48 protein-coding genes (1 of these 48 running past the window's edge) are annotated in these 50,612 nt (G+C 66.2%); 21 read left to right on the top strand and 27 right to left on the bottom strand.

The window, feature by feature from the left end; genetic code table 11:
* The first annotated feature begins 103 nt into the window (after positions 1-103).
* Positions 104-1,753 carry an SGNH/GDSL hydrolase family protein gene (locus ACWKWX_RS17380; protein WP_483828439.1) on the top strand — a complete coding sequence of 550 codons (1,650 nt, stop codon included), beginning with the start codon at positions 104-106 and terminating at the stop codon, positions 1,751-1,753.
* Between the two features lie 123 nt (positions 1,754-1,876).
* On the opposite strand, the gene ACWKWX_RS17375 is transcribed toward ACWKWX_RS17380, so the two are convergent.
* The 4 genes from ACWKWX_RS17375 to ACWKWX_RS17360 are packed head-to-tail and all read right to left on the bottom strand — an operon-like array spanning position 1,877 to position 6,687.
* Positions 1,877-3,316, bottom strand: a complete 1,440-nt coding sequence (locus ACWKWX_RS17375) for an MBOAT family O-acyltransferase (RefSeq protein WP_483828438.1) — start codon at positions 3,314-3,316, stop codon at positions 1,877-1,879.
* Entirely contained in the window at positions 3,313-4,470 is a 1,158-nt protein-coding gene (locus tag ACWKWX_RS17370) for an SGNH/GDSL hydrolase family protein (protein WP_416423974.1), read from the bottom strand. The genes ACWKWX_RS17375 and ACWKWX_RS17370 overlap by 4 nt, the downstream gene beginning before the upstream one ends.
* Positions 4,471-4,504: 34 nt before the next feature.
* Complete coding sequence (locus ACWKWX_RS17365) at positions 4,505-6,406, bottom strand: HAD-IIIC family phosphatase (protein ID WP_483828437.1); 1,902 nt, start codon at positions 6,404-6,406, stop codon at positions 4,505-4,507.
* A gap of 32 nt (positions 6,407-6,438) precedes the next feature.
* Positions 6,439-6,687 carry an acyl carrier protein gene (locus ACWKWX_RS17360; RefSeq protein ID WP_483828436.1) on the bottom strand — a complete coding sequence of 83 codons (249 nt, stop codon included), beginning with the start codon at positions 6,685-6,687 and terminating at the stop codon, positions 6,439-6,441.
* Between the two features lie 357 nt (positions 6,688-7,044).
* Between ACWKWX_RS17360 and proP the strand changes: the two genes are divergently transcribed.
* The 3 genes from proP (at position 7,045) to ACWKWX_RS17345 (ending at position 10,508) form a co-directional block, all read left to right on the top strand.
* Positions 7,045-8,547, top strand: a complete 1,503-nt coding sequence (gene proP / locus ACWKWX_RS17355; protein ID WP_416423971.1) for a glycine betaine/L-proline transporter ProP — start codon at positions 7,045-7,047, stop codon at positions 8,545-8,547.
* 186 nt (positions 8,548-8,733) lie between these two features.
* Entirely contained in the window at positions 8,734-9,504 is a 771-nt protein-coding gene (locus ACWKWX_RS17350; RefSeq protein WP_416423970.1) for a substrate-binding periplasmic protein, read from the top strand.
* Between the two features lie 38 nt (positions 9,505-9,542).
* Positions 9,543-10,508: a ribonuclease Z gene (locus tag ACWKWX_RS17345; RefSeq protein ID WP_483828435.1), complete on the top strand. Its 966-nt coding sequence runs from the start codon at positions 9,543-9,545 to the stop codon at positions 10,506-10,508.
* Between the two features lie 84 nt (positions 10,509-10,592).
* Here ACWKWX_RS17345 and ACWKWX_RS17340 read toward each other — a convergent pair whose 3' ends face one another.
* From ACWKWX_RS17340 to ACWKWX_RS17320, 5 genes are all read right to left on the bottom strand, one after another.
* A complete protein-coding gene (locus ACWKWX_RS17340; RefSeq protein WP_483828434.1) occupies positions 10,593-11,612 on the bottom strand; it encodes a 2Fe-2S iron-sulfur cluster-binding protein in 1,020 nt (339 codons plus the stop codon).
* Between the two features lie 50 nt (positions 11,613-11,662).
* The gene (locus ACWKWX_RS17335; RefSeq protein WP_483828433.1) at positions 11,663-12,565 is read right to left on the bottom strand and encodes a diiron oxygenase; all 903 of its coding nucleotides are present in this window, start codon (positions 12,563-12,565) and stop codon (positions 11,663-11,665) included.
* 164 nt (positions 12,566-12,729) lie between these two features.
* Entirely contained in the window at positions 12,730-12,966 is a 237-nt protein-coding gene (locus ACWKWX_RS17330; protein WP_483828432.1) for a hypothetical protein, read from the bottom strand.
* A gap of 1 nt (position 12,967) precedes the next feature.
* Positions 12,968-13,675: an MOSC domain-containing protein gene (locus ACWKWX_RS17325; protein ID WP_483828431.1), complete on the bottom strand. Its 708-nt coding sequence runs from the start codon at positions 13,673-13,675 to the stop codon at positions 12,968-12,970.
* Entirely contained in the window at positions 13,675-14,376 is a 702-nt protein-coding gene (locus tag ACWKWX_RS17320; RefSeq protein ID WP_483828430.1) for a glutamine amidotransferase, read from the bottom strand. Before ACWKWX_RS17320 ends, ACWKWX_RS17325 begins: the two co-directional genes overlap by 1 nt.
* Before the next feature lie 28 nt (positions 14,377-14,404).
* Between ACWKWX_RS17320 and ACWKWX_RS17315 the strand changes: the two genes are divergently transcribed.
* The 5 genes from ACWKWX_RS17315 to ACWKWX_RS17295 all read left to right on the top strand — a co-directional run bounded on the left by ACWKWX_RS17315 (position 14,405) and on the right by ACWKWX_RS17295 (position 17,325).
* The gene (locus tag ACWKWX_RS17315; RefSeq protein ID WP_483828429.1) at positions 14,405-15,706 is read left to right on the top strand and encodes an aminotransferase class I/II-fold pyridoxal phosphate-dependent enzyme; all 1,302 of its coding nucleotides are present in this window, start codon (positions 14,405-14,407) and stop codon (positions 15,704-15,706) included.
* A 116-nt stretch (positions 15,707-15,822) separates the two neighbouring features.
* Entirely contained in the window at positions 15,823-16,068 is a 246-nt protein-coding gene (locus tag ACWKWX_RS17310) for a type II toxin-antitoxin system prevent-host-death family antitoxin (protein ID WP_416423962.1), read from the top strand.
* Positions 16,058-16,339 (top strand): type II toxin-antitoxin system RelE family toxin, encoded by a 282-nt coding sequence (locus ACWKWX_RS17305; protein ID WP_416423961.1) that lies wholly within the window; start codon positions 16,058-16,060, stop codon positions 16,337-16,339. Before ACWKWX_RS17310 ends, ACWKWX_RS17305 begins: the two co-directional genes overlap by 11 nt.
* A gap of 387 nt (positions 16,340-16,726) precedes the next feature.
* A complete protein-coding gene (locus tag ACWKWX_RS17300) occupies positions 16,727-17,053 on the top strand; it encodes a hypothetical protein (RefSeq protein WP_416423960.1) in 327 nt (108 codons plus the stop codon).
* A complete protein-coding gene (locus tag ACWKWX_RS17295; protein ID WP_483828428.1) occupies positions 17,050-17,325 on the top strand; it encodes a hypothetical protein in 276 nt (91 codons plus the stop codon). Before ACWKWX_RS17300 ends, ACWKWX_RS17295 begins: the two co-directional genes overlap by 4 nt.
* Positions 17,326-17,521: 196 nt before the next feature.
* Here ACWKWX_RS17295 and ACWKWX_RS17290 read toward each other — a convergent pair whose 3' ends face one another.
* Together ACWKWX_RS17290 and ACWKWX_RS17285 are read right to left on the bottom strand one after the other, a co-directional pair.
* A complete protein-coding gene (locus tag ACWKWX_RS17290; RefSeq protein WP_416423958.1) occupies positions 17,522-17,956 on the bottom strand; it encodes a MarR family winged helix-turn-helix transcriptional regulator in 435 nt (144 codons plus the stop codon).
* 13 nt (positions 17,957-17,969) lie between these two features.
* Positions 17,970-19,841 carry an FAD-binding monooxygenase gene (locus ACWKWX_RS17285; protein WP_483828427.1) on the bottom strand — a complete coding sequence of 624 codons (1,872 nt, stop codon included), beginning with the start codon at positions 19,839-19,841 and terminating at the stop codon, positions 17,970-17,972.
* 249 nt (positions 19,842-20,090) lie between these two features.
* On the opposite strand from ACWKWX_RS17285, the gene ACWKWX_RS17280 reads away from it, so the two are divergent.
* Positions 20,091-22,235, top strand: a complete 2,145-nt coding sequence (locus tag ACWKWX_RS17280; RefSeq protein ID WP_483828426.1) for a TonB-dependent siderophore receptor — start codon at positions 20,091-20,093, stop codon at positions 22,233-22,235.
* A 170-nt stretch (positions 22,236-22,405) separates the two neighbouring features.
* Here the strand turns inward: ACWKWX_RS17280 and ACWKWX_RS17275 are convergent, their stop codons facing one another.
* From ACWKWX_RS17275 to ACWKWX_RS17260, 4 genes are read right to left on the bottom strand one after another with little or no spacing between them, the layout of a single operon-like run.
* A complete protein-coding gene (locus tag ACWKWX_RS17275) occupies positions 22,406-24,781 on the bottom strand; it encodes a hypothetical protein (RefSeq protein ID WP_483828425.1) in 2,376 nt (791 codons plus the stop codon).
* A 42-nt stretch (positions 24,782-24,823) separates the two neighbouring features.
* Positions 24,824-25,573 (bottom strand): ABC transporter permease, encoded by a 750-nt coding sequence (locus tag ACWKWX_RS17270; protein ID WP_416423954.1) that lies wholly within the window; start codon positions 25,571-25,573, stop codon positions 24,824-24,826.
* Positions 25,574-25,580: 7 nt separating this feature from the next.
* The gene (locus tag ACWKWX_RS17265) at positions 25,581-26,573 is read right to left on the bottom strand and encodes an ABC transporter substrate-binding protein (RefSeq protein ID WP_483828424.1); all 993 of its coding nucleotides are present in this window, start codon (positions 26,571-26,573) and stop codon (positions 25,581-25,583) included.
* Positions 26,570-27,409 (bottom strand): ABC transporter ATP-binding protein, encoded by an 840-nt coding sequence (locus ACWKWX_RS17260; RefSeq protein ID WP_483828423.1) that lies wholly within the window; start codon positions 27,407-27,409, stop codon positions 26,570-26,572. The genes ACWKWX_RS17265 and ACWKWX_RS17260 overlap by 4 nt, the downstream gene beginning before the upstream one ends.
* A 109-nt stretch (positions 27,410-27,518) precedes the next feature.
* Here ACWKWX_RS17260 and ACWKWX_RS17255 point away from each other — a divergent pair, with 109 nt between their 5' ends.
* The 3 genes from ACWKWX_RS17255 to ACWKWX_RS17245 all read left to right on the top strand — a co-directional run bounded on the left by ACWKWX_RS17255 (position 27,519) and on the right by ACWKWX_RS17245 (position 28,938).
* Positions 27,519-28,250, top strand: a complete 732-nt coding sequence (locus tag ACWKWX_RS17255) for a GntR family transcriptional regulator (protein ID WP_483828422.1) — start codon at positions 27,519-27,521, stop codon at positions 28,248-28,250.
* A gap of 170 nt (positions 28,251-28,420) precedes the next feature.
* Positions 28,421-28,519 carry a hypothetical protein gene (locus tag ACWKWX_RS17250; protein WP_483828421.1) on the top strand — a complete coding sequence of 33 codons (99 nt, stop codon included), beginning with the start codon at positions 28,421-28,423 and terminating at the stop codon, positions 28,517-28,519.
* Positions 28,516-28,938 carry a GTP pyrophosphokinase gene (locus ACWKWX_RS17245; protein ID WP_483828420.1) on the top strand — a complete coding sequence of 141 codons (423 nt, stop codon included), beginning with the start codon at positions 28,516-28,518 and terminating at the stop codon, positions 28,936-28,938. The genes ACWKWX_RS17250 and ACWKWX_RS17245 overlap by 4 nt, the downstream gene beginning before the upstream one ends.
* A gap of 251 nt (positions 28,939-29,189) precedes the next feature.
* Here ACWKWX_RS17245 and ACWKWX_RS17240 read toward each other — a convergent pair whose 3' ends face one another.
* The 3 genes from ACWKWX_RS17240 to ACWKWX_RS17230 all read right to left on the bottom strand — a co-directional run bounded on the left by ACWKWX_RS17240 (position 29,190) and on the right by ACWKWX_RS17230 (position 31,569).
* A complete protein-coding gene (locus tag ACWKWX_RS17240; protein ID WP_483828419.1) occupies positions 29,190-29,780 on the bottom strand; it encodes a cupin in 591 nt (196 codons plus the stop codon).
* Positions 29,781-29,873: 93 nt separating this feature from the next.
* Complete coding sequence (gene cycA / locus ACWKWX_RS17235) at positions 29,874-31,283, bottom strand: D-serine/D-alanine/glycine transporter (protein ID WP_483828418.1); 1,410 nt, start codon at positions 31,281-31,283, stop codon at positions 29,874-29,876.
* 163 nt (positions 31,284-31,446) lie between these two features.
* Complete coding sequence (locus ACWKWX_RS17230) at positions 31,447-31,569, bottom strand: hypothetical protein (protein WP_483828417.1); 123 nt, start codon at positions 31,567-31,569, stop codon at positions 31,447-31,449.
* Between the two features lie 170 nt (positions 31,570-31,739).
* Here ACWKWX_RS17230 and ACWKWX_RS17225 point away from each other — a divergent pair, with 170 nt between their 5' ends.
* On the top strand, positions 31,740-31,895 hold the full coding sequence (locus ACWKWX_RS17225) for a DUF6021 family protein (protein ID WP_483828416.1): 156 nt from the start codon (positions 31,740-31,742) through the stop codon (positions 31,893-31,895).
* An 87-nt stretch (positions 31,896-31,982) separates the two neighbouring features.
* Here the strand turns inward: ACWKWX_RS17225 and speB are convergent, their stop codons facing one another.
* Entirely contained in the window at positions 31,983-32,951 is a 969-nt protein-coding gene (speB, locus tag ACWKWX_RS17220) for an agmatinase (protein WP_483828415.1), read from the bottom strand.
* 15 nt (positions 32,952-32,966) lie between these two features.
* Positions 32,967-34,049 (bottom strand): extracellular solute-binding protein, encoded by a 1,083-nt coding sequence (locus ACWKWX_RS17215; protein ID WP_483828414.1) that lies wholly within the window; start codon positions 34,047-34,049, stop codon positions 32,967-32,969.
* 101 nt (positions 34,050-34,150) lie between these two features.
* On the opposite strand from ACWKWX_RS17215, the gene ACWKWX_RS17210 reads away from it, so the two are divergent.
* The 5 genes from ACWKWX_RS17210 to ACWKWX_RS17190 all read left to right on the top strand — a co-directional run bounded on the left by ACWKWX_RS17210 (position 34,151) and on the right by ACWKWX_RS17190 (position 39,820).
* Positions 34,151-35,053 carry a LysR family transcriptional regulator gene (locus ACWKWX_RS17210; protein ID WP_483828413.1) on the top strand — a complete coding sequence of 301 codons (903 nt, stop codon included), beginning with the start codon at positions 34,151-34,153 and terminating at the stop codon, positions 35,051-35,053.
* Between the two features lie 198 nt (positions 35,054-35,251).
* Positions 35,252-35,926 carry a putative quinol monooxygenase gene (locus ACWKWX_RS17205; protein WP_483828412.1) on the top strand — a complete coding sequence of 225 codons (675 nt, stop codon included), beginning with the start codon at positions 35,252-35,254 and terminating at the stop codon, positions 35,924-35,926.
* Positions 35,927-36,202: 276 nt separating this feature from the next.
* Entirely contained in the window at positions 36,203-36,910 is a 708-nt protein-coding gene (gene pmrG, locus ACWKWX_RS17200) for a lipopolysaccharide core heptose(II)-phosphate phosphatase PmrG (RefSeq protein WP_483828411.1), read from the top strand.
* A gap of 118 nt (positions 36,911-37,028) precedes the next feature.
* A complete protein-coding gene (gene arnT, locus ACWKWX_RS17195; RefSeq protein ID WP_483828410.1) occupies positions 37,029-38,732 on the top strand; it encodes a lipid IV(A) 4-amino-4-deoxy-L-arabinosyltransferase in 1,704 nt (567 codons plus the stop codon).
* 29 nt (positions 38,733-38,761) lie between these two features.
* On the top strand, positions 38,762-39,820 hold the full coding sequence (locus tag ACWKWX_RS17190) for a metallophosphoesterase (protein ID WP_473006436.1): 1,059 nt from the start codon (positions 38,762-38,764) through the stop codon (positions 39,818-39,820).
* Here ACWKWX_RS17190 and ACWKWX_RS17185 read toward each other — a convergent pair.
* From ACWKWX_RS17185 to ACWKWX_RS17170, 4 genes are read right to left on the bottom strand one after another with little or no spacing between them, the layout of a single operon-like run.
* The gene (locus ACWKWX_RS17185; protein WP_483828409.1) at positions 39,798-40,796 is read right to left on the bottom strand and encodes a Csu type fimbrial protein; all 999 of its coding nucleotides are present in this window, start codon (positions 40,794-40,796) and stop codon (positions 39,798-39,800) included. The two genes, ACWKWX_RS17190 and ACWKWX_RS17185, sit on opposite strands and share 23 nt — an antisense overlap.
* Positions 40,793-43,114, bottom strand: coding sequence for a fimbria/pilus outer membrane usher protein (locus ACWKWX_RS17180; RefSeq protein WP_483828408.1), 2,322 nt, complete (start codon positions 43,112-43,114; stop codon positions 40,793-40,795). The genes ACWKWX_RS17185 and ACWKWX_RS17180 overlap by 4 nt, the downstream gene beginning before the upstream one ends.
* Before the next feature lie 15 nt (positions 43,115-43,129).
* Positions 43,130-43,852, bottom strand: a complete 723-nt coding sequence (locus ACWKWX_RS17175; RefSeq protein ID WP_483828407.1) for a fimbrial biogenesis chaperone — start codon at positions 43,850-43,852, stop codon at positions 43,130-43,132.
* A gap of 18 nt (positions 43,853-43,870) precedes the next feature.
* Complete coding sequence (locus ACWKWX_RS17170) at positions 43,871-44,383, bottom strand: Csu type fimbrial protein (RefSeq protein ID WP_416423935.1); 513 nt, start codon at positions 44,381-44,383, stop codon at positions 43,871-43,873.
* A gap of 252 nt (positions 44,384-44,635) precedes the next feature.
* On the opposite strand from ACWKWX_RS17170, the gene ACWKWX_RS17165 reads away from it, so the two are divergent.
* Complete coding sequence (locus ACWKWX_RS17165; RefSeq protein ID WP_483828406.1) at positions 44,636-45,592, top strand: LysR family transcriptional regulator; 957 nt, start codon at positions 44,636-44,638, stop codon at positions 45,590-45,592.
* Here ACWKWX_RS17165 and ACWKWX_RS17160 read toward each other — a convergent pair.
* From ACWKWX_RS17160 to ACWKWX_RS17150, 3 genes are all read right to left on the bottom strand, one after another.
* A complete protein-coding gene (locus ACWKWX_RS17160) occupies positions 45,525-46,496 on the bottom strand; it encodes an aldo/keto reductase (RefSeq protein ID WP_483828405.1) in 972 nt (323 codons plus the stop codon). The two genes, ACWKWX_RS17165 and ACWKWX_RS17160, sit on opposite strands and share 68 nt — an antisense overlap.
* 218 nt (positions 46,497-46,714) lie before the next feature.
* Positions 46,715-47,176 carry a hypothetical protein gene (locus tag ACWKWX_RS17155; protein ID WP_483828404.1) on the bottom strand — a complete coding sequence of 154 codons (462 nt, stop codon included), beginning with the start codon at positions 47,174-47,176 and terminating at the stop codon, positions 46,715-46,717.
* 216 nt (positions 47,177-47,392) lie between these two features.
* Positions 47,393-47,704 (bottom strand): DUF3077 domain-containing protein, encoded by a 312-nt coding sequence (locus ACWKWX_RS17150; protein WP_483828403.1) that lies wholly within the window; start codon positions 47,702-47,704, stop codon positions 47,393-47,395.
* 736 nt (positions 47,705-48,440) lie between these two features.
* Here ACWKWX_RS17150 and ACWKWX_RS17145 point away from each other — a divergent pair.
* Positions 48,441-50,612, top strand: the 5' portion of a protein-coding gene (locus tag ACWKWX_RS17145) for a TonB-dependent receptor plug domain-containing protein (protein ID WP_483828402.1). Its footprint extends 264 nt past the window's final position; only the first 2,172 of its 2,436 coding nucleotides appear in the window; the start codon lies at positions 48,441-48,443; its stop codon lies beyond the right edge, outside the window.

Below are 50,612 nucleotides of genomic sequence, written 5' to 3'. Positions count from 1 at the left end.
AGCTGGCTTGCCAGCGAGCTGTTGGGGCCATAAAAGCTCGCTGGCAAGCCAGCTCCCACAAGACAGTTGCTGCTACGCTGCTGGTTTGACTGTGGAGGTGGCCATGGCGCGCCCTTGCAAACCCTGTGTGCTGGCGTGGTTGTGGGTGGCAAGCCTCGGCGTGCAGGCGGCGCCGCTGCCGTTGGATGTAATCGGGCTGTATGTCACCGGCGCCACGCCGGTCGTGGCCGGCAGCGGCTACCAGGCTGGCGACACGTTGGCGTTGCCCGGCGGCGCCACGGTCAGCGTCGCGAAGCTGACGGCCGGTACCGGCATCGCCGAGGTCAGCGTCACCCAACCGTTGCTGCACGACTGCCTGGGACCCGAGCCCGTAACGGCCTCCTCCACCCACGGCAGCGGCGCGCAGTTCACCCTGGCCGTGCTGCGCCCCACCGCCTACGGCACGCACCTGTTGAGCCGCTGCTACCAGGGCCCGGCCATCACCGCTGAAGGCAAGGCGCTGAAGTTCCTCGCCGACGGATCGCTGGCCCCCGGCGCCCTCGCCCGTATTGCCGTGTGGCACGACCAGGGCGGCGGCAACAACGATGCCACCCAGCCCGATGCGACCCTGCGCCCCGTGCTCAGCGCTGACCGCCGCCACGGCAACAGCCGCGCGGTGCTGTTCGATGCCCACGCCGGTGCCGGCGAATGGGACCCCGCCAACACCTACCTGACCCTCCCCGCCAGCGTGACCCTGGCCGCCAACCACTTCACCCTGGCGGTGATCGGCGCGGCCACCTCGGCGTTCGCGCCGGTCGGGTTCGTGACGGTGGGCGATATCGCCGACCGCAACGCCGGCCTGGAATTCGCCCACTACAGCACCCAGCCCACCGCCTGCGACGGCGCCGGCGACAACGCCTACGCCGCCGTGGTGCCTACCGAGACCCCGGCAGTCATCGTCTGCAGCGCCGACGCCCAGGGCAAGACCCTGGACATGCTCGGCACTTCCACAACCACCCCCGGCGGCAATGCCACGCCGCTGGCCGGCGGCAGCCTGGGCCTGAGCGGCGGCGATCGCTCGGGGCTGGTGAACCTGTCGGCGGCGATCATCGTGCCCTGGCCGCTGGACGCGACCACGCGGGCGGCGTTGAACACTTCGCTGGCACAGACCTTCGGCCTGCCGGCGCCCAACGGTGGGGTGATCGTGGTGCTGGGTGACAGCCATTCCGATGGCAGCGGCGCGCCGTTCCAGCAAGGCTGGCCGCAGCAGATGATTCGCCAGCTGGGCCGCGACGATATCCAGCTGGTCAATGCCGCGCGCTATGGCGGGCGGCTGGCCGACGCCGTGGGCCGGTGGGAGCAATATGCCCTGCCCAACCTTGCCGCGAGCCGCTCGCCGAACAAGGTCGTCATCCTGCAAGGCGGCTACAACGACCAGCAATCGGGGCAAAGCGCCGACGACATCCTCGCCACCTACCGCCGCGGCGCCGTCCTGGCGCACAAGGCCGGGGCCAAGGTGGTGTGCGTGGCCGACGTGATCCGCAGCGCCGAGCCACGCGCCAACAGTACCTTGATGGTGGTCAACGCCGCCCTCCGCGCGCCGCTGGACAGCTGCGACGCGGTGATCGACTGGGCCAGCGAACCGGCGTTCAACCGCCCGGCCGGCCCCTACCCGCCGCCGCTGTTCGCCAGCGACCGCATTCACCTGACGGCCCAGGGGCAGGCGCTGCAGGCGCGGATGGCGGCGGCGGTAATCGCCGGGTTATTGAAATGACTCGTCGCGCCAACACAATTGCGTAGCCGCTGCCGCCAGGCTGCGCTGGCTCCCAGGTACGCTAAAAATCTCCAGCGTGGCTGAGGGCCAGCGCAGCCTGTCGGCAGCGGCTACGGGGTGGCATCAGAACGTCTTGTAGACGATGTCCGGGGCTGGGGAGTTGGCCAGCAGGATGAATACCGTGGTCAGGGTTGCCACCACGGTGATCGCCACGGTGCGCGTGTAGCGCGACTGCGCCACCGGCGTACCACCGGCCTTGAGCAACAGCACCACGGCCCACAGCCGGCGCACCGCTTCGATGACCACTGCTGCGCCGACCCACACCAGTGCCCACACCAGCAAGGTGCCGGCCCAGCCCAGCGCCGCGTAATAGGCACCAATCTGCGCCCAGCTGGCCCAGAACCAGAACAGCGTGAAGGCAAACCAGGCAAAGGTCAGCCCACGCGCGGCAATCAGGTACAGCGGGTTGGCGCACAAGGCCTTGTACGGCTTCTTGCCCAGGCGCTGGGCCATCTGGATCTGGTACAGCTTGTTCGCCGCCACGCCGCCGCCCTGCAACAGGCCGAACATCACGAACTCCGAAGTTTGCCCGTGCCAGATACCCACCAGGAAAAACGTCACGAAGAACGCCAGCACGCCCAGGAACGGCTCGACGCTGCGCGCCGGGAAGCGCTCCATCAGGCTCATCAGCACGGTGTTGTAGACGTAGGTCTTCAACCAGTTGGACAGCGACATGTGCCAGCGGCCCCAGAAGTTGATGAAGTTCTCGGCAATGAAAGGCTTGTTGAAGTTCTCCGGCAGCCGCAGCCCGAAGAAATAGCCCACGCCGATGACCACGTCGGTGTAGCCGGAGAAGTTGCAGTACAGGAACAACGGGTAGCTCACGGCAATGATCACGCCCTGGGCCGCCGTGCCCCACAGCCCGGGGGTTTCCGGCAGCAACGCCAGCGCCTGCAACTGCAGGTCATGCAGCACATGGGACAGCACGAACACCTTGAAGAAGCCGATGAAAATGCGCTCGACCCCCTGCCCGGCGATGATCAGGTCCGGCCGCGACAGCGTGTCGGCCTGCGCCTTGTAGTCGGGGTAACGCTGGATAGGCCCGGAGATCAGCGCGGTGAAGTTCAGCGTGTAGTTGACGTAGCCCAGCGCCGTGATCGGCGGCAAGGTGCCGCCCCGGGCGTCGATCACCAGGTGCAGCACGCGGAAGAACACGTAGGACAGGCCTACGGTGGCGTAGGGAAACGCCAGGAACATCCCCGAGGGGAAGAACCCGTATTTCTTCAGCCAGGCGAACACCAGCACGATCGCCAGCACTGAGCAGGCGAACAGCAGCCGGTGGTCGGCCCCCGGCGTGCGCTGCACCAGGCGCATCAGGCCGAAGCCGAACGCCAGGAACAGCAGGAACGGCCCACAGGCCGTTACGCTGGGCATCAGGGTGGCGAAGAACACCAGGTTGGTGGCCAGCAGCACCGCCTGGCGCCAGCCCGCCGCCAGGAACAGGTTGAACACCAGCGCGGCAATGGCGGCAAAGCCGAGGAATTCGAATGACGGTACGTTCATGGCGTGGTCCTCGGCTGCAAGGCGGCGGTGGCCGCCCCGGTGGCACAGCTGGCGAAGCGGTCATCGGGCAGGTTCACCAGCCGCTGCACCACGGCGTCGGCGATCACCGCATGGCCTGCCCCCGAAGGGTGGCCGTCCACCGGGTAATACAGGTCGGCGGCGTTTTTCAGGTGGCTGAACTCGTCGCTGGTGTTGACGTAGACAATACCGTGGCGCCGCGCAATGTCGCCGATGGCCCGGCTGAACGCCCAGGGGTCGACGCCCGGCGGCGTGCGCGTGCCACTGATCATCGCCACCTGCGCCCGTTGCGGCACGTACACCAGCACCAGCGGCACGTGGGCGGCACGGGCCTGGTCGGCCATGTCGGCGAGCAGTTTCTCGTAGGTGTCCAGGCGGCTCTGCCAGAACGGCGTGAACGGCGTGCGCAGGAAGTTGGCCTTCTCGCCGTAGTGCAGGTAGAGGTCGGTGAACGCCTCGGCGTTCTTGAAGTAGAAGTACTGGGCAACGTACGCCGAGCGCGCCTGCTCCTTGATGGCCACGTAGAGACGGTTCAGCAGCGGCGGCTCGGGGGCCGGCGCCGCTGGCGCGCTGCTGGCCTCGAAGTCGGCGGGGTCGCGCTCCAGGTCGAACGGCACGATGCTGGTGATCAGCAGGTCCGGCGCCAGTTTCACCGCCTCATCGAAGTCCAGCTTGGCGCGGCTCCAGTTGTAGCCGATGCTGGCCACGTCCTGCACGTCGATGGCGCGGTGGCAGGAGGTGGCCAGGCTGGCGCCGACGCGCACCGGGTAGGACTGCTCGTACGGCACCAGGTAGCCCTGGGTCAGCGACGAGCCGAAGGCGACGATGCGCAAGGCACCCGCCGGCTTGCTGGCGCAGCTGCCCTGGGAGCGGAAACCGCAGTCGTTGTAGTGGTTGGTCACCCAAGGCCCCTCGGGGGCCTTGGTGCTGGAGGTGCAGTCGGGCTTGAAGCGCGTGCCCATGATGTCGTCCGGAATCTGGCAGCTGTCCAGCTGCTGCGCCGGGTAGAAATAACGCGCCAGGCCCTCGCCGGCGCCCAGCAGCACCGCCAGGGTGACGCCGACCAGCATGGGTATCAGCACCAGGTCGCGCCGCGGCAGCCTGGGCTTGCGCTGCTCGTTGGGAGTGTCGTCCATCAGCCTGCTCCATTGTTCTTGTTGTTGGGGTTGGTCAGGCGCTTTCGTGCCGTACGCGCATCAGCGGTGCCGATTTCTCGACGTCGGTGCCCAGCTCCCACAGCGTGGTGCCGTTGGGCTCCTCGCCCACCTGGGCAAAGCCCAGCTTCTGGTAGTGCTTCTGCACCATCATGTTGCGCTCCGACGGGATGTACTCGCCCACCAGGCGGGTGATGCCGCGCTGCCGGGCCTGGGCCAGAATCTCGCACAGCACGCTGTCTTCCACCTGCCGGCCAAGCACCCGGCAGCTCATCAGCCAGGTGTCGATGGCCCAGGTGTCGGGGGCCGAGGGCCGGCAGATGATCACGCTGATCATGCCGTTGTCGCCGAAGCGGTCGATCAGCCGCACCTGCAGGGTCAGGGTGCCGGCCTCCTGTTCCGCGGCCAGCACGTCGGCCTCGGTGTAGCGGCGCGTGGTGAGGTTGTACTGGTTGGACTTGTTGATCAGCTGCGCCACCCGCGCGCGGCCCATGGCGTCGAAGGGCTTGAAGACGATTTCCATGTCCAGCGAGGCCAGGTAGGCGTTCACGTCGCCGGCCTGCTGCTGCAGGGTGATGCGCCGGGCATTTTCCTGGTACAGCGCGGCGCGCTTGCGGTCTTCCTCGGAGAACAGCACCGCCTCGAAGTAGCCGGCCGCGGCCAGGGTACGGGCGTAGGACGCCGGGTCTTCCTCCAGCTCCGGCACCGCCACCTGGGGCAGGATCTGGCGGATCAGGCCGCGCTCCACCGGGTTGTCATCGAGGAACACCATAGCGTCCAGGCCCAGGGCCAACGACTCGGCGATGGCCTTGATGTTGGTGGCCTTGTCCTGCCAGTTGGCCTGGAACGCGGCGAAATGGTCTTCGCGCAGCAGCATCTCCGGGTGTTCCTGGAACGGCTTGCGGGCGATTTCCTCGGTGTTTTTCGACGACACCGCCAGCACGATGCCGCGCTCGCGCAGCGCCAGGGCCATGCGCTGCACCGCCAGGTGCGCCTCGCCCGTGGCGTCGCCTTGGGCGACCTTGATGCCCTCCACGCCATCGTCGCCAATGACCCCGCCCCACACGGTGTTATCGAGGTCGAGGATCAGGCAGCGGCGGCTGCGCCCGCGCCAGGCCGCCAGCAGCCGCGCCACATGGTCGGCGTACAGCGGCAGGCAGTCGCTGGCGAACGGCAGCTTGGCCAGGTTCCACTCGCCGGGCGAGTGCCAGGTGTCGAGGCCCACGGTAGCGGCCAGTTGCGCCACGTCCAGCAGCAGGTCTTCGCCCTTGGCCAGGCTGTCCACCAGGCGCCGGTTCAGCTCGTCCACCAGCCACAGCGGGGTGCCAGGTACCCGGCGCTCGAAGCTGCCGAACAGGGTTTCCGGCGGCGGCGCCAGGGTTTGCACGATGCAGGTGGCACCGCTGTGGCGGTGCACCGCGTCGCGCACGCCTTGCAGGTAGTTCATGGCCATCTCGACGTTGGCCAGCCCCGTGCCGGCGTCACCCGGCGTGGGCTGCCAGGGCAGCGCGCGGTAGTCCACGGCAATCAGCACGGCCTGGGGCCGGAAGGCGTTGACCGTGGAGTGCGCCTCGTTGGCCTCCTGCAGCACCTGGTCGTATTCGCCCTTCACCACCTGCAGCGCCAGGCCATGGCGCGCGGCGCTGGCCACCAGGGCGGCGGCGACAAAATCCTGGGTGCCGTTGCCCAGCACCGCCAGGCGCAGGGGCGTCAATGGCGCCAGGGAAACATCACTGGCCTGCAACTTGCCAATGGCGCTGGCGAGTTTCTGAAGTTGGTTGCCGTCCAGGGCGCAATTGGCCAGCGCTTGAATACTTCGACCCAGTTCGGGGGCATCTGCTTTTAAACCGCGGCATTGCACGGAGAAGTCGTCGGGTGCGTGTACCAACCAAGGAAGTGCGCTGATCAATTGAGACATGGTGTGATCCCCAGGATTAAAAAGTGAGCGGACTACTTGCTCTTTTTGGCAATGACCGCGACCAGATCGCCGACGTTCTTCAGCGAGCTTGTTTCCGAAGCAGCGAACTCTATGCCGAACTTCTTCTTGATCGACAGAAGCAGCCGCACATGGGCCATGCTGTCCCAGCCCTCCACGTCATCCGCCGTGGTTTCGGGGGTCAGCGCCAGGTTATCCTCGTCGAAGACGTCCTGGAAGACTTCGGTCAATTTGCTGTAGATAACACTTTCCTGTGCACTCATTTTGTTTGACTCTCTATTTAATGGCGACGGTGGCTTTATTTAAATTTGACGCCGCCAATTCATCCTTCAGGGTGCGGCGATTAACTGGCGTCAAAACTCGAACTTTTCCTGCGCGCACGCACAATTGCGGTGCGACGTGAAGTTCACGCGCAACACGAGTGGCAAAGTTCGGATAACGGCTTTGACTGTAGTACAGGTGTTACACCTGTGTAACTACCATTTATCCAAGTGTTTGGGGTGGTGGTGGGACGCGGCCTGTGGCCGCTGCTACAAGGGGCTTCGTCGGAGGGAGGATGGAATTATTTTGCGTGCCAACGTATCTGATGCCATAGACATCTCTGGTACCGAGTAACCCGTATGAAACTACGCAAGACACGCGTCAAGCCCATCGGCTTGAAAGACATCACCATCGTCGACGACGTCAAGATGCGCAAGGCGATCACCGCCGCCGCGCTGGGCAACGCCATGGAGTGGTTCGACTTCGGCGTGTATGGCTTCGTCGCCTACGTGCTGGGCAAGGTCTTCTTCCCCGGCGCCAACCCCAGCGTGCAGATGATCGCGGCCCTGGCGACCTTCTCCGTGCCGTTCCTGATCCGCCCCCTGGGCGGGCTGTTCTTCGGCGCGCTGGGGGACAAGTACGGCCGGCAGAAAGTGCTGGCCGCCACCATCGTCATCATGTCCCTGAGCACCTTCGCCATTGGCCTGATTCCCTCCTATGCCTCCATCGGCATCTGGGCGCCGATCCTGCTGTTGCTGGCGAAAATGGCCCAGGGTTTCTCGGTGGGCGGCGAATACACCGGCGCCTCGATCTTCGTCGCCGAATACGCCCCGGACCGCAAGCGCGGCTTTCTCGGCAGCTGGCTGGACTTCGGCTCGATTGCCGGCTTCGTCTTCGGCGCCGGCGTGGTGGTGCTGATTTCCACGGTGATCGGCGAGGACAAGTTCCAGGAATGGGGCTGGCGCCTGCCGTTCTTCCTCGCCCTGCCCCTGGGCATGCTCGGCCTGTACCTGCGCAACGCGCTGGAAGAAACCCCGGCGTTCCAGCAGCACGTGGAAAAGCTTGAACAGGGTGACCGCGAAGGCCTGGCCGGCGGCCCGAAAGTGTCGTTCAAGGAGGTGGCCACCCAGCACTGGCGCAGCCTGGTGACCTGCGTGGGCATGGTGGTGGCGACCAACGTCACCTACTACATGCTGCTCACCTACATGCCCAGCTACCTGTCGCACAACCTGCACTACAGCGAAGACCGCGGCGTGTTGATCATCATCGCCATCATGGTGGGGATGCTGTTCGTGCAGCCGGTGTTCGGCTTGCTGAGCGATAAGGTCGGCCGCCGCCCGTTCATCATCACCGGCAGCGTGGGCCTGTTCGTGCTGGCGATTCCGGCGTTCATGCTGATCACCAGCGGCAGCCTGGGGCTGATCTTCGCCGGCCTGCTGATCATTGCCGTGCTGCTGAACTTCTTCATCGGCGTCATGGCCTCGACCCTGCCGGCGATGTTCCCCACCCACATCCGCTACAGCGCCCTGGCCAGCGCCTTCAACATTTCGGTGCTGATCGCCGGCCTGACCCCGACCCTGGCCGCCTGGCTGGTGGAAACCACCAGCAACCTGTACATGCCGGCGTACTACCTGATGGTGGTGGCGGTGATCGGCCTGCTCACCGGCCTGTCGATGAAGGAAACCGCCAACAAGCCCCTGCGCGGCGCCGCCCCCGCCGCGTCGGACCTTGCCGAGGCGAAGGAACTGCTGCAGGAGCACCACGACAACATCGAGCAGAAAATCGAGGACATCGACGCGCAGATCGCCGAACTGCAGGCCAAGCGCGAAAACCTGGTGCAACAGCACCCCCGCATCAATTGACCCTTGCGTAGCCGCTGCCGACAGGCTGCGCTGGCCCTCGCCTGCACTGGAGATTTCCAGCGTACTGGAGGGCCAGCGCAGGCTTCGCCAGCGGCTACAGGGCCCGGGCAGATGCAGTGATGGCGATTTACACCTATGCTCCTGCCAATAACAGCATCACCCCCGTACCCGTTTTGAGTCACTGCCATGAGTCATTTCAAGCGTTCGCTACGCTGCTGCGCCGGCCTGCTCGTGCTGCTGTTGCCCGCGATTGCCGTGGCGGCCCGCACGGTGGACCTGTACCTGCCCGAAGCGCCGCCCCTGAGCATGAGCGGCAGCGCCGGCCAGCACGGCATCGTCGGCGAAGCCACGCTGAAGGCCGCCGCCCAGGCCGGCCTCGACCTGCACCTGCTGGTGCTGCCCTGGCCGCGTGCCCAGCACGACGTGCGCCAGGGCATCAATCAACTGATCATCCCCCTGTCACGCACCCCGGATCGGGAAAACGACTACACCTGGATCGCGCCGATCATGAGCATGGACCGGGCCTTTTTCAGCCTCGACCGCCGCGTCGAGACGTTTGCCCAGGCCCGCCAGGCCTACGCGCGCATCGCCGTGGGCCGCGGCAGCGCCCAGGAGCAGAAACTGCGCGACGAGGGCTTCAGCGACGAGCAGATCTACCCCCTGCAAATTGGCGAGAACCCCGCGCAACTGCTGCTGATGGGCCGCGTCGACGCCTGGTTCAACGGCGTGCCGGAAACCCGCTACATCTGGCGCGGCGTGTCGGACCGGCCCTTGCAGATGAGCCCGCCGCTGATGCAGTCGGACCTGTACCTGGCTTGCTCCAAACGCTGTGACGAAGCCATGGTGCGCAGCCTGCGCCAGGCCATGGACAACCTGCGCAGTGACGGCACCTTGCAGCGCATCGCCGACGCCTACCTGAAGGCCGGCCCCCAGGCGGCTGCCGGCACCGCCCCGTAGGCGTTACACTGGGGTTTTGCCAGCGAGGCATTCAACCCATGGACCTGCAGTTTCTGGGCACCTCATCCGGGGTCCCCACCAAGGCCCGCAATGTCAGCGCCACCGCCGTCATCGAGGCCTCCGGCAAGGCCTGGTACCTGGTGGACTGCGGCGAGGGCACCCAGCACCAGCTGTTGCGCACGCCGCTGTCGGTGCGCGACCTGCGCGCCATCTTCATCACCCACGTGCACGGCGACCACTGCTTCGGCCTGCCCGGGCTGCTGGCCAGCGCCGGCATGTCCGGGCGCAGCGAACCGCTGGAGCTGATCCTGCCCGATGCCCTGCAGGCCTGGGTGCGGCAGAGCCTGGCCGTGAGCGACACCCACCTGCCCTACGAGCTGCGCCTGCACGCCCTGGAAACCCTGGGCACGTGGAGTTGCGCCAGCATGAAGGTGAGCACCGTTGAGCTGTCGCACCGGGTGCCCAGCTACGGCTACGTGTTCGACGAGCTGAACCCCGAGCCGCGCCTGGATATCGACCGCCTGCAGGCCGACGGCGTGCCGCGCGGGCCGCTGTGGGGCGAACTGGCCCGCGGCCAGGGCGTGACCCATGAAGGCCGGCTGATACTGGCGAGCGACTACCAGCGCGCTTCGCGCCCTGGCCACCGGGTAATCGTCTGCGGCGACAACGACCGCCCCGAGCTGCTGGCCAGCGTCGCCAAGGGCGCCGACGTGCTGGTGCACGAGGCCACCTTCACCGAGCCGGTGCTGGCAGGCGCCCGCACCAGCTATGGCCACAGCACCGCCGCGGCCGTGGCACGCTTCGCGCAAGCTGCGGGGGTGCCGAACCTGGTGCTGACGCACTTCAGTGCGCGGTACCAGAACAACCCGCAGCGCAGCCCTTGCATTGGCGATGTGCGGGAAGAGGCGGCCGCGCAGTATGGCGGGCGGTTGGTGCTGGCGGGGGACTTGTGCCGGTATCGTTTGGGGCGGGATGGGGGGTTGGTGGAGCTTACGGAGTTATGACTGGGGTGGTGCCGGACGCGGCCTGCGGCCGCTGCTACACCTCCTGTGGCAGCGGCCGCAGGCCGCGTCTCAGCCAACGCCGGCTTATCCCGCGGTTTCGATGGAAATCCCAGCGCCCGTCGCGAACGTGCAACACGCCAGTACATAGCCCTGCTGACGCTCTTTATCGCTAAGCGCCAACTGGGCGTTGCTACGGTAATCGCCGTCCACCACCTTGATCCTGCACCGACCGCAAATGCCCGCACGGCATTGGTGCTGGATACTGACGCCTTGCTCCTCAAGTGCGGTGAGGAGGTTCTTGGCCGAGTCAATCACTACCGTCTCAGTGCCGATTTTTACCGCCACGGCGTTCGCGCCGCCCAGCGGTTGCGGCGCCTCAGCGGCCGAAAACGCTTCGACGAACAACGTGCAGTGGGGCAGCCGTTGACGAGCCTGCGCCGCGAAAAAATCGGCAAAGGCAAGGCCGCCACAAATCACCACGCTGTCCCATGACGAGCCGCCAAAGACCTCCCCCGCGGTGGGCCGACCCGCAGCGAAGCAGGAGTGGCCAGACACCACGGCCTGGCGGGTAAGCCTGACATTCAACTCAAACCACGCCGCGGTCAAACTCAAGGACAGCAACTCCGTCAGGAACGGCAAGCACTCCAGCACCGGCGTCACGATGACCAGCCTCACCTTGAGCACACCGACGCCCGCCAGATGCTGCTTGGCGATATCCCGCACCAGCGCAATGGGTACGGTCACACCGATACCCGCTGCCAGCATGAGTACCGTGCTGTTACCGGCAAGTTGCCGTGAGGTTATCTGGCCTGCAACGTCGACCAGGTTGACCAGCGCGCCGGGCTGCAGGCGCCTCACCAAATTATCGGAAACCCCACCGTCGCCCTTGCGCCGCACCGAAATCTCGAACGTATCCGGCGCAGTAGCGCCAGATATCGAATAACAACGGGTGCCACTGTTGCCTTGCACGTCGGGAAAATCAATCATCACGAAACGCCCCGGGTCAAAGGTTTGCTCCGGCTGCGGTTGCATGGCCTTGAAACCAAACGACCAGACATCCACTGACTCTTGCCTGACAAACTCGCACGATAAAAACGCGCCCATAAAGCGTCCAACCTCTCAACTTCATACATACCAGGAACGGTGTGACGGGTTTACGCGAGGCCAATTCGGGATAACAGGGAGTTCACCGAATCGGTATAAACTTCGACCTCGGCAAAACTGGAACTGTCGGCAACTATATCGGCACCCTCTTGCAGGCCGACCATGGCGAACACCCTGCCCCACGCCCCCATTTCATTATCGGCAAACATATGCACTGTTTTACGGATAATGCGCTGCAAGTAATTACGCTCAGCCTTGGTCAGGTCGGAAACAATTTCGATGGCGGCAAAGGAGAACACGCTTGAGTGGCTCCATTCATCTTCCGCATGAGTACGTGTCACTTCACGACAGACGGCCTGGATAGCGTTGTCTTCGGACATCCGCTTGAGGTAGTCGGTAATCATCGTCTCGCTGGCACACGCCATGCCGAAGCGGGTCAGGCGGCGCTCCCATTCAGCGCAACAGGAAGAAAGAATCTCGTCCTTCCAACGCAGCAGGTTGAAGTCGGTAAACTGCAGCACCGGTAGCCGGCGGTGGCAGTAGATGTAGTTGCAGGCGCTGACAGACATCTTGGTGTGCAGGGCTTCGTCCAGCAACGCCTCGGCGATGGCCGCCTGGAACATCCTGCGGCTGTCGCCGGTCAGCGGCGAGACCTTGAGCAGGTCCTCGCACGCCGGGGTGACAATATCGCACTCGATATAAATGGTCTTCAGGTTATAAATGATCCAGGCATAAGAGAGACAGCTTGATTTCACCTGTGGATCGGCGCCGCGCCATGCGTCATGTTGGGAAAATGGCAACAGCGCTTCGCAGAAATCCGGCCGAGTTGAATCAAACAACAAGGCCGAGATATCCAAGGAAGGCTTATTGACTGCAGCCCGGGTGCTCCACAGTTCGGATAGCTTGGCCAGCATCTCCATGACTGGATTGGATTCCCGATACACGTCCGACATTGTGTTCCTCCTGAGCAACTCGCGTGATAAATCATCTTGATTCTTCTTGTCACCCGGCATCGGGACCCAAGGAAAATGATTATCATGCAAGTTGGTTCAAGCGAATACCCTATCGGGCAAAATCAGAAGTCTCCTACATTCAAACGAAGGCCGACCCGCAATAATCAATTAAATGGGAATAACTCGAACAGTGGTTCAGCAGACAGCATCTTCACCCCCGCAGGAGAAACCTCCAGCAGGCGCTTCTCGCCATGCTTTTTCACCACCGATATATCGAAGCCTTGTTCCAAGGGGAAACGTGCGGCAACGTCGGCCAATATCGTCCTGGCGTCCAGATGTTCGATGTCGACCACGCACCAGCGCTTTTTAGCCTTGCACACCACAACCCTGTACATATCCATCTCAACCCCCTGCTACTGTCATTTGCGCAGGCCCACATAGCCTGCCATTCCAATCCTCCACCTGCGCCTGCTCCACCCGGCGCTGCACCAGCCGCTGCCACGACGGCACCAGCGGCAACGCCGCCAGCCCCAGCAGCTCATCGCGGTCCAGGGTGCGTTGGTACAGCACCGCCACTACTCGCGCCAGGCTCCAGTCGGGGTGGGGTCGGGCCTCCAGGGCGAAGCGGTCACCAGCGCGCATCTGCCCGCCTTCCAGCACCCGGAAATACCAGCCGGTCATGCCGGTGCCCTGCATGCGCAAGGCCATGTCCGGCACGCCGAAACGGTCGTTGAGCTTCCAGCACGGCTGGCGGGTCTGGCTGACCTCCAGCAGCGTGGTGCCGCAGCGGATGACATCGCCCAGGCAGATGGTTTGCTCGGTCATGCCCACCGTGGCGAGGTTTTCACCGAAGGCGCCGGGCGCGGCCAGCAGCGGGTGCTCGCCTAGCAACTGTTGCCAGCGCGCGTAGTGTTCCCGGGGGTACAAGTGGATGGCCTTGTCCACGCCACCATGAATGCGCAGGTCACCTTGCTCATCGCCTGCAAGGCCGAGGGCCGTAGCCGCCAACGCCCCTTCAACGGCGTGCTTGGCGATGGCGCTGCGGGTGCCTCTGCGCATAAAGGGCACGGCCTTGCCTACCAGCAAGGCGTCCAGTTGGCCCAGGCGCATCAGGCGCCGGCCTGGTCGAGCCAGGCCGCGAACAGGTGCTGGTTCACACGCACCAGGTCGTCCCCCACCGTTGCCGCCTGTGCCCGCAACGTGCGCGGGTCGATACCGGCGCCGGCCAGTTCTGCGGCGTGCCCCACCAGCCAGGCCTCCAGCTGCCGTGGGTCGGCCTCGGGGTGGAACTGCAGCGCCAGCACCGCATTGCCGACGCTGAACGCCTGGTTTGCGCAGTGCTCGGAACGGGCCAGGTGGGTGGCGCCGGCCGGAATCTGGAATTGGTCGCCGTGCCAATGCAGCACCGGCCCGGCCCCTTGCAGGGGGGCCAACACCGACTGTCGGCCCGCTTCAGTCAGGTTCACCGGCGCGTAGCCGATTTCCTTGTAGCCCATGGCACGGACCTCGGCGCCCAGCGCGCGGGCAATCAGTTGCGCGCCCAGGCAGATGCCCAACAAGGGCTTGCCGCTGGCCAGCCGCTGTTGCACCAGGCGCAGTGCGTCGGCCAGGTAAGGGTACGTGGCCTCGTCGAACGCGCCGAGCGGGCCGCCGAGCATCACCAGCAGGTCGGGCTCGCCGGCATCGAGTTCGGCCAGTGCTGCCAACGGCGCCTCGATGACGCGAAGCTGATAGCCACGCTGTTCCAGCACGGCGCCGTACACGCCAATACCCTCAAACGGCACATGTCTTACTAACCAAGCGCTTTTCATATTTGTACCAATACAATATAGTGAATGTATGAATACATTATTGGCTTCAGGCACCACCGCTGTCGAGATCGCTGAATCGATTGAGCGGGCAATCCGTGCCCACGAAATTGTTACCGGGCAACTGCTTCCAGCCGTGCGCCAGCTCGCCAGCCAGCTGCAGGTCAGCCCCAACACTGTGGCGGCGGCCTACAAGCACCTGCGCGATGCCGGCTGGGTGGACACCGATGGGCGCCGCGGCACCCGCGTCGCCGAGCGCGTGGCGCCAGCCGTGGCGCGGCATGCCCTGCCCGCGCATTTGCGTGACGTGGCCAGCGGCAACGTCGACCCCAGGTTGCTGCCGCGGCTGCAAGGTGACTGGCTGAACCAGTTGCCCGCCGACACGGGTCATGACTTGCAGAGCGACCATCCGGCGTTGCTGACCATGGCCGCGCAATGGCTGCGCGACCAGCAGCTGCCCACCGAACATATCGGCGTGTTCCACGGCGCCATGGACGCCATGGAAAAAGCCCTGCGCGCGCACTGCCGGCCGGGCAACCGGGTGCTGGTGGAAGACCCCTGCTGGCCGCCGGTGCTGGCGTTGCTGGCGAGCCTGCGGCTCAAGGCCGTGCCGTTGGCCGGCGACGTACACGGCGCCTGCCCGCCCGGCGGGTTGGGCGATGTGCCCGCTGTAATCCTCACGCCACGGGCGCACAACCCCACGGGGCGCTCGTTTTCACCCGCCCGTTGGCGCGAATGGGCGGCCGCGTTGCAAGGCAGCCCGGAAACACTGCTGATCCTCGACGACCACTGGGGGCCCTTGAGCCAAGGCGGGCCCGCGCAGCTTGCGCCCCTGCCCGCGCGCTGGCTGCACATCACCTCGGTGAGCAAGTTCCTGGGCCCCGACCTGCGCCTGTCGGTGGTGGCCGCCAACGGGGCGTTGCTGGCCGACATGCAGCGCTTGCAGGCGGTGGCGTCACGCTGGGTGAGTCACCTTTTGCAGCGGCTGGCCGCCGGGTTGTGGCAGCAGGTGGTGGCCGATGGGCAACTGGCGCGCGCCGCCGACAGCTACGCGCAGCGGCGCCTGGCATTGATTCGCGCGCTGAACGCCGAAGGCGTGCGCTGCGAGGGGCCGGGCGAAGGGTTGCATGTGTGGATTGCCGTGGCCGATGAGACCACGGCGGTGCAGGCGCTGGCGTCGTACGGGTGGGCAGTGCAGGCCGGCAAGCCGTTTCGCTTGGGGGATGGCGCGGCGATTCGGCTGAGCGTGGCGAACATGGGTATAGAGGATGTGCCGGGGTTGGCGAGGGATATGGCGGCGGGGTTGAGGGTGAGTTATAAGCCGGTGTATTGACATCTCGTATTCCCATAACACACCGCTACCTTTAGGGCGGACCAGTGGGGGTGTGTAAGATTTGCATTGTCACACACAAAAGACCAAAATAAAGACCTTAATTGAGGGCTTAAATTATGCAAAGCGTTCTCGCCGAAATGGCCGTCAGCGTCTCCGAGCTGAAGAAGAATCCAACAGCTGTCATGAACAGTGCTGAAGGTCAGCCGATTGCGGTACTCAACCACAATCGAGTGATGGGGTACATGGTGCCGGCTGAGGTTTTTGAAGCCATGATGGAACGTCTGGATGATCTGGACCTTGTCGAAATTGCCAAATCCCGTCAACACGAAAAGGGCATCCCGGTAGACCTGGATGACTTATAGGCTTGAGTTCGTCCCAGCAGCCTTCAAGGAATGGGAAAAGCTGGGCCATACACTGCGAGAACAGTTGAAGAAAAAGCTGCGTCAGCGGCTGGAGGCCCCAAGAGTCGCTGGCGATGCATTGGCCGGGATGCCGGATCACTACAAAATCAAGTTGAAGAGCGCAGGCTATCGCCTCGTTTACCGGGTTGAAGATGACCGAGTAGTGGTGACAATTGTGGCAATTGGCAAGCGATCACGCAGTGAGGTTTACGACGCTGCAAAGTTGCGGTAGAGGCTGTTTTAATACGTCTTCGGAAATGCCCTAGGAAATTTCACACAAGATCTGAGATAATCCCCTTACACACAGAAAATAATGACGAAATGTTTCTATCATCGTCGTTCGTGATTTTCGCTTGCACTGACTTTTTGACGAGGCTACTCTCCGTCCGCCGCTGCCAAATCAGCGGACGGGTTTCGCAGCCCAGAGAATATTCGTCAGGCGCCAAGCGCCGTCATTCCCGTTGCCGTTTGCGGCAATATCTTGTTATGGCGGCTGAGCGTGGGGCACCTTCGGGTGCGCCGGGTACCTGACGGTCCGGTCTGCGAACCTGCGAACAGCCGCCACCCATTCCGTTCGCAGCGGAACTTGGCGGTTCATTGAATCGTCAGGAGCATCACCATGGTCAAGCCGACCCCCGACCCACCCGAATCCCCCCTCAATGGCATCGACATGGACCTCAAGGACCTGCTCAGCCTGGCGCTGCTGCAAGGCCTGCCTGCCAACCTGCCACGCATCCCCCATTATTTGCACGCGCTCAAACGCACCCTTGACCGCGCCAATCAGTCGCTGGACCTGTTGGAGCAGCGCCTGCCGATCGTCGATGCCGTCGTGGCCGAGGAACCCTTTATCCAGGAAGCGTTGGACGCCGTGCGCGGCCAATTGCTGTTGAGCCACGTGCTGATCGATTCCACCCTGAACCACTGCGCAGGAGCGCCCACCCCATGACCGATTCACTCACCACTCACCACGCCTTTGGTCCTTGCGCAGGCGATTTGCCAATTCTGGCGGTGCGCGACGGCATGCCCGTAAACGAGGCACTGACCCAGGCGTGCGAATACCTGAAAGGCGTGAGCGCGGGCGCAGCGGAATTGGTGGAAAACGGCCCGCCGCACCTGCGCGCGTTGGCGCGCCATGTGGAGCACGCCAGCGAGATCGCCCGGGCGTTGGTGGAGGCGTCGGTGGCGGGGTTGGCAAGGGCGAGCGCGGAACCCGCGTAGCAGCGGCCTCAGGCCGCGTCCGAATGCGCTGCGTGTCTTCCGGAATAACGCGGCGTGGCCGGACGCCGCCTGCGGCAGCTGCTACGCGAAATAATGCGCGCGCAACACCGCGTAGCAGCGGCCGCAGGCCGCGTCCGAATACGCTGCGTATCTTCAGGAATACCGCGGCGTGGCCGGACGCGGCCTTTGGCCGCTGCTACGGGAGGGGGGCCAGCAGGCGTTCCATCAGGCCGCGCAGTTGCTCGCGCTCTTCGCTGCTCAGGTGCTGGGTGAGCACCTGTTCGACGTTGGCGACCCGCGGTTTGAGTTCGCCCAGTTGCGCCCGGCCGGGCGCGGTCAGGTAGAGGGTGTTGCGGCGCTTGTCCTGGGGGTCGCCCACGCGTTCGAGCACGCCGTTGCGCACCATGCGCGCCACCAGTTCGGCGATGGTGGAGCGGTCCAGGTCGAGCTCGTCGCCCAGCTCGCGCTGGCTGATGCCGGGGCGTTGCTCCAGCACCAGCAGCACCGCGTACTGCACGCTGGTGACTTCCGTGGACACTTCGCGCTGCCAGATGGCGACGTGGCGTTGTTGCGCCCGGCGTATCAGGCTGCCGGTGTGCACGAGAATGCGAGGGTGAGCGTCAAGCGGCACAGTGGACTGCCTTCTATTGCGGAACAAGAATCGGCTGCAAGAATGCCTCCAGTTCACCGTGGCCGTCCAGTGGCAGCACATGGGCGATGTACTGGTCAGGCCGCACCAGCACCAGCGCGCCGTGCACCGGGTCGATGCCGCGCAGGGCGAAAATGTCGGCCGCCGCGTCGACGACGAAGGCCTTCTCATAGTCAATCAGCCCGAAGCAACCCTTGCGCGGCAGCAGGAGCGCCGGCAGCTGTTCGACGGGCAGCGCCTGGCGGTACACGGCACGCACGTCCAGCACGCTGTCCAGGTCGGCACCGGCCGGGGTGAAGCGCCGCACCGGCGAGCCAAGGTCGTTGAGCAGGTACTCGCACAGCCCCGCCAGCGCCTGCCCCGAGGCATCGGCGAAGGCATACAGCCGCCAGCGCCCGTCCGCCTGCGCCGCGTGGCCCAGCTGCATGGGCCGGGCATCGGCCAGGCGGATCACCGGCGCAGAATGGAACCGCGCACCGATCGCCAAGCCACTGGCCAGGGCCTGCCAGGTGCCCCGCCCGGTCAGCGGCCCCGGCCGGTAGCGGGTGGCAACGCCGGCAGTGTAGCGGCCGGCCTGGACGAAATACGCCTGCAGCTCGCTGGGGTCGACGCCGCCAGCGGCCGGGTTCAGCGGGTCCTTGGGCGGCGCCCCCATCATCGCCGACCACTCCTTGTCGAAGTTGATCAACTCCTGGGCCACCGGCTGGCGCTCTTGGGAATAGCTGGCCAACAGCGATGTTGGGCTACGCCCCTGCAACACCGCCGCCAGTTTCCAACCCAGGTTGAAGGCGTCCTGCATGGACACGTTCATGCCCTGCCCGGCCTTGGCACTGTGGGTATGGCAGGCGTCGCCGGCGATGAACACCCGCGGTTCACGCACTTGCCCGGCGGCGTCCACGCTGTCGTCGAAACGGTCAGTAAGGCGCTGGCCCACCTCATACACCGACGACCACACCACGCTTTTCACCTCCAGCACATACGGCTGCAGGATGCGCTGCGCGGTAGCAATCAACGCCTCCACCGCCGTGGCGCGAATGGCCGCGCGGTTGGCCTCGGTAACCTCGCCCAGGTCCACGTACAGGCGCACCAGGTGCCCGCCTTCGCGCGGGATGAGGATCATGTTGCCCGCCGCCGACTGCACCGCGGCCTTCAGGCGCACGTCGGGAAAATCCGTCACCGCCAGCACGTCCATCACGCCCCAGGCGTGGTTGGCGGCATCGCCGCGCAGCTGCTGGCCGATGGCCGCGCGCACCTGGCTGCGGGCACCGTCACACCCCACCAGGTAGCGGGCGCGCACCTGCACCTCAGGCCCACCGTCGGTGCGCTGCAAGGTGGCTTGCACCGGGTGGCTGGGATGCTCATCGCGGGTGAGGTGCGCCAGCGCCAGGTTGTAGTCCGGCGCCAGGCGCTGGGGGCCCTTGAGCATGCTGTCGAGCAGGTAATCCTGGATACGTGCCTGGTTGACGATGACGTGGGGGAATTCCGACAGCCCGTCCTCGGTGTCCTGCACCCGGCCGGTGCGCTCGATGCGCTGGCGGTCGGCCGCAGCCGGGCGCCAGAACGCCGTTTCATTGACCCAGTAGGCCTCGCGCAGCAGCGGCTCGGCCAGGCCGAACGCCTGGAACATCTCGACGCTGCGGCAGGCGATGCCGTCGGCCTGGCCCAGTTGCAGGCGACCGGCGCGGCGCTCGACCACGCGGGTGACGATGCCGGGGAACCGCGCCAGCTGCGCGGCCAGCACCAGCCCGGCAGGGCCGCTGCCGACGATCAGTACATCGACCGCTTCGGGCAGCGCGGTGGTAGCGCCGCAGGCGGCGGGATGGAGGTCGGGGTCACCGGGCTGGAAGCCGTTGAGGTGGAATTGCATGGGGCGTTGTCCTTGTTGTTATTGAAGGGATGCGACGCGCCATTACGATATGCTCAGTATACGAACTATTTCAAGTGTTGTGTTTTTGTGCATGGGGCGGGACGCGGCCTAGGGGCCGCTGCTACGGGTTTTTGCAACAACATGACAAACAATAACGAATGTCATTTGTATCTACGTATTGTTATCATCTCGATACAATCTACGGCACGGACGCCGACCCTCCCAGACTCCCTGTCGAGACCCCGATCCATGCGTCGTACCCTGCTCCCCCTTTGCGTGCTGCACGTGCTCGCCCCTGCTGCGTGGGCGGAAGAAACCCGCGCTGAAAACGGCCAGCTGGAACTCCAGGCCACCGCCATCACCGGCATCGCCGACGCCGAAAGCGCCCAGGGCCCGGTCACCGGCTACCTGGCGACCCGCTCGGCCAGTGCCACGCGCACCGACACCGCTATCCATGACACCCCGCAGTCGATCAGCGTGGTGACCCGCGACGTGGTCGACGACATCGGCGCCACCCGCCTGCAGGACGCCCTCGACTACGCCGGCGGCGTGGGCCGCGCCAACAATTTCGGCGGGCAGGGGCTGACCACCTTCACCGTGCGCGGCTTCACCACGGGCGAGTTCTACCGCAACGGTTTCCCCGTCAACCGCGGCTACCCGAACATGCCCGACGCCAACACCATCGAGCGCCTGGAAGTGCTGCGCGGCCCGGCCACGACCCTGTACGGCCGCGGCGACCCCGGCGGCACGTTCAACGTGGTGTCCAAGCAGCCGCTGGCGGCGCCTGCCGTGACGCTGGGCAGCCAGGTCGACAGCCAGGGCATGCGCCGCGGCACCCTCGACGCCAGCGGCCCCTTGGACGAACAAGGCCGCCTGGCCTACCGCCTGAACGTGGTGGGCGAAGGCGGCGACACCTTCCGCGACCACGTGCAGACCGAGCGCTACGGCATTGCGCCGGTACTGAGCTGGCAGGTCAGCGACGACACCAGGGTGGTGTTCGAAGGCGATTTCATGCGCAACAACCACCCGCTGGACCGCGGCGTGACCCGTTACCCCGGGCAGCTCGGCACGGCCTCGCGCTCGACCTTCTTCGGCGAAAAAGACGCCGGCAAGCTGCACAACGACAACAACATGGCCCAGCTGCGCTTCGAGCATTTCCTCAATGACAACTGGACCCTGGGCGGCGGCTTCCAGTGGCTGGACGGCACCCTGGCCGGCAACGCCGTGGAGGCCAACGGCATCGGCGCCGACGGCCGCACCCTGGGCCGCAACTTCAATTACCGCAAGCTGGAATGGACCGACAAGGACAGCCAGCTGAACCTCACCGGCCATTTCGCCACCGGCGGCCTGGAGCACACGCTGCTGACCGGCGTCGAGGTCGAAACCTACGACTACAAATCGATCATCCAGCGCTCCAGCGGCGCGGTCGGCGCCTACCCCATCGACCTCTTCGACCCGGTGTACGGCCAGCCGCGCCCGGCCCTCACGCGCACGCCGACCCACGACAAGGAAAACCTCAAGACCTACGCCGCCTTCGTCCAGGACCAGGTGGCGCTGACCGAGCGCCTGAAGGTGCTGGCCGGCGCGCGCTTCGAGCGCTTCGAGCATGACTACGAAACCTACGTGGCCGGCGGCCGCAACTGGACCGCCGCCGACAACGCGGTCACCCCGCGCGTGGGGGTGATCTATGACCTGACCGACAGCCTGGCGGTGTATGCCGACGCCGCCCGCTCCTTCAAGCCCAACACCGGTGCCAGCCGCCCCACCAGCGGCAGCACCAGCAGTACAGGCTTCGCCCCGGAGAAAGGCAAGTCGGTGGAACTGGGGGTGAAGTGGCAATCCCTCGACCGCCCGCTCAGCGTCGACGCCGCCGTCTACCAGATCGACAAACGCAATGTGCTGACCACCGACCCGGTGGACAGCAGTTATAGCGTCGCCGCTGGCGAGGTGCGTAGCCGTGGCCTGGACATCAACGTGGCCGGCAACCTCACCCCCGAGTGGCGGGTGACCGGCGGCTACGCCTACGTCGATGCCGAGGTGACCAAGGACAACACCCTGCGTGCGGGCACCCGCCTGGTCAACATCCCGCGCAACAGCCTGAGCCTGCTCAACGTCTACGAGTTCCAGGACGGCAGCCTCAAGGGCCTGGGCCTGGGCGCCGGCGGCCGCTACGTCGCCGAGCGCGCCGGGCAGACCGCCAACACCGCGTTCGCCATGGCCGGCTACAGCGTGTTCGACCTGCTGGGCTACTACAAGGTCAACGAACACGTGCGGCTGAACCTGGACGTGAAGAACCTGTTCAACCGCTACTACGAGGAAGGCGCGTTCGGCAACGTGTACGCCTACCCCGGCGCGCCGCGGACGGTGCAGGTGGGGGTTGTGTACAGCCTGTAACGCCCATCGGCCCGGGACGCAGCCTGCGGCAGCTGCTACGCAGATCCCCGTAGCAGCGGCCAAAGGCCGCGTCCGCAGGCGCCGCGTACCCCTGGGCGCGCCGCATCAGCCCCGGACGCAGCCTGCGGCAGCTGCTACGCGGGCCTTTGTGGCGTCCCCAGGCGCCGCGCTCAGCCTGGCACGCTCAGGAACAACGCCGAGGTCCACACCCTTGACTGGTCGCGCTGGCGCGCGCAGATGAACAACGGATGTTCACGGCTGGGGTCCAGGCCCAGCTCGCCCAGGCCGATGCGGCCCTGCAGTTCGCGCGGCAGCGCTGCCTGGGTCATGCGCTCCAGCGACACCTGCAACTCGGCGCCCGGCAGGCGCTGGATGTGCTCGCCGGCGGCCAGCAGCGCATCACCGCTCAGGTCGATGTCCACCCCTGGCGCGTGCACGAACGGTTGGGGCTGGGACGGGTCGCCGACCTTGACGTAGTTGTCGATGCGGCTGCGCACCTGGATGCGCGCGCCCGCCAGTTGCGACAGCTCCAGCTCGATGCTGTCGGTGTCGCCGTTGGTGTCGGTGCGGAACGCCAGGCGCGTGGCGTCCTGGCGCCACACGGTTTGTTCAGGGTGGTCGAGGCCCTGGGTGGTGAAGCCCTTGATCACCGCGCCGGTGACCTGGATCTCGCCCGCCCAGTAGGCGCCACGGTAACGGTCCTTGATGCGCGCGCCGCCCAGGCGCAGGCGAATGCGCTGGCTGGACAGGCCCAGTTCCTGGTGCAGGTTGCGCGACCAGATCAGTTGCTCGCCGTCGAACAGGTCCACCTGCTCCCAGCCGCTGTCGCCCAGCAGGCGGTAGTCGAGGGTGGCGCTGGCCGGCGCGCTGCACACCTCGCCCATCAAATGCTCGCCCAGGCGCAGGCTGGCGAACGTGCGCTCGCCGGTGGTGGCGAAGGTGCGGCGGGCGCGCAAGGCCTTGCCGACGCTGGCGCGGTCGAAGCCGCTGGCCAGCACGCCGGTGAGCCCGCCGCGCGAGCCGAACACCGCAGTGGCGGGCACGCCACCGCCGCAGCGGCCCTGGTGTTCGTCGCTGTTGGCGGCGGCGCCGACGCGGTAGCCGCGCTGCAGCGCCTCGGCGTACACCCAGTGGAACTGGCCCCAGGCCGAGCCCACTTCAATCAGGCGTTCAAGCTCAGGGTGGTGCCAGTCCAGGTTGCAGCGGCGGCCGCCCACGTGGGGCATCATCAGGTGGCCCTCAGGGTCCTTGGCGTAGGCGGCGTACAGCTCGTCCACCGGCCAGGCGCCGGGCTTGATGGTGCCGGCGGTGAACTCGTTCCACTCGAAGGAGCGTACCAGGCGGCCCTGGTTGTCGAACGGGAACTCGGGCTTGCGGTCGTGCAGGAACACCACGTTGCGGTCGCCACCGGCGCAGGAGTTGCCACACCATTCGGTGCCCGGGTAGCAGACGAAACGGCCCGGTTCGTTGAGTTCGCTGATCAGCGCCACGGCCTGGTCCCAGCGCTGCTCGGTAATGTTGAAGTCGTTGGCGGTGTAACCCAGCACGTCCAGGCCGGCAACGTCGCGGCCATAGCTGAGGTTGTACAGGGTGTCGTTGGTGCCCACGGTGTCATCGGAATGCACGTGCAGGTCGGCGTACAGCGGGCGCAGGCCGGCGCCGGCGGCATCCACCGTGACGAACGCCACGCTAGGCGCCACGCCGGAGTGGTTGATGCGCGCACGCAGCTGCCATTCGCCCAGCCCCTGCAACTGCAGCCCGGCCAGGCGCACCACCGCCCAACCCTGCTCGGCCAGCACAAATGGTTCCTCGCGGCTTGCGCCCTCAGGCCCTATCAGGCTCAGCACGCCGGCCAGCGGCAGCTGCCGGCAGGTGTTGCCCCAAGCGTCATCGGCGCGCACCAGCACGTCGAACGCCTCGCCGGCGCTGATCAGCCGCGGCGCGATCACCTGCAGGTGGCTGGCCGGCCCCGGCACGATGTCCAGCAGCAGGTCGCCCGGCACCTCGGCAAATTTCGAGCTGCCCAGCGGGTCGATGAACAGGCGCATCTGGAAGCCTTTTTCGACGAAGCTCTGCACCCGCGTGCCGGCGCCGCCCTGGCGACGGTCGCCCAGGCGAATGACGATGCGGTCGCCGGGGTTCAGGTAGCCGTCGACGATGTCGATGATCAGCGCCTTCTGGAACGGCCGCTCGTGGCCCTTCTGGTCGAAGCGCACCTTCAGGTGCTGCACCGTGGCCTGGCTCTGGCCCGGCACCAGCTCGCCGGCCTGGTACTCGGCGCTGACGTAGTTGGCGCCCGCCGGGTTGCTGGTCTGGAACAGCGCCCAGTCGGAGTAGAACTTGAACGCCAGCTTCAACCAGGCGCCGTCGGCCAGGCCACTGCCGCCCACTTCGTACACCAGGGTGATCTCGTCCCATTGGCCGGCCACCAGGGTGTGGCGGTCGCAGCTGATGGCGCCCAGGAATGGCCGCGCCTTGTTGCGCTCATAAAGCCCCTGGGGGGCGATGTAATGACCGGCTTCGCGCGGATCGAAAGTAGTGCTCACGTGACACCTCTTGCAGTGATCAATTCGGGAAAAGCAGGCCGGTCAGTTGACGCGCCAGGCCTGGTAGTGACGTTCGATGCGGCGGAACACCAGGCTCTCCATCAGCCAGGCCAGCAGGCCGATCAGCACGATGCCCAGCAGCACCTGGCTGCTGTTGCCGATCTGCCCGCCCATGGACACCATCCAGCCGATGCCCTGGGAGGCGCCGATCATTTCCGCCGCCACCAGCGCCCGCCAGCCCTGGCTGAAGCCAATGCGCAGCGCCGCGGTGAGAAACGGCAGCGACGCCGGCAGGTACACATGGGCCAGCAGCTGCCAGCGGCTGGCGCCCAGGGTGCGCGCGGCGCGCACTTCGCCGCCGCGAATGCCTTGCACGCCTTCCTGCAGGGTCACGGCCATGGGGAACACGGCGGCGATGAAAATCACCAGCACGATGGAGAAGAACCCCAGGCCGAAAATGATCAGGATCAGCGGCGCCCAGGCGATGGGCGGAATGGCCATGAACAGGCTGTTGAGCGGCGCGACAAAGTCGCGAAAATGCCGCGACAGGCCTGCCGCGCTGCCCAGCAGCACCGCCACCAGCACCGCGGCGCAGAAGCCGGCCAGTTCTTCCAGCAGGCTGGCGCGCAGTTGCACCAGCAGCGAGCCGTCGGCCAGCCAGCGCGTGGCCTCGTGGGCCACCACCCACGGCTGCGGCAGCACGTAGCTGGGAAAACGGCTGGCAAGGGCAATCCACACCAGCGCCAGGAACGGCAGCGAGGCCCAGCCCCAATTTGGTTTCGGTAAGGTCATGAGCGGCTCAGTGCGAAGCTTTTTCCAGGTACGAGGTGTCCACCAGCTGCGCCGGGGTCATGTCGACATCCATGAAACCCAGGGCCTTGGAGTCGTTCATCAGGCGCTGGATGAACGCCAGGTCGGTGGGTTTCAACTCCGCCGACCAGCCCAGGCGGGTGCGCGCCCGGGCGACGATCTGCTCGGGGCTGATGGTGGTGCCATCGGCGCCTTGCACCGGCTCCAGGCGGAAGGCGTCGGCGATGATGCGGTTGGCCTCGGCCGGGTGGTCGTTGAGGAACGCCACGGCCTTGCGGTGCGCGCGCAGCAGCTTGACCACGTCGTCGGGGCGTTCCTGCAGGGTTTTTGGCAAGGCGATGACCACGTACCAGGGGTACTGCGGCAGCGCCTGGTTGACGTCGAACAGCACCCGCGCGGTGCCGCGCAGCTCGGCCTGGCTGACGAAGGGTTCCCAGGCGAAGGCGGCGTCGACGATGCCGCGCTCAAGGGCGGCGTTCATGTTGCCCGGCGGCATGTCGATGATGTTCAGGTCGTGGTCCGGGTCCAGGCCGGCCTTGTCCTTGAGCACGTAGCCGCGCAGCAGCACGTCCATGCCGCTGCCCTTCTTCACCCCCGCCAACTTCTTGCCCGCAAGGTCCTGCAGGCTCGCGATCGGGCTTTTCTCACCTACCAGCACGGCCGCCTGGCCGTAGTTGACCTTGGCCAGGATGGTGCTTTTCAGGCCGCGCGAGTACCACTGGTACACCGGCGGCGTGCCCACGTAGGCCACGTCCAGCTCGCCGGCAGCCAGCGCCTGCTGGATCACCGGGCCGTCGCCCAGCGCCTTGAGGTCGACGTCCAGGCCTTCCTGTTTGTAGAAGCCTTCCTTGTCGGCGATCAGCGCCGGGGCGTTGGCCATGGCGAGCACGTAGCCGATGCGCAGCGGTTTGTCGGCGGCGAAGGCGCTGGTGGCCAAGGTCAGGGCCGACAGTGAAGCGGCCAGCAGAAGGGTTCTGATCATGCGGTGGTCTCGGGCAAGGGACGGGCGGGAATGGCACTGGGGGACTGCGCCATGACCTGGGAGATGCGCTCCATCAGCTCATTGCGGTAGTCGAGGAAGGCCGGCAGGCGGCGGGTCACCCGGTTGCTGCGCGGGCGCGGCAGGTCGATGGCCAGCTCGCTGTGAATGCCGCCGGGGGCGATGTTCAGCACAATCACCCGATCGGCGAGGAACACCGCCTCGTCAATGTCGTGGGTGATGAACAGCACGGTCTGGCCCAGCTCGGCCCACAGGCGCAGGGTTTCTTCGTTCATGGTGTTGCGGCTGATGGCGTCCAGCGCCGCGAACGGCTCGTCCATCAACAACACCCCTGGCTCCAGCGCCAGGGTGCGGGCCAGGGACACGCGCTGCTGCATGCCGCCGGACAGCTGGTGCGCCAGGCGCTGGGCGGCGTGCTCCAGGCCCACCAGGCGCAGGTAGCCCAGGGCCTTGTGGCGCTGCTCGGCTTCGCTGCCCTGCCCGGCCATGCGCAGGCCGAAGCGCACGTTCTCCAACGCCGTGAGCCAGGGGAACAACTGCGGCGCCTGGAACACGTAGCCCAGCTCGGCCAGCTCGGGCTTCACCGGCTTGCCGTTGATGTGGATTTGCCCGGCGGACGGCGCCTGGAAGCCGGCCAGCAGGTTGAGCAAGGTGGTCTTGCCGCACCCCGATGGCCCGAGGATGGCGACGAACTCACCCGGCCGCGCGCTCAGGCTGAAATCCTGGAACACCGTGTGGCCGTTGGCGTAGCTGAAGCGGATGGCGTCCACGCTGAGCGCGGTGGCGCCAGGCGGCGAAACAAAGGGAGTCAGGGGCATGGCAAGCGCAGTCAGGTGGTTTACAATGGATTGCCTGACATAATACGTATTAATACAAGTTAGACCAAGATTGTATTTTCATAACCTTAGAAGCAACGGAAGCCCAGCCGTGTCCATCCTTCGTGACAGCACCACCTCGCTCTACGAGCAAATTGCCCAGCAACTGCTGGACGAAATCCAGCGCGGGGCCTTCGAGCCCAGCGGCAAGCTGCCCTCGGAAGCCGAACTGGGCCAGCGTTTTGGCGTGAGCCGGGTGACCGTGCGGCTGGCCGTGGGCAAGCTGTGCGACGACGGCGTGGTGGAGCGCAAACAGGGCAAGGGCACCTTTGCCGCCGCCAAGCAGGTGCGCCACGGCCTGGATGCCCTGCGCAGCTTCCACGAAGCCTTGTTGTTGCAGGGCCTGCAGCCCAGCATGCGGGTGATCGGCCAGCACCTGGCGCCCACCCCGGACGCCCTGCGCCAGCTGTTCGAAGGCGCCGCGCAGTGCCTGTGCGTGGAGCGCCTGCATTATGTCGACGGCGAACCCATCGCCCTGGGCCGCAGCTACCTGCCGGCGCAGCTGGCCAGCGTGGTATGGGAAGAGGTGGAGCAGCAGCCGATCTACTCGGTGCTGCACAGCGTGACTGGCAGCGCCGTGGCCCGCGCCGACATGGCCATCCGCGCCCAGCAGGCCGACAAGGCCCTGGCCAGTGCGCTGGGGGTGAAGCGCGGGGCAGCGTTGCTGGTGATGGAGCGCACCTCGTGGTTCGCCGATGACCGCTGTTGCGACCGGACCACCTTCCACATTCGGCCGGAGCGCTATTCGTTCGTGCTGAGCGGGGTGTTTGCCTCGAAGGCGTAGCCGCTGCGGCCAGGTGGGGTCAGGGCCGGCGGGGCAAGCCCGCTAATGAGCCGAACAGCAAAACCGTTTAAACTGGCCCCTTAATTTCCAAGCCATCGCCGCGAAAGCCGGCGGGGCGAAGGCGCACACCGAACAGACCAAGACTGTTTACAACGCAGCGAGGGAAGCCAATGCCCGTGCCGTCGGCGAACCGACTGTTCAACGATGCGTTGCTCTACGGCGAGGAAATCAGCGCCCAGCAATACCACCTCGGACGGGCCCGCCCATGAGCAACCTCGACACCGCCATCGCCCTGGCCTGCCGCGCCCACGCCGGGCAGGTCGACAAGGCCGGGGGCGCCTATATCCTTCACCCCCTGCGGCTGATGCTGCGCTTCGACGACCTCGACGCGCAAATGGTGGCGGTGCTGCATGACGTGGTGGAAGACAGCGACATCGCCCTGGCCGACCTGCGCGCCCTGGGCTTTGCCGAGGCCGTGGTGAACGCCATCGAGTGCCTGACCAAGCAGCCCGGCGAGGACTACACGGCGTTCATCCAGCGCCTGGCGGTGAACCCGCTGGCACGGCGGGTGAAAATCGAGGACATCAAGGACAACCTCAACCTTACGCGCCTGCCTGAGCTCAGCGACAAAGACCTGGCCCGCGCCCGCAAATACCACCAGGCCCTCGCCTACCTCAACACCCCGTAGCAGCGGCCGCAGGCCGCGTCATACGCGACGCGCTGTGCCTGACACACCGCGTGGAGCGGACGCAGCCTGCGGCAGCTGCTACGCGGGTTCGGTGTAGCCGCTGCCGAAGGCTGCGCTGGCCCTTTTCCACGCTGGAAATCTTCAGTGCACGCCGGGAGGCAATCGCGCCAGGCACCCGTAGCAGCGGCCAAAGGCCGCGTCCGAACACACTCACGTCCGCGCCATAGCCGGACGCAGCCTGGCGGCAGCTGCTACGTGTTGCGCGCTGGCAGCCAATACTGCTTCACCGCGCCTTGAGCGCCCTGCACCGGGTCGCTGTCGGGGAACGGCAAGCCGTCGATGCGCGCCTGTTGCGCCGCCGTGGGCGCCGCCCGGCAGATGTCGGCGTGCTGCCCCGGCGGGTAGGCGCCCACCACCAGGAAGTCGTCGCTGGAGCCCAGGTTGCAATGGCCGGTCCCGGCCGGCAACAACAGCACGTCCCCGGCACTGACCGGCACCACATGCCCATCCGGCCCACCCAGCATCAGCCGTGCGCTACCGCTAGCGACGCCCAGCACTTCGTGGCCTTCGGTGTGGTAGTGGTGATAGTCGAACACCCCGTAGCGCCATTGTGGCGGCCAGCCGTTGGCGGCGAAGGTGCGCTCGAACAGCGCCGCCGGGTCGCTGCCCTGCACGGCGATGGCTTGGGGGTAGATCAGCACCGGCAGGCGCGGGTTGTTGGGCACCCAGCCGTTGCGCTGCAAGCGCAAGGCTTGCACCGCCTGCGGCGCAGCGACAGTGAGGCTGTTCCAGCCGCCAACCAGCGCCAGGGCGGCCAGTTGGCTGAAATGACGACGCAACATGGCTGTCTCCAGAGTCCATTTGAAACCGGTTTCAGCCTAGCACAGAGCGGCAGGCGACAAAAAAGGGCGACCACTGGCCGCCCTCCTCTTCCCTCACTCGCTGGCCAGCGTGGCCAGCGCCGTGCGCTTGCGCACGAAGGGATAGGCAACCGCCAATATCACGAACCACAACGGCGCGAAGCACAGCGCCTGGCGGGTGTCGTCCTTGAGCGTCAGCAGGCACAGCACGCCGGCGAAGAACGCCAGGGTCACCCAGCACATCAGGCGGCCGCCGGGCATGCGGTAGCTGGACGCCGCGTGCAGCTGCGGGCGCTGCTTGCGGTAGGCCAGGTACGACACCAGGATGATGGTCCAGACGAACATGAACAGCAGCGCCGACAAGGTGGTGACCAGGGTGAACGCCTGCATCAGGTTGGGCACCAGGTAGATCACCACCACGCCCAGCAGCAGGCAGGCGCAGGAGAACAGCAGGCCGTTGGCCGGCACGCCGCTGCGGGCCAGGCGCTGGAACGAGCGCGGGGCGTGGCCTTCGCCGGCGAGGCCGAAGAGCATGCGGCTGGTGGAGAAGATACCGCTGTTGGCCGACGACGCCGCCGAGGACAGCACCACCAGGTTGATGCAGGCAGCCGCAGCCGGGAAGCCGGCGATCAGGAACAGCTCCACGAACGGGCTCTTGTCGGCCACCACTTCGCGCCATGGGGTGACGGCCATGATGGTGATCAGCGCCAGCACGTAGAACAGGATGATACGCACCGGAATCGAGTTGATCGCCCGCGGCAGCGTGCGGTGCGGGTCCTTGGTCTCGGCCGCTGCGGTGCCTACCAGCTCGATGCCGACGAAGGCGAAGATCGAGATCTGGAAACCGGCGAAGAAGCCCATCCAGCCGTGGGGCAGCAGGCCGCCGTCATTCCACAGGTTGGCCAGGCTCGGGCCGTACCCCGCCACCGCCGCCGGCGCGCTGGCTACCAGGTAGATGCCCGTGGCCACCAGCAGCGCGATGGCCACCAGCTTGATCATGGCGAACCAGAACTCGATCTCGCCGAACAGCTTCACGGTGATCAGGTTCAGCGCCAGCAGCAGGCCGACGCAGGCCAGGGCCGGCGCCCATTGCGGCGCATCGGGGAACCAGAAGTGCGCGTAGCTGGACACCGCAATGACGTCGGCGATGCCGGTGACGATCCAGCAGAACCAATAGGTCCAGCCGGTGAAGAAGCCGGCCCAGGGGCCCAGCAGGTCGGTGGCGAAGTCGATGAACGACTTGTATTCGAGATTCGACAGCAGCAGCTCGCCCATGGCGCGCATCACGAAGAACAGCATGAAGCCGATGATCATGTACACGAACAAAATCGACGGGCCGGCCAGGCTGATGCTCTTGCCGGAGCCCATGAACAGGCCGGTGCCGATGGCGCCGCCAATGGCGATCAGCTGGATGTGGCGGTTGGACAGGTTGCGTTTGAGCGTGGGCTCGGGGGCGTGCGGCGAGGTCGCCGTTGGATCGGGCATGCGGGTTTCCAGTGTCAGCGTTGCACGTGCTGGGGCAACGCCAACCATGGCTGGCGTTCCCGTCTTTGGCGCGTACCTTGCCACGGAAAGCGCGACAGCTCCAGAACCAGTGCCCGCGACGGATCGTCATGGGCCGCCACAGGCGGCCCGCACAGCCGCTGCCTCAGTTGAAAATAGCCCAGATAATGCCGCCGAAAATCAGCGCGACCATCAGGCTGGAACCCATCTGGGCGCCGCCCATCTCGACTTTGACGTGTTGGGAGAACTTCCGAATACGCAGGGCCATGGCTGTATCCTCGCGGAGTGGGAGATATCACATAGCCATTATCCTGCCTACTCTCTTCCGCCGGTGCAAGCTGCTGGGCTGCCACCCGTCTGGTTCGCGGCACTTGGGGCGGTTGCGGGCTTCTCAACGGTAGGTGCGGATGCCCCGTACCCGCTCAAGGAGACACCCACATGGCCACATCCACCAGTGACAAGCCCCACGACAAGGACGAAGACCTGGGGTTCGACCCCGACTCGCCAGCCCTCGAAGACCCCGCCACCGACCCGCCCCACCCACCGCCCATCGACAACCCGGCGAAAGACCCGAAACCCACCAAACAACCCTGATGCAAACGACGCAAGCACCCCCGTAGCAGCTGCCGCAGGCTGCGTCTGGGCCACCCCGCAGGCCCAGGACGCAGCCTGCGGCAGCTGCTACGGGGGTGTGGTCAGGTGGCAGTGGCGCGCCGCATACAAACACATCATCTCCATCGCCAACGCTGCCCCTGCCAGCGAAGTGATCTCGGCGCTGTCATAGGCCGGCGCCACTTCCACCAGGTCCATACCCACCAGGTTGATGCCGCGCAGGCCGCCGAGGATGTCCAGCGCCTGCACCGTGCTCAGGCCACCACACACCGGGGTGCCGGTGCCGGGGGCGAACGCGGGGTCCAGGCAGTCGATGTCGAAGGTCAAATAGACCGGATGGTCGCCTACCCGCTCGCGGATGGCCGCGACGATAGCGTCGACGCCCTGGCGGTGGACCTGGCGGGCGTCCAGCACCTGGAAGCCCAGGGTGTCGTCGTTGGTGGTGCGCAGGCCGATCTGCACCGAGCGCCCGGGGTCGACCAGGCCCTGGCGGGCGGCGTGGTAGAACATGGTGCCGTGGTCGATGCGCTGGCCCTCCTCGTCCGGCCAGGTGTCGCTGTGGGCGTCGAAGTGGACCAGCGACAGCGGGCCGTGCACCTTGGCATGGGCGGCCAGCAGCGGGTAGGTGATGAAGTGGTCGCCGCCCAGGGTCAGCATCGCGCAGCCAGCGCCGAGGATATGCTCGGCGTGCTGCTGGATGCTGGCCGGCACCGACTCGGGACGGCCGTGGTCGAAGCTGCAGTCGCCGTAATCGATCACCGCCAGGTGCTCGAAGGGGTCGAACTGCCAGGGCCAGTGGCGCGCCCAGGCTGACTGCACCGAGGCGTTGCGGATGCCCCGCGGGCCAAAGCGCGCGCCGGGGCGGTTGCTGGTGGCGGTGTCGAAGGGCACGCCGCTGACCACCAGGTCCACGCCGGTGAGGTCGCGGCTGTAGCGGCGGCGCATGAAGCTGGTAATGCCGCCGTAGGTGCTTTCCGCCGCCGTGCCGTAGAGGCTGGGGCGGGTCAGGGCCTGGTCATTGTCGAAGGCTTGTTCCATGGGTGTGCTCCTTTTTTATTGTTCGCGGCTGCGGAACGCAGTCCACAGGCGGGTGCGCTGGCGCATGGCGGCAAGGCTCATGCTCTGGTCGGCGTACAGGCGCTGGCGCATGGGCGCGCCGGGGTAGATGTCGGGGTCGTTGCGCACGGCTTCGTCCACCAACGGCGTGGCCTGCTGGTTGGCGTTGGCGAAGAACAGCGTGTTGGTCAGGTCGGCCACCGACTCGGGGCGCAGCATGAAGGCGATGAACGCGCGCGCCGCCTCGGGGTGGGGGGCGTCCTTGGGAATGGCCAGGTTGTCCTGCCAGATCAGCGTGCCTTCACGCGGTATGTGGTACTGCACCTGGTACGGTTTGTTGGCCTTGTGCGCCTGGTCGGCGGCCGTGGCGGCGTCGCCGTTGTAGGTCAGGGCCAGGCAGGTGGCACCGTTGGCCAGGTCGTTGATCTGCCGGCCGTTGGCGACGTAGCTGACGTAGGGCTGCAGGCGGTGCAGTAGCGCGGCTGCGGCGTCGAGGTCGGCCTTGTCGGTGCTGTAGGGGTCCTTGCCCAGGTAATGCAGGGCCAGGCCGATGACCTCCTGGGGCGAGTCGATCAGCGAGATACCGCAATCGGCGAGCTGGCTGGCGTACTCGGGCTTGAACAGCAGGTCGAGGCTGTCCAGCGGCGCGTCCGGCAGGCGCTTGCGCACCGCCTCGAGGTTCACGCCCAGGCCCAGGGTGCCCCAGGTGTAGGGCAGCGCATAACGATTGCCGGGGTCCACGGCGGCTACCTTGCCCAGCAAGTCCGGGTCCAGGTTGCCGTAGCCGGGCATGCCCTGCTGCCCCGTGGGCTGCAAGGCGCCGGCCTTGAGCAGCCGCGCCAGCACGCTGCTGGACGGCACCACCACGTCGTAGCCACTGGCGGCCATCAGCAGCTTGGTCTCCAGCACCTCGGGGGTTTCGAAGGTGTCGTAGCGCACCTGGTAGCCAGTTTCCCGCTCGAAGCGTTGCAGGGTCTGCGGGCTGACGTAGTCTGCCCAGCTGTAGAGGTTGACCACCTTGTCTTCGGCCTGCACCGGCAAGGCCAGCGCAAAGGACAGCATCAGTAACCATGGGCGCATGACGGATATCTCGAGAAAGGACGTGCGCTGATGATGCGGCGCGGTTTAAATTGAAAAAATACCGAACCACGGAAGCTGACATTCAAGCGGAGCAATGTTTGATGCTGGGCCAACTGCATGACCTGGATCTGCACCACCTGCGCCTGTTCGTCTGCGTGGTCGAAGCGGGCGGCTTCAGCGCGGCCCAAGGCGCGCTGGGCCTGAGCCAGCCCACCATCAGCCAGCACATGGCGCGCCTGGAAACTCGCCTGGGCTACCGCCTGTGCAGCCGTGGCAAGGCCGGCTTCCGCCTGACCGCCAAGGGCGAACAGCTGCTGCTGGCGGCACGCACGCTGTTTGCCTCCATCGAACAGTTCCGCCAGCAATCCAACGGCGTTGCCGGTCGCCTGCTGGGCGAGGTGCGGCTGGGTTTCTCCGAGGCGCTCGACCCCACCGTCATCCAGCGCCTGGGCCTGGCGGTGCAGCGTTTCCGCCAGCGCGACGAATCGGTGCGCATCGAACTGCTCAGCACCATGCCGGCGGACATGGAGCGCCTGCTGCTGGAGCAACGCCTGGACCTGGCCATCGGCTATTTTTCCAGGGGCCAGACGGCGTTCGACTACCGGCCGCTGTTCACCGAGGTGCAACAGCTGTACTGCGGCCAGGGCCACCCGCTGTTCAGCGCCGAAGGCGTTGCCGACGAGCTGCTGCGCGGCGCCGACCGCGTTGAACACCCCTACCGCTTCCTGCAGAACCGCGAAGCGCAGCTGATGGCCAACAGCACGGCGCGTTCGGAACAGGTGGAAGGCACCCTGGCGTTCATTCTCTCCGGGCGGCACATTGGCTACCTGCCCCGCCACTACGCCCAGCCGTGGGTGGACAGGGGCCTGTTGCGCGCCATCGAGCAGGCGCAGGCGCTGTTCGAGGTGCCGTTCTACCTGGCCGGGCGCCGTGGCCAAGGGGTCAGTGAAGCGCAACGGGCGTTCGCGGAAGATGTGCTGGCGAGTTTTGCCCAGCACCCGTAGCTGCGGGGCATTCGGACGCCGCCTGCGGCAGCTGCTACGGGGCCGTGCGCAACCCGCCGATCGCGCCGTTTGCAACGCGGTTTCTGTAGCAGCGGCCAAAGGCCGCGTCCGCCGGCGCCGCGTATTCCCGGTGAGATTGCGGGGGCATTCGGACGCCGCCTGCGGCAGCTGCTACAGTTTTTTGATTTGGGGGATGCCATGGGCAGGTTTGCGGCGACGTTGTTGGCCGGGGTGCTGATGCTGGGCGCTGCGCGGGGGGATGAGGGCCAGGTGCAGTACCTGCACATCCAGACGCTGGCGGCGCCCACCCGCGACGCCTACCTCGCTGCCATGCGCGCCAACGCCCACGCCAGCCGGGCAGCCCCGGCCAACATCATGTTCGACCTGGGCACCACAGACGCCACCCTGGTGGTGCTCGAAAGCTGGCGCGACCAGGCGGCCTACGCGACGCACCAGAACCCGCCCCCGGTGGCCGCGCTGCTACCCGCCGCCCTCACCCGCGCCGAACGCCTGTACGCCCTGCAGCCAGTGCCTGACCTTCCGGCCCCCGCGCGCAAGGCCATTGCTGCCCCAGCTGCCAGCAAGAACATCGTGGTGCGCCTGAGCACCCGGCCGGCCCAGCGCCAGCGCTTCATCGACGCCGTGCGCGGGGTGGTCGAGCAATCGCGCCTGGCCCCCGGCTGCCTGGTGTTCAACGTCTACCAGCAACCCGATGACGCCAACGCCTTCGTGATCCACGAACGCTGGGCCGACGCTGCCGCTCACCAAGCACACCTGGCCACGTCCTATACCGCAGCGTTCATCGCCGGCCTGAACCCGATGTTGACCGGCGCGCCGGAGGGTTGGGAAGTGCGCGATCGGATTGACGACTGAGGCGCTCCCTTATGTTTTAACCTAATTAACCGTGACCGGTTAATTAATACAAAACAATTCCAATTAGCACAGTTTTTTCACATTTTCCTTAACGGATGCTTAACGCATGCCGACTTATCCAACCACTCCTCCGCCCACACCGATTTTTTTACATCTTTTTCATCGCAATGCAACGGCGCGCCTTTTAACTTCCTGCCCATCCCAGCCACGCAAGCTGTCACATAACTTGCGATAAATAGCTGAACAAAAGTTTAACTTTCCCGCAGGAGTGTTCCCATGGCTCACAGCGTCAGCGCACAGGCTGCCACCACAGCGCCCACCGGACGGCGTCGTGCCGTGATCCACAAAGCGTTGATCGCGGCCGCCGCCGTGGCCGTGGCCGCCGCGTTGCTGGGTACGTTCAGCTACCTGCACCGCTCGCCCACCGACCTGGGCAGCGGCCACAACGCCGTCAGCCAGGGTTTGCTCAGCCACTGGCAGGCCGGTGACGTGATCATGCTGGTGCGCCATGCCGAGCGCTGCGACCGCTCCAGCAATACCTGCCTGGGCCCCGCCGACGGCATCACCCAGCTGGGCAGCGAGACCTCCACCACAGTGGGCCAGGCCCTGAAAACCCTGGGCATGGGCCACGCCGACGTGCTCACCAGCCCCACCACCCGCACCGCCCAGACGGCCCAATACATGTTCGGCCAGGGCATTGCCGCCCCCGAATGGCTGGCCAACTGCGACACCTCGCTGCTGCAGAACGCCATCGCCCACAAGGTGCCGGAGCGCAACCTGGTGACCGTCACCCACAGCGGTTGCATCGGCCATGTCGAGAAACAACTGGGCTACCCCCATGCGGCGGGCGCCGAATACAACAGCGCCCTGGTGCTGACCCTGGACGAGCACGGCAAGGCCGTGATCCTCGGTGTGATCAACGCGGACGCTTGGCCCAAGACCCTGGTGCAACTGCAATTAAGTGCCAAGCAGAATAATTTGTAATCCAAAGTTTCATCACCTTTGCGGGGGCACTGCTTACTCTATAGTTGCTGCCCCTTAATACTGGTGTAACAAGCTTGTGCCTTGCAGGCACGCGTTGCCCTTTCCCGGACCGTTGAAGATGGATATATCAATAACCCGCACCCCGGCGGAACTGTCCCGTGCCGCCACGGCGCGCCACGCACTGTTTATTGTGCTGGCCGCCTTCGTGCTGGCGTATGTCATGCCCCTGCCCTTCCACGGCCTGTGGATTCCCGACGAAACCCGCTACGCCCAGGTCAGCCAGGAAATGCTCATGACCGGCCACTGGGCCTCGCCGCACTTCATGGGCCTGCGCTATTTCGAAAAACCCGCGGGTGGCTACTGGCTGATCGCCGTGGGCCAGGCAATATTCGGCCAGAACCTGTTCGGGGTCCGCATCGCCTCGGCGCTGGCGCTGGGCCTGAGCGGCCTGCTGGCCTGGCTGATCGCCGGGCGCCTGTGGCAGTCGCCGGCCAAGCGCCTGGCCTGCGCGCTGATCTACATGAGCTTCGGCCTGGTGGCCGGCCAGGCCGGCTACGCCAACCTCGACCCGCTGTTCACCTTGTGGGTGAACCTCAGCCTGGTGACCCTGTGGTATGCGCTGGATGGCACCGGCGGGCGCCAGCGCCTGCTGGCCTGGGCCCTGCTGGGCGCGGCCTGCGCCATGGGCCTGATGACCAAGGGCTTTTTGGCCCTGCTGTTGCCGGTGCTGATCGCCCTGCCCTACATGGCCTGGCAACGTCGCCTGCCGGAGCTGATCCGCTTCGGCTGGCTGGCCGTGGCCGTGTGCACCGTGCTGACCCTGCCCTGGGCGCTGACCATCCACCAGCAGGAGCCCGACTTCTGGCGGTTCTTCTTCTGGCACGAGCACGTGCGCCGCTTTGCCGGTGACGACGCCCAGCACGCCCGGCCGTTCTGGTTCTACCTGCCGATCCTGGCGGCCGCTGCGCTGCCCTGGACCCTGTGGCTGCCCAACGCGCTGGCCCAGGGCTGGCAGCAGCGGCGCACGGCGCCGATGATGTTCCTGCTGCTGCTGTGGTTCGCCCTGCCGCTGGTGTTCTTCAGCCTCAGCCGCGGCAAGCTGCCCACCTACATCATGCCGTGCCTGCTGCCCCTGGCCCTGCTGATTGGCCACGCGCTGGTGGACCAGGTGCAACAAGGCGCCGTGCGTTGGGCACGGGCCAACGCCCTGTTCAACCTGGTGCTGGGCGGCAGCGCCCTGCTGGTGCTGGCCGGCCTGCAAATCAAGCGCCCGCTGTACGTGGACGAACCCCTGCACCTGCTGCTGATCAGCCTGGCGCTGGGCGTGTTCGTGGTGGCCAACGCCATGGCCGTGGCCAAGCCACTGCGCCATTACCTGGCCCCGGCCCTGGCCATGCTGGTGTTCGTGGCCGTGCTGCCGGCAGCGGTGCCCAACAGCATCACCGACGGCGAAATGCCCGACACCTTCGCCGCCCAGCACCTGGACGAGCTGCGCCAGGCCGACACCCTGGTCAGCAACGAACTGGGCGCCGCCGCCGGCATGGCCTGGCACACCGGCCGTCCCCACGTGGTCCTGTACGACGTGATCGGCGAGGCCCAGTACGGCCTGGGCTACCCCGACGCCGAAGGCCGTGCGCAGAACGTCGAGACCATCAACCCGTGGCTGGCCCGCCAGCGCCAGAGCGGCTCGGTGGCCATGTTGCTGCGGGTGCGCACCCAGAGCGAGAAGCGCGAGCTGGCAATCCTGCCCAAGGACGCCACCCGCTACGACCGCGGCGAACTGACCCTGCTGCTTTACCCCAAACTGGCCGCGACGCCTTGAGCCATTGATTCCCCACGGGGGGCGTGCCCATGAACCACCTTGTTTCACGGCGCCGCCGCCCCTGGCGAAGGCTTGGCACCTGGCTGTTGGTGGCGGTGCTGGGCAGCGTCGCCTGCGCCCTGGGCGGCGCCGGCTGGGTGTTCTACTACCCGATGAAACCCTACACGCCCGTCACCGGCCTGGACCCTGCGCACCTGTCCATCATCGCCCTGGGCGACCAGGGCAGCGGCAGCCTGCGCCAGTGGGCCGTGGGCCGCGCCATGGAAACCGTGGCCGAGCGCGACGGCCGCCTGGACCTGGTAGCCCTGCTGGGCGACAACTTCTACGGTGAAGTGCTTACCGGCGTCGATGACGTCAACTGGCAGACCAAGTTCGAGAAGGTCTACCACGGCCGCTGGCTCAGCCACGTGCCCTTCTACGCGGTGCTGGGCAACCATGACTACCTGGGGTCGCAACAGGTGGAACTGGACTACGCGCGCCTGCATTCGGGCTCCGGCCGCTGGCAGATGCCCGCCAGCACCTACACCCGTGACTTCGGCCAGGTGGACGGCCGCCCGCTGCTGCGGGTGGTGTTCCTCGACAGCGCCGGCAGCGCTGACGACCTGGAAGGCCAGGTGCAGGCCATGGAGCAGGCGTTCGAACAACCCGGCCCCGCGCCGGTGTGGCGCATGGTCACCGCCCACCACCCGCTGCGCGACGTGGTCAGCCAGCAGCAGGATCAGCAACTGGCCGCCGCGCTACTGCCGACCCTGCTGCGCCAGCACGTGGACCTGTACCTGTCCGGCCACGACCACAGCCACCAGCTGGTCCTGCGCCCCGGCGAGCCGGCCTGGGTGATCTCCGGCGGTGGCGGCCAGCGCCTGTCAGCGCCGCTGCACGTGGACACTGCCCATGACTTCGCCGCCTCCGAAGCCGGCTTCGTCAAGCTGGACCTCGACGCCCGCCACCTGGACCTGGTGTTCTATGACGACCAGGCCACCGCCACCGCCCGCTTCGCCTGGCAACGCGACTGCCCGTGGCTGGCCGACGGCTGCCTGCGCCGCCAGGACACCGGCACGGCGCTGGCTAGAAATACACCGTCGCCTTGACCGTGTCGCTGTAACTGTCGGGCATCGGCACCGTCTGCACCGGCACCCGACCGTACACGGTCAGGCTCTGGGCGGCGCCACTGCCGGTGCCGGTGGCCATGCTGGTGCTGGCAGTGCCGTCGCCCCAGGGCGTGGCGCGGGCGCTGTCCAGGTACAGCTGATAACTGACCTTTGCCCCGCTGCTGGCCCCCACCATCTGCCGCGCGCTGACGCTGCCCGCAGTGGTGCCGCCGTCCAGGGCCACCTCGTAGGCGTCGCCGTTGGTGCATTGCACGCTGATGCTGGCCGTGGACGTGACCGCAGTGCTGAGCAAGGTGTTGCTGCCGAAGGCCAGGGGCGTGGTGGTGATGTTGCAGTTGTTGATCACCGTGGCGTTGACCACGAACGGGAAGCGCACGGTCTGCGCGGTCATGCTCGCGCAGGTGGGGGTGATCAGCTCGTAGAACTGGTAGTCCAAACGCGTGTAGGTGCCGGAAAAAGTCTCGGTGTAGACGGTACTGCTGTTGCTCACGGTGGGCACCGTGGTCTGCCCCGCCGGGACCTTGCCATAGATTGCCACCGTGCTTGACGCCGTGGTGGACGTCAGCAGCGACAGCGCGCTGCTCAGGGTGATGGACAAGGGCGTGGTGGCGCTGGTGCCACTGACGTCGCCCCAGATGGTCGAGTACGCCGAGTCGGTGTACAGGTTGTAGCTCAGCAGGTTGCTACCGTTGGCCAGGCTACGCGGCGCGGCGCTGCTGGAGCCGTCGCCGGTGCCCAGGTTGGCGCACACCAGCACGTTGCGAAACAGCGCGGCGGCGTCCCAGGTGCAGGTCACGGTGATCGACCCGGATGCGGTGGTGGCGGTGTTGGCGATCGGGCTGATGCTGCCGAACGCCACCGCCGAACTGCTGGCGGTGCAGCTGCTGGCCTGGGCCTGGACGCTCAGGCCCAGGCCGGCGAACAGCAGAATCAAGCTCAATAACAACGACTTCATGGGCTGCCCTCGGCAATAGGCAGGCAACGCAGCGGCCCCAGGGTGGGCAGCGTGTTGCCGGCCGGTGGTGTGAACGGGAAGATCACCTGGCAGCGCACGCCGTCGCCTTCCACGCGCAGGTGGTTGAGCGCCACCAGGCCGTCGATAAAGGTCAGGCCGTCGTAGCCCAGCACCGTGCTGGCGCCGCTTTCCAGGTGGGTGACGCGCAGGCCCGGCGGCAGCAGCGCGCCCTTGTCGTCCTGCAGAATCAGCGACGCCGCCTGGTAGGGTTTCAGGCCAAAGTGCACCACCACCCCCGAACGCGACTGCGGCACCACCGCCTGGTCGCTGCTGGCTACCTGCACGTTGGCCGGCAGGCCGAGGCTGTCGATGGCCACCTGGTTGCTGCGGTAGGCGTCAAGGTCGGGCACCAGGAAATGGCCGCTGCTGTCGGTGGTGCCGATCTCGCGGTTCTCGTGCATCACCGGCACGCCGGCGACGCCGTCGGTGGACACCAGGGCGAAACCGTCGCCGATGCGCCGCGCGGTCTCCACGGTGCCGTCCATCCACACCAGGGCGCCGGTGGCGTCCAGCGCCCACAGGGTGTCGCCGGCCACCTGCTGGGCGCTGGCGGTGACCTGGGCGTTGTTGCCCAGGTACTGCACCTGGGCCAGCTGGTAAGTGCTGCCGGCGCTGCCACCGCTGCCGCTGGCCTGCGCGCCCCAGCCCCAACCGCCGCCGTAGTCCGGGGCCTGGGCGGCGCTGACGGCGTAGCCGGCCTGGTTGTTCTGCAGGCTGACGCTGCTGCTGACCGAGGTGCGCTCGCCCAGGGAGTAGCTGAGGCTGACGAAGGCACCGCGCGAGGCCGAATCCTCAACGTCCTGGTACAGGTTGAGGGTTACCGACAGGCGATGGGACAGGCTCATGGAGTGGCCGACGCTGACGATGTGCGAGGCGCCGCTGCCCGGCACCTTGTAGCCCAGGTAGCTGAGCGACAGGCTCTGGTTGCTGGCCACTGGGAACGACAGGGTCAGGCGGTCGCTGACGCTGGGCACCGGCGTGCCGTCGCGGGCCGCCAGGTCGCCGTAGTTGCCGGCGGTGCGCAAGGTCTGGGCGTTGATGCTGAAGCGCGGGGTGATGTACTGGTAGCCCAGCCCCCACTGCACCCCGGCCATGCCGGCACTGGTGGCCAGCGAGCCGTTGATCACGCCCAGCTGGCCGAGCCGGTACAGCGCGCCGCCGCCGGCGTTGTACACCCCGGGGGTGACCTCGCCGTGGCCTTCCACCGTGAGGTTGTCGCTCAGGCCATAGCGCACCGAGGCGCTGCTGGCGGTGCGCGGCGAATAGTCGAACGAGTCGACGCTGTAGTTGTGGCGCAAATAGCCCAGCTCCAGCGAATAGCCGGACAGCCCCGCCGCCATCAGCCGGGTGTCCACGTACAGTGGCACCGAGGTGGTCACCGAGCGGCCCAGGGCGTCGCGGCTGACCACCGTGGCCTCGCCCGCGCCGGTGATCCCCGGCACCAACTGGTCGATGATGTACGGCCCGCTGCTTACCGAGCCGCTGTACTGCTGGATGCCGTTGACGTACAGGCTGACCGCCGAAGGCACCACGGCCGAGCCGCTGTAGGCCGGCAGCGGGAAGGTCACCAGGTCCGGGCGCAGGGCGAAGTCGCTCTTGTACTGCGCGCCGCCCAGGCGCACCGAGCGGGTCCAGTCCAGCGAGCCGCTGATGGTGTCGCCCAGCTGCCAGGTGCTCAGGGTGTCGGAGTTGGAGTGGCTCCAGGCGGTGTCGTAGCGCACGTAATGCTGCTGGGTGCTGGTCTGGTAGGAATAGGCGGTGCCGGTGTTGCTGTACACGCCATGGGGGTCGAAATAGCGCTCCTCGCTCCACAGCGCCAGGCGGTTGCCGGTGTCATCGCGCGAGGCGTAGGCGTCGTAGTTCAGCACCAGGCCGCGGCCCACCGGGCTGGGCGTGACCCGGCCGTCGGCGCCGCGGTTGAGGTGACGGGCCTTGCGCAGGCTGTCGCCCACGCGCAGGTCCACGCGCTGCTGGCTGGTGTCGTAGCGCCAGGTCACGCCGGGCAGATCGTCGAGCCGCACCTGCTGGTTGGCGCTGACGCCTAGGGCCTTGAGGTCCAGGCCCAGGTCGTCAAGGGATTGGCCGTCGGTGCTCAGGTGCCCGCCTGCTTCGCGAAAATGCGCTACCGTCTGGGTCGGCTGACCATTGAGGTCGACCTCCAGGTACAGGTCGGCGGCCGCCACGCCGCGGCCGATCAGGCACAGCAACAGCGCGGTACCCAGGCGACGACAGCGGGCGCGGACTTCATCTCGGCTCACTCAAGCGCGTCCGCCTCAGCCCTCGCCCGTCACCTTGAAGGTGCTGGGGTGGCCGTCCAGGTTGACCTTGATCAGCAGCGGGCCGGCCAGCCGCGCGCCGCTGTCATGGGGCAACGGCCATTGCCGTGCGTGGCCGGCCAGGGCATAGCCGAGCAGGCCCTTGCTCACCTGCAGGGTCTTGCCGTCGGCGTCCTGCAGGGTCAGCGCGCCGACCTGGGTGTGACGCTGGCCGCGGTTGTCCAGGCGCAGCAGCCACTGGCCATCCTGGCGCAGCACCTGCCAGGCCAGTTGCGGCGCGCCGCTGCTGGCCGGGGCGACGAACACCGGCACCGAATAGCGCATGCGGATGGCCACGCCCACCGGCTTGTCGCTGCCCGGCGGGGGAATTTCGTCGATCAGCAGACGGTAGCTCTGCTCCACCCCGGGGTTGCCCGGCTGCACTCGCACCAGGCGGATCAACTGCTCGCCGCGCCCCGCCAGTTCGATGATCGGCGGGCTGGCCACCACCTCGGGGCTGGCGCTGAGCACGTCGCCGTTGGCGTCCTGGTCCCAGCGGAACACCCGCACCTGGCCGTACACCGGGGCGTCACCGGGGTTGTGCAGCGACAACCCGGCGGCGTTCTGGCCGGGCACGAAATCAATTTTTACCGGCGCCACCTGCAGCGTCGCCCCCTGGGCCTGGGTGATCAGGCACGCGGCCAACAGCGGGCCGCACAGCATCCTGTGCAAGCATTCCATGCTCAAGTACTCCGCCCGTCAGAAGTAGACCGTGGCCGTGACCGTCGAATTGTAGGTGTCGGGGGTGGGGGTGGTCTGGGTCGGCACCTGGCCGTACACAGTCAGGCTCTGGGCGCTGCCGGTACCGGTGCCGGCCACCGTGTCAGTGCCCTGGGTATTGCCCCAGTTGGTGCTCAGCGCCGAGTCCTGCATCAGCTTGTACGACACCGTGCTGGTGGTGTTGCCGGTGGTGGTGCCGGCCATCAGCCGCGTGGTGGTGGTGGAACTGGTGACCCCGCCGGCGTTGAGGCCGATGTTGTACGGCGTGCTGTTGCTGCAGGTGACCGACAGCGTGGTGCTGCCGGTGACGGCCGTGCTGAGCAGGCCGCTGCTGCCGAAGGCCAGGGCATTGGCCGACACCGTGCAGCTGGCGGTGATGGTCAGCGACACCAGGAAGGTGGCGGTCGCCGTGCCGTTGGAATAAGTCGCCGCCTGCCCGGGCAGGACGGTCACGCTCAACAACAATCCGAGTGCAGCGGCCAATCCTTTCATGGTGCCTCCCGCGGGGGATCTGTGGGTCCTTCACGGCACGACTATGCGCCTGCGGGAGGCGTGGGAGTATTTCAACTTTGTAGCGGTGTGTAGAGGTAAATGCGGATCCTCGATCTGTGGGAGCGGGCTCTGCCCGCGAAAGCCACACCACGGAGTATCTGCCAGACCGCAGTGTTCCTTTCGCGGGTAGAACCCGCTCCCACCGGACAGTTGCCGACACGTAGTAAAGCCTATCCGTGATACCTTTTACGCATGACCGACGCCATCGACCTGCGCCAATTCCGCTACTTCGTCGCCCTCAGCGAAACCCTGCATTTCGGCCGGGCCGCGGCGCGGCTGTTCATCTCCCAGCCGCCGTTGAGCCGGCAGATTCGCCAGCTCGAGGATCACCTGGGGGTACAGCTGTTCGAGCGCACCCGCACCGGCGTGCTGCTGACCCGCGCCGGCCTGGCCTTGCTGCCCGAAGCGCGCCGGGCACTGGCCCAGGCGCAAAAAGCCATCGCCGCCGCCAGGGCCGCCGGGGAGGCGCCCGGCCAGCAGTTCGTGATCGGCTACACCACGGTGCAGGACCGCAGTGCCATTCCCGACGTGCTGGGTGCCTTGCAGCAGGACTTTCCCGCCTGCCGCCTGGTGACCCGGGGCAAGCACTCCATCAGCCTGGTGCGCGACATCCGCAACGGCACCCTGGACGCCGCGTTCATCGGCCTGCACACCGACACCCGCGGCCTGCCCCAGGAGGTACTGGTGGAGGCGCCGTTGGTGGCCGCCCTGCCCGCCAATCACCCCCTGGCCCGCAAGCGCCAGCTAAACTTCGACGACCTCGCCGAGCAGGCCATCTTCCGCTTCGAACGCCGCCTGAACCCGGGCTTTTATGACCATTGCCAGGCGTTTTTCGAACGCATCGGCTTCAACCCCACGACCCTGCCCGAGCCCGATGACCACCATATCCTGCTGGGCATGATTGCCGAGGGCCATGGCATTGCCCTGCTGCCGGCGTCGCTGCAGCACGTCAAGCGCAGCGGCGTGGTGTTCCGGCGCCTGAAAGGCACGGATGGGCAGCTGACTGCCGGCGTGGCGGTGATTTATGCGCCAGACAACCCCTCGCCGGTGCTGCAGGCGATGCTGCAACGGCTGCGTGACCTCACTCGTGCCCTGCCACCGGGCGCGGACGATACGGCTGTTCCAGCAGCGCCACCTCGGCGGCGCTGAGCACCAACTCGATGCCGGCCACGGCGTCCTCCAGGTGATGAGGCTTGGTGGCGCCGATGATCGGCGCCGTCACCCCTGCCCGGCTGGCCACCCAGGCCATGGCCACCTGCGCCGGCGGCACGCCGCGTTCGGCCGCCACCTGCGCCACGGCAGCAACGATCGCCGCCTCCTCGGCATGCTGGTCGTACCACAGCTGCGCCGGCTGGTCGGTGACTGCGCGGGTGGTCTGCGCCGCGCGTGACCCGGCCAACAAGCCTCGCGCCAAGGGTGACCACGGCGTGACCGCAATGCCCAGTTCGCGACACAGCGGCAGCATCTCGCGCTCTTCCTCGCGGTAGATCAGGTTGTAATGGTTCTGCATCGACACGAACTGCGCCAGGCCATGCTGGCGTTGCAGCCCCAGCATGTGCATGAACTGCCAGGCGTGCATGGACGAGGCGCCGATGTAGCGGGCCTTGCCCGAGCGCACCACGGTGTCGAGGGCGTCGATGGTTTCCTCGATCGGCGTGTGCGGGTCGAAGCGGTGGATGATGTACAGGTCGACATGGTCGGTGCCCAGGCGCTTGAGCGAGGCATCGATGCTGCTGAGGATGTGCTTGCGCGACAGCCCCTGGGCATTGGGCTTGTCGCTCATGGGGTAGTTGACCTTGGTGGCGAGCACTACCTCGTCGCGGGGCGCATAGTCCAGCAGTGCCCGGCCCAGCACCTGCTCGCCAGCGCCCAGGGAATACATGTCGGCGGTGTCGAAGAAATTGATGCCGGCGTCCAGCGCCTGCTTGATGAACGGCCGGCTGGCGGCCTCGTCCAGCACCCAGTCGCGCCAGCTGGGCGCGCCGTAGGTCATGCCGCCCAGGCACAGTTTGCTGACTTGCAGGCCGGCCGAGCCCAATCGCAGGTATTTCATGGTGTCCACTCCGTCGTGGTTGAGGTGAGTGGGCACAGGCTAGGGAGCACGGCACGGGTAGGTCCAATACTGTTTCAGCAATACCTTTCCAGTATCACCAAACCCCCGTAGCAGCGGCCGCAGGCCGCGTCCACCGGCGCCGCGGTATACCCACCGAACCGCGCCGGGGCCGGACGCCGCCTGCGGCAGCTGCTACGAGGAGCGCGTTACCTCACACGTCAAGCAACAGGGCTTTTGATATGAATACGGCTTGCGTGCACAGCATCCATCTCCGTGCCATCTGGCCGCCCACCCTGAGCCGTCACGTTAATCAACTCTGCTTCAAAAATACCCAGATCACGATCCAACTGCAGGATATGTAAGGTTCCTTTCACCGCAGGCCCACCCGCAAGCATGGCGCCGCCCCCCTCCACCAAAAGGGGTCGGAATGTAAACGGCCAATTATTCTCAAAATCGTAAAACTTATTAGCCTCCATCCGCGAGTCAATGTCACAACGCACGACCCATTCGTTTTTGGCTTGCGGATTTTCGGCGCTCGCTCCCCACACGTAACCAAAACTGGAGTAGTAGCCATACCATTTGCGAGTTGCAGCCGTGAGGTCCAGTTGGAACCCGGCTTTCCATTGAACCTCTTCAACAGCCTTTGGCGAGAGCTTGGTTATTGTATTTTTGCTGGTCATGGTAGACGCCTTCAAGATATAGGTTGGAGCCGTCATTGAGGCCTAGCCATCCGGAGCTGTCACCTGTCAAAAGTAACAGGTGGCAATACTGACAAAGAGTGGATACGCGAGAGTTACGGGTTGTAGAGGTGCGCCTCTCTCCCGTAGCAGCTGCCGCAAGTCTGCGTCCTTGCACCTTGGTCGCTCCGACGCAGCCTGGCGGCAGTTGCTACGTGTTCACGGCGTGGTTATTAACTGGGGCTGATTGGCCGCCGCGCTACCACCGATGAGAGCATCAGCCAGTGCTTTGGCTGATTCGACCGAGTGCAACGTGGCCCACAGCAAACCACTGTGGTCGATACCGTAATCCCCTAATTCCTCTGCAGAGGCGGTGGCACACTTGAGCAGGTGGGATATCTGCACCAGTGCATCATTAATGGGGATGCCCGCCCGCACGGTGTAGAAAGGCAAGGCATGCGAGTCAAGATCGCCGAAGGCGGTGCAGGCGGTTGCGCGAGGTTCCGAAGGTGTGTCTGATTCAAATGTCATGGCAGCGTCCTGGGTGAAACATGGACCGCCGCATCGCTACCAAACGATGGGTGGCGGCTGTAAGCAGGTTGGTAGACCGGTCACCAGGCTTCCGGCGCACACGAATGTGCCCTGCGTACAGCCGCCATGTCGCGGTGCTGTACGCCTGATGAACGGGCTACCAAACCCGATCGCTGTCCTTCAGCGACGGCAGCAGGGTATGCGCGCCCATCAGGCACAACAAGACGCAGAAGACCTTACCCGAGCAAATCAGAAATGTCCTACGTTGGGGACTACAGAAGCTGTAGCGAGATGTGTCGTAGCAGCGGCCGCAGGCCGCGTCCTGGCGCCATGGTGGCCCTGGAAGCGCATGCCTTGGTTTATCCGGCGCGTTCGAGATCGAGCGCCGCCCGCGCGGCGCATCGCGAGCAAGCTCGGCTCCTACAGTTTGTCGCAGCGTGCCATGTCCTGATAGGTCGGTGTTGCCCGCCTTGTTTGTAAGGGGGGAGAGCAGCAGTGCGCCACTGGATGAAAACCTGCCCAGCCAGTCAAAACATTACAAATATTCATGAAACAAAATAAACGTCATACAACAAACGAATAATATCCATATACCAAAATAGAATTTCCGTTGCGTTTGTTATGAAAATACTATCAACCCAAGACGACACACACGCCGTCCCACACCATCGAATTCAGGAATGGAACCTGTACCCATACCACGGGCCAGTGCCAGCTTTAATGGACATCGCCCGCTATGCTGCCTTCGTATTTCCCCAAGCCCGCCCGCACCTTCCCGCTCTCGACCCTGACGGTGTCGGTGCTGCTGGCCGCCGCGCCCCTGGCCCGTGCCGCCAGCACTGACCCGCAACTGCAGACCGTCACGGTCACCGCCGCGCCGGAGGCTGCCCGCGCGCAGCAGCGCACGGTGGTGGACAGCTCGGCGCCCATCGACATCATCAGCAACGACGCCCTGGTAAAGACCGGCCGCGCGGAACTGTCCGAGGCCATCGCCAAGCTGCTGCCCTCGTTCACCTTCGGCACCAACATTGCCGGCTTCAACTCCACCACCCGCCCGCTGAGCAACCGCGGCATGGGCCCGGAGTACACCCTGGTGCTGGTCAACGGCAAGCGCCGTCACCTGGGGGCGGCCATCCAGAACGGCTCCACCGACAACAGCGGCGCCAACGTCGTCGACATCGACATGATCCCCATCAGCGCCATCGACCACATCGAGGTGCTGAAGGACGCCGCTGCGGCGCGCTATGGCGCTGACGCGGTGGCCGGGGTGGTGAACATCATCCTCAAGTCCCAGGACGCGGGCGGGCATATCGAAACCAGCTATGGCGAGCTGTTCTCCGGCCAGGGCGCGACCAAGAAGATCGCCGCCGACGAGGGCTTCAAGCTCGGTGACGGCGGCTTCCTGCACCTGTCCGCCGACGCCCGCAAGCGCGACTACGCGCAGTGGGACGGCAAGGCCGACAGCAGCGTCATTGCCTACAACGACCCGGCCAAGCAGGCAGCGTGGGACCGGGTGGCGATCAAGAACGGCGACCCTGAGCTCAAGGCCTTCAATGTCGGCTACAACGCCGAGCTGCCAGTGAACAACGCGACCCTGTACTCGTTCGGCACCTACGGCGAACGCAAGGCGGTGATCCAGAACTACTACCGCTTTCCCAACGGCACCGCCTCGGTGCCGGAGATTTTCCCCGACGGCTACTACCCGGTGAACAACCTGCGCGACATCGACTACCAGTTCGTGTTCGGCGGCAAGGGCGACGTCGGCGGCTGGAACTACGACCTGAGCACCAGCTATGGCCGCGACACCCTCAAGTACTCCAGCGAACTGAACCTCAACCCGTCGCTGGGCACCGACTCGCCCACCAGCTTCGGCAACCTGGCCACCTTCCGCTCGGACCAGTGGGTGAACAACCTCGACCTCAGCCGCCGCTTCGACAACCCGTTCAACCTGGGCGTGCCGGTGACCGTGTCCACCGGCATCGAGCACAAGTGGGAGCGCTTCAGCACCTTCGCCGGCTCGGCCGATTCCTACGAGACCGGCACCTACAACGCTGCCAGCGGCGCCCAGGCCTCGGTGATCATTCGCCCGCAGGATGAGGTGGACCTGATCCGCAACACCTACGCCAGCTACCTGGACCTGGGCTTCGACCTGACCAGCCGCTGGTACGCCGACATCGCCGCGCGGGTGGAGCATTACGACGACTACTCGGGCAACAAGCTGGGGCTGAAATTCAACAGCCGCTACACGCTCACCGACACCGTGGCCGTGCGCGGCACCATTGGTACCGGCGTGCGCGCGCCGTCGCTGACCCAAGAGGGCTACACCACCACCGACAGCCGCGTGAACACCGACGTCAACGGCAACGTGGTGCCCGCCACCACCCGCCTCACCCCGGCCGGCAGCAGCCTGGCCAAGGCGTTGGGCGGCAGCGACCTGAAACCCGAGAAATCGCAGAACGTGGGCCTGGGCATCACCTGGCAGCCGGCGCCGCGCACCAGCGTCACCGCCGACGCCTACGTGGTCGACATCCAGAACCGCATCGCCCTGACCAGCGCCATCTACGACCACGGCGACGGCGTGGTCAACAGCATCCTCGCCTCCCAGGGCGTCACCAGCGGCACCTGGGTGGACTACTACACCAACGCCTTCGACACCCGCACCCGCGGCCTCGACGTGGTGGCCGACCACACCACGCCGTTCGGCCAGTACGGCGACGTGCGCTGGAGCGCCGCGTTCAACTACAACAAGACCACCATCATGGACGCCAAGGACACCCCGGCCTCCCTGGCCGCGGCCGGCGTGACCCTGGTGGGCCGCAACCGCGAGGGCGACCTCACCGAGGCGCTGCCCAAGACCAAATGGATACTGGGCGCCAACTGGAAGGTGGGCAACTGGAACACCAACCTC

It is taken from the genome of Pseudomonas imperatae, assembly GCF_057128625.1.
The sequence above is the reverse complement of the archived record's forward strand: the minus strand, read 5'-3'. Positions and strand labels throughout refer to the sequence as shown.

What these genes read in the sequence shown, in the direction of transcription:
- ACWKWX_RS17330 (WP_483828432.1), bottom strand. Translation starts at nt 12,966, where the DNA reads ATGGATATGTACAGGGTTGTGGTGTGCAAGGCTAAAAAGCGCTGGTGC.
- cycA (WP_483828418.1), bottom strand. Translation starts at nt 31,283, where the DNA reads ATGCCCGATCCAACGGCGACCTCGCCGCACGCCCCCGAGCCCACGCTC.
- proP (WP_416423971.1), top strand. Translation starts at nt 7,045, where the DNA reads ATGAAACTACGCAAGACACGCGTCAAGCCCATCGGCTTGAAAGACATC.
- ACWKWX_RS17345 (WP_483828435.1), top strand. Translation starts at nt 9,543, where the DNA reads ATGGACCTGCAGTTTCTGGGCACCTCATCCGGGGTCCCCACCAAGGCC.
- ACWKWX_RS17280 (WP_483828426.1), top strand. Translation starts at nt 20,091, where the DNA reads ATGCGTCGTACCCTGCTCCCCCTTTGCGTGCTGCACGTGCTCGCCCCT.
- speB (WP_483828415.1), bottom strand. Translation starts at nt 32,951, where the DNA reads ATGGAACAAGCCTTCGACAATGACCAGGCCCTGACCCGCCCCAGCCTC.
- ACWKWX_RS17225 (WP_483828416.1), top strand. Translation starts at nt 31,740, where the DNA reads ATGGCCACATCCACCAGTGACAAGCCCCACGACAAGGACGAAGACCTG.
- ACWKWX_RS17165 (WP_483828406.1), top strand. Translation starts at nt 44,636, where the DNA reads ATGACCGACGCCATCGACCTGCGCCAATTCCGCTACTTCGTCGCCCTC.
- ACWKWX_RS17150 (WP_483828403.1), bottom strand. Translation starts at nt 47,704, where the DNA reads ATGACATTTGAATCAGACACACCTTCGGAACCTCGCGCAACCGCCTGC.
- ACWKWX_RS17265 (WP_483828424.1), bottom strand. Translation starts at nt 26,573, where the DNA reads ATGATCAGAACCCTTCTGCTGGCCGCTTCACTGTCGGCCCTGACCTTG.
- ACWKWX_RS17215 (WP_483828414.1), bottom strand. Translation starts at nt 34,049, where the DNA reads ATGCGCCCATGGTTACTGATGCTGTCCTTTGCGCTGGCCTTGCCGGTG.
- ACWKWX_RS17155 (WP_483828404.1), bottom strand. Translation starts at nt 47,176, where the DNA reads ATGACCAGCAAAAATACAATAACCAAGCTCTCGCCAAAGGCTGTTGAA.
- ACWKWX_RS17160 (WP_483828405.1), bottom strand. Translation starts at nt 46,496, where the DNA reads ATGAAATACCTGCGATTGGGCTCGGCCGGCCTGCAAGTCAGCAAACTG.
- ACWKWX_RS17205 (WP_483828412.1), top strand. Translation starts at nt 35,252, where the DNA reads ATGGGCAGGTTTGCGGCGACGTTGTTGGCCGGGGTGCTGATGCTGGGC.
- ACWKWX_RS17210 (WP_483828413.1), top strand. Translation starts at nt 34,151, where the DNA reads ATGCTGGGCCAACTGCATGACCTGGATCTGCACCACCTGCGCCTGTTC.
- ACWKWX_RS17285 (WP_483828427.1), bottom strand. Translation starts at nt 19,841, where the DNA reads ATGCAATTCCACCTCAACGGCTTCCAGCCCGGTGACCCCGACCTCCAT.
- ACWKWX_RS17300 (WP_416423960.1), top strand. Translation starts at nt 16,727, where the DNA reads ATGGTCAAGCCGACCCCCGACCCACCCGAATCCCCCCTCAATGGCATC.
- ACWKWX_RS17375 (WP_483828438.1), bottom strand. Translation starts at nt 3,316, where the DNA reads ATGAACGTACCGTCATTCGAATTCCTCGGCTTTGCCGCCATTGCCGCG.
- ACWKWX_RS17230 (WP_483828417.1), bottom strand. Translation starts at nt 31,569, where the DNA reads ATGGCCCTGCGTATTCGGAAGTTCTCCCAACACGTCAAAGTCGAGATG.
- ACWKWX_RS17170 (WP_416423935.1), bottom strand. Translation starts at nt 44,383, where the DNA reads ATGAAAGGATTGGCCGCTGCACTCGGATTGTTGTTGAGCGTGACCGTC.
- ACWKWX_RS17335 (WP_483828433.1), bottom strand. Translation starts at nt 12,565, where the DNA reads ATGTCGGACGTGTATCGGGAATCCAATCCAGTCATGGAGATGCTGGCC.
- ACWKWX_RS17245 (WP_483828420.1), top strand. Translation starts at nt 28,516, where the DNA reads ATGAGCAACCTCGACACCGCCATCGCCCTGGCCTGCCGCGCCCACGCC.
- ACWKWX_RS17240 (WP_483828419.1), bottom strand. Translation starts at nt 29,780, where the DNA reads ATGTTGCGTCGTCATTTCAGCCAACTGGCCGCCCTGGCGCTGGTTGGC.
- ACWKWX_RS17370 (WP_416423974.1), bottom strand. Translation starts at nt 4,470, where the DNA reads ATGGACGACACTCCCAACGAGCAGCGCAAGCCCAGGCTGCCGCGGCGC.
- ACWKWX_RS17295 (WP_483828428.1), top strand. Translation starts at nt 17,050, where the DNA reads ATGACCGATTCACTCACCACTCACCACGCCTTTGGTCCTTGCGCAGGC.
- ACWKWX_RS17360 (WP_483828436.1), bottom strand. Translation starts at nt 6,687, where the DNA reads ATGAGTGCACAGGAAAGTGTTATCTACAGCAAATTGACCGAAGTCTTC.
- ACWKWX_RS17315 (WP_483828429.1), top strand. Translation starts at nt 14,405, where the DNA reads ATGAATACATTATTGGCTTCAGGCACCACCGCTGTCGAGATCGCTGAA.
- ACWKWX_RS17270 (WP_416423954.1), bottom strand. Translation starts at nt 25,573, where the DNA reads ATGACCTTACCGAAACCAAATTGGGGCTGGGCCTCGCTGCCGTTCCTG.
- ACWKWX_RS17185 (WP_483828409.1), bottom strand. Translation starts at nt 40,796, where the DNA reads ATGAAGTCGTTGTTATTGAGCTTGATTCTGCTGTTCGCCGGCCTGGGC.
- ACWKWX_RS17340 (WP_483828434.1), bottom strand. Translation starts at nt 11,612, where the DNA reads ATGGGCGCGTTTTTATCGTGCGAGTTTGTCAGGCAAGAGTCAGTGGAT.
- ACWKWX_RS17310 (WP_416423962.1), top strand. Translation starts at nt 15,823, where the DNA reads ATGCAAAGCGTTCTCGCCGAAATGGCCGTCAGCGTCTCCGAGCTGAAG.
- arnT (WP_483828410.1), top strand. Translation starts at nt 37,029, where the DNA reads ATGGATATATCAATAACCCGCACCCCGGCGGAACTGTCCCGTGCCGCC.
- ACWKWX_RS17325 (WP_483828431.1), bottom strand. Translation starts at nt 13,675, where the DNA reads ATGCGCCTGGGCCAACTGGACGCCTTGCTGGTAGGCAAGGCCGTGCCC.
- ACWKWX_RS17365 (WP_483828437.1), bottom strand. Translation starts at nt 6,406, where the DNA reads ATGTCTCAATTGATCAGCGCACTTCCTTGGTTGGTACACGCACCCGAC.
- ACWKWX_RS17350 (WP_416423970.1), top strand. Translation starts at nt 8,734, where the DNA reads ATGAGTCATTTCAAGCGTTCGCTACGCTGCTGCGCCGGCCTGCTCGTG.
- ACWKWX_RS17190 (WP_473006436.1), top strand. Translation starts at nt 38,762, where the DNA reads ATGAACCACCTTGTTTCACGGCGCCGCCGCCCCTGGCGAAGGCTTGGC.
- ACWKWX_RS17260 (WP_483828423.1), bottom strand. Translation starts at nt 27,409, where the DNA reads ATGCCCCTGACTCCCTTTGTTTCGCCGCCTGGCGCCACCGCGCTCAGC.
- ACWKWX_RS17305 (WP_416423961.1), top strand. Translation starts at nt 16,058, where the DNA reads ATGACTTATAGGCTTGAGTTCGTCCCAGCAGCCTTCAAGGAATGGGAA.
- pmrG (WP_483828411.1), top strand. Translation starts at nt 36,203, where the DNA reads ATGGCTCACAGCGTCAGCGCACAGGCTGCCACCACAGCGCCCACCGGA.
- ACWKWX_RS17380 (WP_483828439.1), top strand. Translation starts at nt 104, where the DNA reads ATGGCGCGCCCTTGCAAACCCTGTGTGCTGGCGTGGTTGTGGGTGGCA.
- ACWKWX_RS17320 (WP_483828430.1), bottom strand. Translation starts at nt 14,376, where the DNA reads ATGAAAAGCGCTTGGTTAGTAAGACATGTGCCGTTTGAGGGTATTGGC.
- ACWKWX_RS17250 (WP_483828421.1), top strand. Translation starts at nt 28,421, where the DNA reads ATGCCCGTGCCGTCGGCGAACCGACTGTTCAACGATGCGTTGCTCTAC.
- ACWKWX_RS17175 (WP_483828407.1), bottom strand. Translation starts at nt 43,852, where the DNA reads ATGGAATGCTTGCACAGGATGCTGTGCGGCCCGCTGTTGGCCGCGTGC.